74 protein-coding genes (1 of these 74 running past the window's edge) are annotated in these 54722 nt (G+C 42.9%); 7 read left to right on the top strand and 67 right to left on the bottom strand.

Translation table 11 applies throughout. The features are described from left to right. From CJU60_RS19320 to CJU60_RS19110, 47 genes are all read right to left on the bottom strand, one after another. Nucleotides 1-586, bottom strand: the beginning of a protein-coding gene (locus CJU60_RS19320) for a phage baseplate upper protein (protein WP_095714683.1). 674 nt of this gene lie to the left of the window's left edge; 586 of the gene's 1260 nt are visible here — the first part of the coding sequence; its start codon is at nt 584-586; its stop codon lies beyond the left edge, outside the window. Continuing rightward, entirely contained in the window at nt 583-864 is a 282-nt protein-coding gene (locus tag CJU60_RS19315; RefSeq protein WP_255238363.1) for a hypothetical protein, read from the bottom strand. The genes CJU60_RS19320 and CJU60_RS19315 overlap by 4 nt, the downstream gene beginning before the upstream one ends. Before the next feature lie 12 nt (nt 865-876). After that, nucleotides 877-2787, bottom strand: coding sequence for a right-handed parallel beta-helix repeat-containing protein (locus CJU60_RS19310; RefSeq protein WP_095714682.1), 1911 nt, complete (start codon nt 2785-2787; stop codon nt 877-879). 10 nt (nt 2788-2797) lie between these two features. Beyond that, nucleotides 2798-4663, bottom strand: a complete 1866-nt coding sequence (locus CJU60_RS19305; RefSeq protein ID WP_255238364.1) for a phage tail protein — start codon at nt 4661-4663, stop codon at nt 2798-2800. 22 nt (nt 4664-4685) lie between these two features. Further along, nucleotides 4686-5519, bottom strand: a complete 834-nt coding sequence (locus CJU60_RS19300; RefSeq protein ID WP_095714680.1) for a phage tail domain-containing protein — start codon at nt 5517-5519, stop codon at nt 4686-4688. A 12-nt stretch (nt 5520-5531) separates the two neighbouring features. Continuing rightward, the gene (locus tag CJU60_RS19295) at nt 5532-9302 is read right to left on the bottom strand and encodes a phage tail tape measure protein (RefSeq protein ID WP_095714679.1); all 3771 of its coding nucleotides are present in this window, start codon (nt 9300-9302) and stop codon (nt 5532-5534) included. A 62-nt stretch (nt 9303-9364) separates the two neighbouring features. After that, on the bottom strand, nt 9365-9511 hold the full coding sequence (locus CJU60_RS19290; protein ID WP_003237388.1) for a hypothetical protein: 147 nt from the start codon (nt 9509-9511) through the stop codon (nt 9365-9367). A 47-nt stretch (nt 9512-9558) separates the two neighbouring features. Beyond that, on the bottom strand, nt 9559-9921 hold the full coding sequence (gene gpG / locus CJU60_RS19285) for a phage tail assembly chaperone G (RefSeq protein WP_095714678.1): 363 nt from the start codon (nt 9919-9921) through the stop codon (nt 9559-9561). 57 nt (nt 9922-9978) lie between these two features. Then, complete coding sequence (locus CJU60_RS19280; RefSeq protein WP_095714677.1) at nt 9979-10560, bottom strand: major tail protein; 582 nt, start codon at nt 10558-10560, stop codon at nt 9979-9981. After that, the gene (locus CJU60_RS19275; RefSeq protein ID WP_095714676.1) at nt 10553-10972 is read right to left on the bottom strand and encodes a hypothetical protein; all 420 of its coding nucleotides are present in this window, start codon (nt 10970-10972) and stop codon (nt 10553-10555) included. The genes CJU60_RS19280 and CJU60_RS19275 overlap by 8 nt, the downstream gene beginning before the upstream one ends. After that, nucleotides 10969-11361: an HK97-gp10 family putative phage morphogenesis protein gene (locus tag CJU60_RS19270; protein ID WP_095714675.1), complete on the bottom strand. Its 393-nt coding sequence runs from the start codon at nt 11359-11361 to the stop codon at nt 10969-10971. Before CJU60_RS19270 ends, CJU60_RS19275 begins: the two co-directional genes overlap by 4 nt. Next, the gene (locus CJU60_RS19265; protein WP_095714674.1) at nt 11361-11687 is read right to left on the bottom strand and encodes a phage head closure protein; all 327 of its coding nucleotides are present in this window, start codon (nt 11685-11687) and stop codon (nt 11361-11363) included. Before CJU60_RS19265 ends, CJU60_RS19270 begins: the two co-directional genes overlap by 1 nt. Next, nucleotides 11677-11970 (bottom strand): head-tail connector protein, encoded by a 294-nt coding sequence (locus CJU60_RS19260; protein WP_095714673.1) that lies wholly within the window; start codon nt 11968-11970, stop codon nt 11677-11679. Before CJU60_RS19260 ends, CJU60_RS19265 begins: the two co-directional genes overlap by 11 nt. Before the next feature lie 54 nt (nt 11971-12024). Beyond that, nucleotides 12025-12408 carry a collagen-like protein gene (locus CJU60_RS19255; RefSeq protein WP_095714672.1) on the bottom strand — a complete coding sequence of 128 codons (384 nt, stop codon included), beginning with the start codon at nt 12406-12408 and terminating at the stop codon, nt 12025-12027. A 27-nt stretch (nt 12409-12435) separates the two neighbouring features. Beyond that, nucleotides 12436-13641, bottom strand: a complete 1206-nt coding sequence (locus CJU60_RS19250) for a phage major capsid protein (protein WP_095714671.1) — start codon at nt 13639-13641, stop codon at nt 12436-12438. A 48-nt stretch (nt 13642-13689) separates the two neighbouring features. Beyond that, nucleotides 13690-14286, bottom strand: coding sequence for an HK97 family phage prohead protease (locus tag CJU60_RS19245; RefSeq protein WP_095714670.1), 597 nt, complete (start codon nt 14284-14286; stop codon nt 13690-13692). Then, nucleotides 14279-15505: a phage portal protein gene (locus tag CJU60_RS19240; RefSeq protein ID WP_095714669.1), complete on the bottom strand. Its 1227-nt coding sequence runs from the start codon at nt 15503-15505 to the stop codon at nt 14279-14281. The genes CJU60_RS19245 and CJU60_RS19240 overlap by 8 nt, the downstream gene beginning before the upstream one ends. A 4-nt stretch (nt 15506-15509) precedes the next feature. Continuing rightward, entirely contained in the window at nt 15510-15716 is a 207-nt protein-coding gene (locus tag CJU60_RS19235; protein WP_095714668.1) for a hypothetical protein, read from the bottom strand. Between the two features lie 16 nt (nt 15717-15732). Then, nucleotides 15733-17466: a terminase large subunit gene (locus CJU60_RS19230; protein ID WP_095714667.1), complete on the bottom strand. Its 1734-nt coding sequence runs from the start codon at nt 17464-17466 to the stop codon at nt 15733-15735. Then, a complete protein-coding gene (locus tag CJU60_RS19225) occupies nt 17456-17941 on the bottom strand; it encodes a phage terminase small subunit P27 family (protein ID WP_095714666.1) in 486 nt (161 codons plus the stop codon). The genes CJU60_RS19230 and CJU60_RS19225 overlap by 11 nt, the downstream gene beginning before the upstream one ends. 233 nt (nt 17942-18174) lie before the next feature. After that, nucleotides 18175-18387 (bottom strand): hypothetical protein, encoded by a 213-nt coding sequence (locus CJU60_RS19220; protein WP_095714665.1) that lies wholly within the window; start codon nt 18385-18387, stop codon nt 18175-18177. A 2-nt stretch (nt 18388-18389) separates the two neighbouring features. Further along, a complete protein-coding gene (locus CJU60_RS19215) occupies nt 18390-18767 on the bottom strand; it encodes an HNH endonuclease (protein WP_255238362.1) in 378 nt (125 codons plus the stop codon). Then, nucleotides 18754-18876 (bottom strand): hypothetical protein, encoded by a 123-nt coding sequence (locus tag CJU60_RS21975; protein ID WP_255238361.1) that lies wholly within the window; start codon nt 18874-18876, stop codon nt 18754-18756. The genes CJU60_RS19215 and CJU60_RS21975 overlap by 14 nt, the downstream gene beginning before the upstream one ends. After that, nucleotides 18873-19559, bottom strand: a complete 687-nt coding sequence (locus tag CJU60_RS19210; protein WP_141243808.1) for a hypothetical protein — start codon at nt 19557-19559, stop codon at nt 18873-18875. The genes CJU60_RS21975 and CJU60_RS19210 overlap by 4 nt, the downstream gene beginning before the upstream one ends. Before the next feature lie 168 nt (nt 19560-19727). Continuing rightward, a complete protein-coding gene (locus CJU60_RS19205; protein ID WP_141243807.1) occupies nt 19728-19961 on the bottom strand; it encodes a hypothetical protein in 234 nt (77 codons plus the stop codon). 245 nt (nt 19962-20206) lie between these two features. Next, entirely contained in the window at nt 20207-20749 is a 543-nt protein-coding gene (locus CJU60_RS19200; protein ID WP_003220264.1) for a tyrosine-type recombinase/integrase, read from the bottom strand. Continuing rightward, on the bottom strand, nt 20749-21198 hold the full coding sequence (locus CJU60_RS19195) for an ArpU family phage packaging/lysis transcriptional regulator (protein WP_095714661.1): 450 nt from the start codon (nt 21196-21198) through the stop codon (nt 20749-20751). Before CJU60_RS19195 ends, CJU60_RS19200 begins: the two co-directional genes overlap by 1 nt. Nucleotides 21199-21214: 16 nt before the next feature. Next, nucleotides 21215-21343: a hypothetical protein gene (locus CJU60_RS21970; RefSeq protein WP_095714660.1), complete on the bottom strand. Its 129-nt coding sequence runs from the start codon at nt 21341-21343 to the stop codon at nt 21215-21217. Nucleotides 21344-21450: 107 nt separating this feature from the next. Next, the gene (locus CJU60_RS19185; RefSeq protein WP_095714659.1) at nt 21451-21651 is read right to left on the bottom strand and encodes a hypothetical protein; all 201 of its coding nucleotides are present in this window, start codon (nt 21649-21651) and stop codon (nt 21451-21453) included. Further along, nucleotides 21648-22052 carry a YopX family protein gene (locus CJU60_RS19180; protein WP_095714658.1) on the bottom strand — a complete coding sequence of 135 codons (405 nt, stop codon included), beginning with the start codon at nt 22050-22052 and terminating at the stop codon, nt 21648-21650. Before CJU60_RS19180 ends, CJU60_RS19185 begins: the two co-directional genes overlap by 4 nt. Continuing rightward, nucleotides 22049-22384, bottom strand: a complete 336-nt coding sequence (locus tag CJU60_RS19175; RefSeq protein ID WP_095714657.1) for a hypothetical protein — start codon at nt 22382-22384, stop codon at nt 22049-22051. The genes CJU60_RS19180 and CJU60_RS19175 overlap by 4 nt, the downstream gene beginning before the upstream one ends. Beyond that, nucleotides 22384-22950 (bottom strand): dUTP diphosphatase, encoded by a 567-nt coding sequence (locus CJU60_RS19170; protein WP_095714656.1) that lies wholly within the window; start codon nt 22948-22950, stop codon nt 22384-22386. Before CJU60_RS19170 ends, CJU60_RS19175 begins: the two co-directional genes overlap by 1 nt. After that, entirely contained in the window at nt 22947-23183 is a 237-nt protein-coding gene (locus tag CJU60_RS19165) for a hypothetical protein (protein WP_095714655.1), read from the bottom strand. Before CJU60_RS19165 ends, CJU60_RS19170 begins: the two co-directional genes overlap by 4 nt. A gap of 109 nt (nt 23184-23292) precedes the next feature. Continuing rightward, nucleotides 23293-24132, bottom strand: coding sequence for a phosphoadenosine phosphosulfate reductase domain-containing protein (locus CJU60_RS19160; protein ID WP_095714654.1), 840 nt, complete (start codon nt 24130-24132; stop codon nt 23293-23295). Further along, on the bottom strand, nt 24129-24953 hold the full coding sequence (locus CJU60_RS19155) for a DNA adenine methylase (protein WP_095714653.1): 825 nt from the start codon (nt 24951-24953) through the stop codon (nt 24129-24131). Before CJU60_RS19155 ends, CJU60_RS19160 begins: the two co-directional genes overlap by 4 nt. Nucleotides 24954-24964: 11 nt before the next feature. Then, a complete protein-coding gene (locus tag CJU60_RS19150) occupies nt 24965-25213 on the bottom strand; it encodes a hypothetical protein (RefSeq protein ID WP_095714652.1) in 249 nt (82 codons plus the stop codon). After that, nucleotides 25210-25551 (bottom strand): hypothetical protein, encoded by a 342-nt coding sequence (locus tag CJU60_RS19145; protein WP_095714651.1) that lies wholly within the window; start codon nt 25549-25551, stop codon nt 25210-25212. The genes CJU60_RS19150 and CJU60_RS19145 overlap by 4 nt, the downstream gene beginning before the upstream one ends. A 42-nt stretch (nt 25552-25593) precedes the next feature. After that, nucleotides 25594-25791: an XtrA/YqaO family protein gene (locus CJU60_RS19140; RefSeq protein WP_095714650.1), complete on the bottom strand. Its 198-nt coding sequence runs from the start codon at nt 25789-25791 to the stop codon at nt 25594-25596. An 85-nt stretch (nt 25792-25876) separates the two neighbouring features. Beyond that, nucleotides 25877-26026, bottom strand: a complete 150-nt coding sequence (locus CJU60_RS21640; RefSeq protein ID WP_176471094.1) for a hypothetical protein — start codon at nt 26024-26026, stop codon at nt 25877-25879. Nucleotides 26027-26038: 12 nt separating this feature from the next. Then, on the bottom strand, nt 26039-26179 hold the full coding sequence (locus CJU60_RS21485; RefSeq protein WP_141243806.1) for a BH0509 family protein: 141 nt from the start codon (nt 26177-26179) through the stop codon (nt 26039-26041). 107 nt (nt 26180-26286) lie between these two features. After that, nucleotides 26287-26832 (bottom strand): hypothetical protein, encoded by a 546-nt coding sequence (locus tag CJU60_RS19135; RefSeq protein WP_095714649.1) that lies wholly within the window; start codon nt 26830-26832, stop codon nt 26287-26289. Further along, nucleotides 26829-26987, bottom strand: a complete 159-nt coding sequence (locus CJU60_RS21635) for a DUF6906 family protein (RefSeq protein ID WP_164972550.1) — start codon at nt 26985-26987, stop codon at nt 26829-26831. The genes CJU60_RS19135 and CJU60_RS21635 overlap by 4 nt, the downstream gene beginning before the upstream one ends. Further along, a complete protein-coding gene (locus CJU60_RS21630; RefSeq protein WP_176471093.1) occupies nt 26984-27145 on the bottom strand; it encodes a hypothetical protein in 162 nt (53 codons plus the stop codon). Before CJU60_RS21630 ends, CJU60_RS21635 begins: the two co-directional genes overlap by 4 nt. Then, nucleotides 27132-27983, bottom strand: coding sequence for an ATP-binding protein (locus CJU60_RS19130; RefSeq protein WP_095714648.1), 852 nt, complete (start codon nt 27981-27983; stop codon nt 27132-27134). The genes CJU60_RS21630 and CJU60_RS19130 overlap by 14 nt, the downstream gene beginning before the upstream one ends. Beyond that, complete coding sequence (locus tag CJU60_RS19125; RefSeq protein ID WP_095714647.1) at nt 27934-28773, bottom strand: conserved phage C-terminal domain-containing protein; 840 nt, start codon at nt 28771-28773, stop codon at nt 27934-27936. Before CJU60_RS19125 ends, CJU60_RS19130 begins: the two co-directional genes overlap by 50 nt. A gap of 224 nt (nt 28774-28997) precedes the next feature. After that, the gene (locus tag CJU60_RS19115) at nt 28998-29327 is read right to left on the bottom strand and encodes a hypothetical protein (protein WP_003237453.1); all 330 of its coding nucleotides are present in this window, start codon (nt 29325-29327) and stop codon (nt 28998-29000) included. A gap of 46 nt (nt 29328-29373) precedes the next feature. Beyond that, nucleotides 29374-29571, bottom strand: a complete 198-nt coding sequence (locus tag CJU60_RS19110) for a helix-turn-helix domain-containing protein (RefSeq protein ID WP_077670761.1) — start codon at nt 29569-29571, stop codon at nt 29374-29376. 200 nt (nt 29572-29771) lie between these two features. On the opposite strand from CJU60_RS19110, the gene CJU60_RS19105 reads away from it, so the two are divergent. Further along, the gene (locus tag CJU60_RS19105) at nt 29772-30161 is read left to right on the top strand and encodes a helix-turn-helix domain-containing protein (protein WP_095714645.1); all 390 of its coding nucleotides are present in this window, start codon (nt 29772-29774) and stop codon (nt 30159-30161) included. 222 nt (nt 30162-30383) lie between these two features. On the opposite strand, the gene CJU60_RS21480 is transcribed toward CJU60_RS19105, so the two are convergent. Further along, the gene (locus CJU60_RS21480; RefSeq protein ID WP_141243805.1) at nt 30384-30599 is read right to left on the bottom strand and encodes a hypothetical protein; all 216 of its coding nucleotides are present in this window, start codon (nt 30597-30599) and stop codon (nt 30384-30386) included. After that, nucleotides 30538-31719: an AimR family lysis-lysogeny pheromone receptor gene (locus tag CJU60_RS19100; RefSeq protein WP_095714644.1), complete on the bottom strand. Its 1182-nt coding sequence runs from the start codon at nt 31717-31719 to the stop codon at nt 30538-30540. The genes CJU60_RS21480 and CJU60_RS19100 overlap by 62 nt, the downstream gene beginning before the upstream one ends. Before the next feature lie 310 nt (nt 31720-32029). Here CJU60_RS19100 and CJU60_RS19095 point away from each other — a divergent pair, with 310 nt between their 5' ends. After that, nucleotides 32030-33187: a tyrosine-type recombinase/integrase gene (locus CJU60_RS19095; RefSeq protein WP_095714643.1), complete on the top strand. Its 1158-nt coding sequence runs from the start codon at nt 32030-32032 to the stop codon at nt 33185-33187. 64 nt (nt 33188-33251) lie between these two features. Here CJU60_RS19095 and udk read toward each other — a convergent pair whose 3' ends face one another. The 10 genes from udk to CJU60_RS19045 all read right to left on the bottom strand — a co-directional run bounded on the left by udk (nt 33252) and on the right by CJU60_RS19045 (nt 43232). Next, nucleotides 33252-33884, bottom strand: a complete 633-nt coding sequence (udk, locus tag CJU60_RS19090; protein WP_095714642.1) for a uridine kinase — start codon at nt 33882-33884, stop codon at nt 33252-33254. 6 nt (nt 33885-33890) lie between these two features. Further along, on the bottom strand, nt 33891-35159 hold the full coding sequence (locus CJU60_RS19085; protein ID WP_095714641.1) for a peptidase U32 family protein: 1269 nt from the start codon (nt 35157-35159) through the stop codon (nt 33891-33893). Nucleotides 35160-35177: 18 nt separating this feature from the next. Then, entirely contained in the window at nt 35178-36107 is a 930-nt protein-coding gene (locus tag CJU60_RS19080) for a peptidase U32 family protein (protein ID WP_095714640.1), read from the bottom strand. 5 nt (nt 36108-36112) lie between these two features. Continuing rightward, nucleotides 36113-36766, bottom strand: coding sequence for an O-methyltransferase (locus CJU60_RS19075; protein WP_024122299.1), 654 nt, complete (start codon nt 36764-36766; stop codon nt 36113-36115). 151 nt (nt 36767-36917) lie between these two features. Next, nucleotides 36918-38000, bottom strand: coding sequence for an endolytic transglycosylase MltG (gene mltG, locus CJU60_RS19070; RefSeq protein WP_024122300.1), 1083 nt, complete (start codon nt 37998-38000; stop codon nt 36918-36920). A gap of 127 nt (nt 38001-38127) precedes the next feature. Next, nucleotides 38128-38409, bottom strand: coding sequence for a DUF1292 domain-containing protein (locus CJU60_RS19065; protein ID WP_010335105.1), 282 nt, complete (start codon nt 38407-38409; stop codon nt 38128-38130). A gap of 17 nt (nt 38410-38426) precedes the next feature. After that, the gene (gene ruvX / locus CJU60_RS19060; protein ID WP_024122301.1) at nt 38427-38843 is read right to left on the bottom strand and encodes a Holliday junction resolvase RuvX; all 417 of its coding nucleotides are present in this window, start codon (nt 38841-38843) and stop codon (nt 38427-38429) included. A gap of 7 nt (nt 38844-38850) precedes the next feature. After that, nucleotides 38851-39117, bottom strand: coding sequence for an IreB family regulatory phosphoprotein (locus CJU60_RS19055; protein ID WP_003225903.1), 267 nt, complete (start codon nt 39115-39117; stop codon nt 38851-38853). 84 nt (nt 39118-39201) lie between these two features. After that, nucleotides 39202-41838 carry an alanine--tRNA ligase gene (alaS, locus tag CJU60_RS19050; RefSeq protein WP_095714639.1) on the bottom strand — a complete coding sequence of 879 codons (2637 nt, stop codon included), beginning with the start codon at nt 41836-41838 and terminating at the stop codon, nt 39202-39204. Between the two features lie 332 nt (nt 41839-42170). Then, nucleotides 42171-43232 (bottom strand): AI-2E family transporter, encoded by a 1062-nt coding sequence (locus CJU60_RS19045; RefSeq protein ID WP_024122303.1) that lies wholly within the window; start codon nt 43230-43232, stop codon nt 42171-42173. A gap of 222 nt (nt 43233-43454) precedes the next feature. On the opposite strand from CJU60_RS19045, the gene CJU60_RS19040 reads away from it, so the two are divergent. From CJU60_RS19040 to CJU60_RS19025, 4 genes are all read left to right on the top strand, one after another. Next, entirely contained in the window at nt 43455-44183 is a 729-nt protein-coding gene (locus CJU60_RS19040; protein WP_024122304.1) for an amino acid ABC transporter ATP-binding protein, read from the top strand. Between the two features lie 22 nt (nt 44184-44205). Further along, nucleotides 44206-45027: a transporter substrate-binding domain-containing protein gene (locus tag CJU60_RS19035; RefSeq protein ID WP_024122305.1), complete on the top strand. Its 822-nt coding sequence runs from the start codon at nt 44206-44208 to the stop codon at nt 45025-45027. A 63-nt stretch (nt 45028-45090) separates the two neighbouring features. Then, the gene (locus CJU60_RS19030; RefSeq protein WP_024122306.1) at nt 45091-45741 is read left to right on the top strand and encodes an amino acid ABC transporter permease; all 651 of its coding nucleotides are present in this window, start codon (nt 45091-45093) and stop codon (nt 45739-45741) included. Nucleotides 45742-45757: 16 nt separating this feature from the next. Beyond that, a complete protein-coding gene (locus tag CJU60_RS19025) occupies nt 45758-46414 on the top strand; it encodes an amino acid ABC transporter permease (protein WP_095714638.1) in 657 nt (218 codons plus the stop codon). 33 nt (nt 46415-46447) lie between these two features. On the opposite strand, the gene CJU60_RS19020 is transcribed toward CJU60_RS19025, so the two are convergent. From CJU60_RS19020 to cymR, 8 genes are all read right to left on the bottom strand, one after another. Then, complete coding sequence (locus CJU60_RS19020; protein ID WP_024122308.1) at nt 46448-46579, bottom strand: YrzQ family protein; 132 nt, start codon at nt 46577-46579, stop codon at nt 46448-46450. A gap of 21 nt (nt 46580-46600) precedes the next feature. Then, a complete protein-coding gene (locus tag CJU60_RS19015; protein WP_010335110.1) occupies nt 46601-46792 on the bottom strand; it encodes a hypothetical protein in 192 nt (63 codons plus the stop codon). 11 nt (nt 46793-46803) lie between these two features. Beyond that, the gene (locus tag CJU60_RS19010; RefSeq protein WP_095714637.1) at nt 46804-47268 is read right to left on the bottom strand and encodes a PRC-barrel domain-containing protein; all 465 of its coding nucleotides are present in this window, start codon (nt 47266-47268) and stop codon (nt 46804-46806) included. Nucleotides 47269-47386: 118 nt separating this feature from the next. After that, complete coding sequence (gene recD2, locus CJU60_RS19005; protein ID WP_095714636.1) at nt 47387-49783, bottom strand: SF1B family DNA helicase RecD2; 2397 nt, start codon at nt 49781-49783, stop codon at nt 47387-47389. Between the two features lie 24 nt (nt 49784-49807). Continuing rightward, nucleotides 49808-50428 (bottom strand): tetratricopeptide repeat protein, encoded by a 621-nt coding sequence (locus CJU60_RS19000; protein WP_095714692.1) that lies wholly within the window; start codon nt 50426-50428, stop codon nt 49808-49810. Between the two features lie 84 nt (nt 50429-50512). After that, complete coding sequence (mnmA, locus tag CJU60_RS18995) at nt 50513-51628, bottom strand: tRNA 2-thiouridine(34) synthase MnmA (protein WP_004398509.1); 1116 nt, start codon at nt 51626-51628, stop codon at nt 50513-50515. A 28-nt stretch (nt 51629-51656) separates the two neighbouring features. Next, nucleotides 51657-52799, bottom strand: coding sequence for a cysteine desulfurase family protein (locus CJU60_RS18990; protein ID WP_095714635.1), 1143 nt, complete (start codon nt 52797-52799; stop codon nt 51657-51659). A gap of 19 nt (nt 52800-52818) precedes the next feature. Then, the gene (gene cymR / locus CJU60_RS18985) at nt 52819-53235 is read right to left on the bottom strand and encodes a cysteine metabolism transcriptional regulator CymR (protein WP_003225879.1); all 417 of its coding nucleotides are present in this window, start codon (nt 53233-53235) and stop codon (nt 52819-52821) included. A gap of 201 nt (nt 53236-53436) precedes the next feature. On the opposite strand from cymR, the gene CJU60_RS18980 reads away from it, so the two are divergent. Continuing rightward, nucleotides 53437-54702, top strand: a complete 1266-nt coding sequence (locus CJU60_RS18980) for a replication-associated recombination protein A (protein WP_095714634.1) — start codon at nt 53437-53439, stop codon at nt 54700-54702. Nucleotides 54703-54722: the final 20 nt, after the last annotated feature.

Raw genomic sequence — 54722 nt, 5'->3', positions numbered from 1 at the left:
CAATAATGTGTGTGTCTGTATATGTCTTTGCATTCGTTAACGCTTCGTCAGCCTTCGCTTGAGCGCCTTCCTTTGTCTCAATCTTCTCTAAGTCCTCAAATTTCTTCCGTAAATCTTCAATAGTTTGGATAGTTTCATCATATAGCTTTTTAATCATCACTTTTAGCTTTTCAAATTCATCAATGTAATACTCAGCTACCGGAACAATATCTCGATCAACTAAATTTCTTACAATCTCGAATGTAAATTCATGGGCTGATAACGCTTGTTTGTTCACATAATAGAGATTTAAAACAGCCTCCACTTTCCCATAGTGCTTGATCTCATCATTGGACAAAACATATTCAGCTATGCCGTTAATCTTGTCCACGATTGATAGGGAACGATCAGAACGGCTGCCGTCTGAAAAAAACATGGTGAGAACAAGATTGACACCCGACAAAGGCAATGAGACGCCATTTTTAGTGAGCTTGAAAATGAGTTTGGCCGTTCCTTTATCCTGTGTAGACATTTGAATATTCGTTCGAATAACGGCTTGAGAATAAGATGTAATATCAAAGTTCAATGTAGACTGTCTAAAAATCATGAACCCATCACCGTTTTTTCTTCTGTCATTTGCTGCATTTTTTCCGTAAGCTCTTTAAGCTGCTGTTTCAAGTCTGCAAGTTCTTCATCTGTGTTCGGCTTGACTTGAAATTCAACTCGTTCACCCTGTTCATTCTCAAGCCACACGTTTTCAAAATTCACACCCTCAAGTAGAATCACCCTGCTGCCGTCCTCTCGGAAGCCAGAGACACTTTTCCTATCTTCTGATAAAAAGGCAGAGGCAACCTCCACTCGATCTTTTCCCATTACAATAAACATCTGCAGCCCTCCTTAATAAACGTCTTTCGCATCTGTTTTTGAATCAGATGAATTATCTACAATACCGCTGATTGTCCAATTTCCGCGACAGTCATTACCGAAGCGAACAACTTCTCTCACTGAGCTTGTAATATAAATACCGGCTCTGGCTAAATTCGTGATTGTCGAAATAGAGCGACACGTATTGTTTGATACTTTGATCCGTTTTGATCCGTTTGCGATTCGAATTGCTTCATATTCACCATGTTTACTGTTACCGGCACCCGTAATCAAATTCCCCTCCACAATAGAAAAATAGACATGAGACTGTTCAATCCCATATCTGGCAGGTCTTCGTATAATATTGTTTGAGGTGATAAGATCAGAGCACCCACCGAATGCCGCAATTCCATCACGGCCAACAAAACTAATGATATTTGCTCCCGATGTGTTAATTCCTATGCAGTCATTTAAGCGCACGCCATCACCGGAGATATCTGAAATAAGATTTCCTGTTATGACTCCACCACGAATGGCATCCAGCCTAATTCCGGCCTGATATGAACCACCGACACCATCAATGAGATTACCCGTAATGACAACATTGCGGCCAATCCCTTCATCATTGATAAAGCCTCTAACATAAATAGCTTCATTCTTTACTGTGTCATAGATTTTATTGCCTGATATCGTAATATCATAAAAATCTTGAGACTTAGACAGCTGTTCGAATTTATCATTTTTTGTATGCCCTTCATTAGTTGGATCAATTGCACTTATAGTGATTCCATAGTGACATTTCCTTAGGGTGTTTCCTGTGACGCTTGAGTGCTTCCAGTTGTACCCTCTTATGGCCCATCCGGTTGTCCCATCGAAAGTGTTGTCTCTAACAGTGATATTCTCATGCCAATACCCAATCGTAGATGAATGAGAACCGACCCCCCGCGGCCACGCCTGAGTACCGGGCGTTCCAGATGCCCCAAAATAGCAGCCTGTCACTTTGCCGTCTCGGCACACTGTGAAATCATATTCACCAAACGCACCAAACACTCCTGAACGTTGCGCTAAGTCAACTTGAATGGCTTCTGAAAACGAACGCGTGCCGTCTGGATCAAAGAATCCTAGAAAATCGCTATCAATACACGCGAAACGCTCACATGCGTTAAATTCAATGCCGTGATAACTTCGTACATCTTTGATAATCACATTCTTCACATAAATATTGCGACCATGGCCGAATGAAAATGCGTTAGTTCCACGTTGAATATGCAGCCCACGACAATCCCAAACCCCGCCCTCAATAATGATATTTCCGTTACCCTCGTAACCGTGATAATTTACAGTACCATCACCATTGACACCCATATATTGCCCGTAATAATTGAGCATTTCGGCTCCGTGAGCGCTAACTTTCGTATTTGCCCAAAAAATTAGAGGTGCTTCAAGCTTAAATGTGCAGCCGTTCGGTATATAAATGTGAATCCCATCACTATTCTTAGCTAAATCAAGAGCTTTCTGAATCATTGGGGCTGAATCAATTTCACCGGTGGGGTCTGCCCCAAATTCCAACACATTCACTTGCGGCAGCATGTCCAGCCGTCTGTTTAAGCGCCGAAAGTCATAATCCACCCGGTCTTTGGCGGTTTCATGAACCGTCGCATCTTCGGCCACTCTTAATGCAATCAGTTCTTTGATATTTGTCCCGTCTGCCTCCGTGATAACGTTAGCCAAGGTGTTCCTCAAGTTTTTGAGCATGTTCTCGACTGTCGTTAAGTCGTGCGTAATTTGGTTAGACGAATGAGCTGCCTTTGCCTTCTTATGGCCTTCAATTCTTGATTCATTAAGATTGATTCCTTGTTCTGTTATACGTGCATTATCATCTAATTGAGCAAATAGACTGGCGTTTGGAGCATCGCCAAGCCTTTTATTTAAATAAACTGTCATGATTTCACCTCTATTTCTGTCCTACTATGAGGATTTTTATTTTTGATCCACCCGGAACCCCTAGAGGGCTACTTATATTTCCTTCTCTAAAAAGAGTTATATTAATTTTATTTACGTCCACATCTTCGGCGTACAACGTATAACCCGCCTCTTTCATAATGGAATTGGCATCCCCAGTTACATACTGGATGGTGTAATCATCGTCTGTATTCAAAGAAAGAATACCAGCTGCCAAGGAAGCAAAGCCCTCGCCATTAGACACAAACCATTCACCATTTGAGAATTGTAAAGAGAAAGTATATGTGGTCTGCTGAGACGGTTGTGCAGTAGCCAAGCTCTGCTTAATTTGAGTGATTTCAGCCAGTCCAGTGGCTAATTGATTTTGATAATTCTTGATGGCCTGCTCCTGATTTTTTGCGCGCTTTTTCTCTTCTATTTCCACGTCTACACGGCTTTTTCGCTTCCCGTCAATTGTCAGGTCAGAGGGCTGTTCTGGTTTCAATGGGTTGTATGAAGCCCCGGTTGCTCTCAGCTTCCCATCAAAAGTGACCCCGTTTAAAGGCGTATCCGCATATACACGAATTGTATCGCCTGCCATTACTGGTTCTTCTAGGTCAACCAGTGCCTGATCTAACAATTCCACATAGTCGGCGTCATAGGAAACCTCTGCGTAAGGATTGACTTTGGTTTTAAGCAGCTTAATCATATCCTCCTTTGTGGTGATAGAATCATCCGTGACCGGTTCCGCCCAAGATGGCTGCCCATTGATTAGAAACTTTTTTTCTTCTGGGTGAACATAGGTGACCGGAGGGAAGACATACTTTTCATCCTCACTTTTGAATGTCCTGTACACCTCGATAATGTTGCCGCGAAGCAGATACATAACCGGATCAGCTTTCTTTGTGCCTTTGGTGTTTGGGTTATTGCTGTCCCTACCTTTAAAGGTGGCGACAACCTTATAAGTCTTGCTGTCTAGGCCGCGAATGATATCAAACTCTTTTTCAGTCGGGGCTGAATCTTTATAGACAGATATGGTTTTCGTCTGATCACCTATCTTAAATTCCCATTTACCACCCAGCTTTGACACTAGGGTTTTAAATTTAAAGCCTGTCCCTGTGAAGGAAAACGAAAACGTGGCGCCTATTTTCTTCGTGTAATCTGCTTTTAATGAACTATCATACGTCCAGATGCCTGTTTTGGAATCGTAGGGGATCGACTGATCCCCCAGGGTGTCCTTATCTTCTTTGAGCTTCCCGTATCCTTTCACCCGTGTTGTCGTGTTATCTTCGCTTGTTGTGATCTGTAGGGACGTGAGATTCGAAAGGTTATCCAGCCTTTTTACAATCTCTTTGCCGGCTTTTTTGTAAATGTATAAATGCGTGTTATCCGGGATGATCTCCACCCCAAAGGTGGAAATGATTTCATCCATCAGCTCGGAAGTCTTTTTATTGCCGAAACCCTCCAGCTTTTTAGCCCCGATCTCCTTTGCATCAGGCATAATTGTAAATGTGATTTCACTGCCTTTTACTGCGTGCTTAAGTGCTTCATTGAGAGTTTTTGTACCTTCTATCGTTTCATGAACAACATGCTTGATCGCCCTAAAGGAATAGATATGCGTAGCTGTTATATCTTTCGTTAGCAGAGCGCCTTCCTGTTTGATCGTAGGTGTGTTAATGAAATACTGCTGCTTTTTATACCGCACCTCGTCGATAATAATAAAATTCCTTCCGACTAAAGCATTGAAAGGAATCTGATTGTATTCAGTCAAGGTAATTGAAAAAGATAAATCTTTTTTCCCAGTGACATCATCATTCACTTTAGGCTCAACGTGAATAAGCTCATGTTTTTGGCCCGTTTTAATGTCATGGACAAACATCTGATTCAAAGAGCCTCACCTCCTATTTATAATAAAAGTGTGTAATGAATCGGATATCGCTGTAGGTAGCGCCGGCAATCCTAAATTGATTCTGGCCCGCTGCGAGAGTCGGGAACCGCCCACTCCTATCGGAAATAGGCGTAGAGTTCTTCAAAATGTGATGCTTCAAAAGCGTTATCTTATCCGTTTTTGAAAATTTTCCGTTCAGCGTCAGGGTTTCATTTGTTGTGATATTAGTGATTGAAATATCAGTACCCTGCAGGTACATTTCGACGTTGTAATTGTAGTTAATCGGGTCCAGTTTTACGTCCCCTATGTTATCCACTACAAAAGAGTTTTTATTTTTAAAGTGAAACACAGGAGTTGTGTCCCGCCGGATATTCATGCCCAAGTGAAACTTTTCGTCCTTCAATTCCATAGATGCAGTGCTGTCATTTAAAGACTCAGCAAGCCCCTGAATGGCCGTTAATGTAATATCGACTTCCTGATACTTTTTGCCGTTTTCTTGATAGATGGAAAATGCGTCATCACACGTAACAAGCCATCGTTTATAAGGCTGCTGTGTATTGATTACATAGTAGGGGTCCTCTCTTACAAAAAGGTTGTAAACGGCGTCCCTCTTGATCTGGAACTGATAAGAGCTGTTTGCCTCCACGAGCACTTTTATGTTGATTTTTCTTTCTGTGTATCGTCCAGTGTTCCCCTGCTTAAGCATCATCGTCCCATTAATGAGCGCGTTTGTTCCAGCCGTCTGCCTTTCGAACACTGGAGCCTCCGGCCTAAATGAAGAAAGCGAGACACCTGAAAGAGTCTCGCTTAAATACTTGCCGTCTATTATTAGATCATAGTTTATCAACCTACCACTCTCCTAAGAGAAGCTTACATTATTCAGCAATCCCTTTTGGTTTCTTTCCTTGTTGTATGCTTCGTCTTGAATTTTATTTAATTCCTGGATGCTTAGTATTACATTCGGGTCTTTCGCCACAAGCTGTGTTAATAGTCTTACCGTTTGGCTTAACAGATTTATTTCGGCTTGTTGATTGCTGTTTTGTTGCTGCAGCAGAGTGACCATCGTTTGCAATGCGTTTGCATCGCTTGAGCTTGACCGGCTTTCCGGTTCATACCCAACCATTTTACCTGCCTGGCTGAGAACCTTATGGGCTTGGCTGCGCCTAAATTGACGCAACGGCAGCAGCATTTCCCCTTTATGGACCTCGGCCATGTGATCGCGTGTAATCAATCCGCCTTTATCGTAACCGACATAACGGCCGCCTCGCGCCATAGACTTCAAGCCAGGATGATTTAAGATTCCGCCGTATCTACTGTTCAGATAGTTAATAGAGGCAAGGATCTGGTCAACTGGATTTTTGATATTTCCGTGCCCTGGTTCCTTATTGGCGTTGAACGTACTCGGGATAAACTGCATCAATCCTTGTGATGGGTGCCCTGCTTTCCAGTTTGAATCCCATCTATTTACAACGTTCGGGTTGCCGCCTGATTCCTTCATCGCTATTGTTTCAAGCGCTGAGGCATACTCTGATCCCAGCCCCTTTATCTTTAAGGCTTTAGCAACCCACTTTTTGACGGCTGCTGTGCCGCCTTCACCAAAGTTGCTTGATTCTCCAAACTTATCTTTGATGAAATTGACAAAGTTCTTTTTGATAAGGGAGAAAGAACCCTTTAGGACGTCTCCGGTAATGCCTTTTACTTTAGGCAGTTTTAACCCCAGCTTTTCAATAACCTTTTTGACGAGTTTTGACGGGTTGCTGATATAGTCAAATACATCTAAGGCAAGGTCCTTCACTTTTCCAACGGCTGCCTTTGCTCCATTCCACATCTTTGAAATAAAGCCTTCTTTCTTCTTCGTTCCGTTTGCATAAGCCGGAACCCCTGAAAGAAAAGCTTTAGTGTCAATTGCTGACAAGACTTGTGTTCCTTGAGGAAGGTTCATAAGCGTATCAGTCGCAGGGCTCAGCCCCATGTGACCCGAAGGGGTTATAAAAGCTTCCGGTCCAGCATTTGAGCCTTTACCATCACCGAGAATGGCTAAACCTCCTGGATGCCCGCCAGTACCATTTGCATACTGTGGCACTTCCCATTTAGGGATTTTAGTATCAACCCCGATTTTTCCTAGAATCCAGTTAATGCCCTGCTGAGTAAAGCCGTTAATGATTTTACCGAATCCGCGAAGCGTTCTGTTTCCAAACGCTTTTATTCCGTCCCAGGCTTTGCCTGCCATGCTCTTAATTCCGTCACCCATTTTCTTAGGCAGCGCCTTTGCCCCGTCTACAATGTCAGTGAATTTTTTAGAAATACTAGTTTTCATGTCAGTGACAATTTTCAGGGCTTTATCTTTCAAGTAGCTAAACATTTTCCCGGCATTTGTGGCGCCATCTTTAAACAAACTTTTGATCCAGCCCCACATTTTTGGGAATATACCTTTTAAGCCAGCGCCGAGAGCCTTGGCACCGCCGAGAATCTTGCCGAAAAATGAAAGTTGGATTGCATTCCAGACGACTTTTATCGCGCCAGAGAAAATTTTCTTAATTCCTTCCCACATTTTTGAGAAATTCCCTGTCAGTAACCCAGAGAAAACGAGGATAACGCCCTGAATTACAGACATTGCGCCAGTAATTACGCCCTTTATGTTGCCCCATACAGATTTAATAATCGCAAGTACGGCCGGCATGACAAATTGGACAACGGACCACACATTTTGAAGGGCCTGAGAGATCACAGAACCGTTTTGCTCCCAGAAAGACTTCCACTGTCCCGTAAGTTGACCTATGAACGACATCACGCCGCCTAGTGCCTGTTTGACCAGAGGACCAAGAGTTCCAAAAACTTGGGATGCAATAGTGCCGAGAGTCGAAAAGGTCGGCTTCATGGCGTCAAAGCTTGCTTTCATGTTGGATATGATGGGCTGTGCCTGCTGCTTAAAGCCAGAAAAAGCAGTCTTGATATTGTTTATCCCGTCGATAATGGTTTGGACCGTTAACACCGGGAAAAAGTCCATCAGTTTATCGGCACCTTTTGACGTATCACCATTGAAAACGTCCATTATGCCAGAAAAAATAGTTTTTAGATTCTTTCCGGCATTCGCGATATTGTTAAAAGTCGGTTCAAGGCTTTTCATGCCAGACTCTAAGCCAGACATGACCGGCTCTAATACGTCTAAAAGGCCGTTGCCGATCGGAAGGAGAGCCGACAAGGCGGAACGACCTAACTTTTTCAGCCGTGCCCCGAAGTTATCCTGGAGAGCTTTTCCGGCCTCTTTCGTTTTCCCGTTCACATCGCCAATCTTTCCATTAATACCGCCGAGGGCATACATCGCGTCAGCCTCAAGGTCTTCCCATTTGGTGCCGTACAAAGCTACCCCGATATTATTCGCCTTGACTTGGTCTTTCATCCCTTTCAGCTCACCCAGAACCGCGTTAGAAACGTCTTTAACCGTCCCTTTTCCTTTTAGAAATTGGCTCCATACTTTCTGAGTGCTTCCGGAAAGCTGCGCCATCGCTCCGGACGTCGAATCGGAGCCGTCTTTCACTCTGATCTGAAATTCTTTCATGACGTCATTAATGTAGTCGAGATTATAAACCCCTGCCTGGCTGCCCTTCGTTAAGAGCTGGAAATATTCTTCCGCAGAAAAACCCATTTTGCCGAATAAAGGCGCGTACTCGCTCAGGTTATCAAACATTTCGTTTGAAAAGTTTAGCCCCTTTTGGGCACCGTACGTCATCAAATCAAAAGCCTTTTGGCTCTCAACACCGAAACCTTTCATGATATTGTTGCCAGCTCGGGTGACTTCATTTACATCTGCGTCAAAGGTTTCTGAAAGAGTAATAGCCCCTTTGGTTACATCCTTTAAATCCTTGTCGCTGAGCCCCCTGATATTCTGACGGACCTGTTTCAGGGCATCTTTGACTACATCCATATTTTCGCCAAAACCGTCTTTCCAAACGCTTGTCGCTGCTTTCGTCAAATCTTTCGCTTCATCTTTGGTAAGGCCCAATTGAGCCCTGAATTCACCCTGTGATTTTTGAGTATCAAGCGCCATTTTAGCGCCCATTGCTCCGACTGCGGCAGTTAACCCGGTTACTCCCGCAATCCCGGCAGTCAACGCGCCCACTAGCCCCACTTTGATAAAAGAACTGAATTTGGATACTTTCCCGCCAGCGTCTCCACTTGCATCGCCAATTTCTCTTTGGCTGTCCGTCAACTCATCAGCGCTCTCGCTTGCTTGGCTTTGGGCTTGTTCCAGCCGTTGGTATTGCATCTGCGCGCGCCGTAGAGACCCTTCCAGAGAATGATATGATTGAATCTGAGTATTGAGCCGCTGGGCGTATTTCTGGGCCTGCTGTGAGCCTTCGCCGTATAGCTCAACCTGTTTCTCGTAAGATTTCCGGTATTCTTCCACAATCCTCTCTTGAATGGAAAGCTCATTTGATAAGCCCTCAACCTGCTTTTTGCTGGCCGTGAGTTCATCACCCATCGCTTTAAACTCTTGAACAGTCGCTTTTGTGGCTGTCCGTGCTGTTTTGAGGTTATTTCTAAGACCGGTTATCCCTCTGTTTACGCCGGCATCGTTTAGCGTGGTATTAATGACTAAATTTCCTATTGGTCTGCCTTCTGTCGCCAAATAGTTACCTCCCTTCTATCTTTTTTTAGAAACACAAAAAGAGCGCCATTACCGACACCCTTTTACAAAGTTGCACCGAATATTTGATAAGCAGGGACAAGTTTGTTTTCTTCCTCATGCTTGTAAGTTGCAAGATCAAAAAAGCGTTGTACATCCATGTCATCTATTTCATGAAGCTTGTAACCATTTTCCATCAAGTCAAGATACATTTGCTTCATCCTGTTAAGATAGTCCCTGTAGGTCATTGGCTTCCCTGCTATTTTTGAGACTCCACGGCCTTCTTCTTCAATTGAGCCTTTTTTTTACTCTTTGTCATCGCTTGGTCAATGATATCTCTTAGCCAGCCTCCTAAATCCTCAGAAGCAACACCGTCCAAAATATCATCAAAATTAAATTGACCTTTAAAAATATCCACGACAAGACCCATCATATCCGTCATGACCTCATATTCGGTCATTTTTGAATCCTCATCCGTTGCAAGCGCATGAATCTCCAATGCTCTGTAAGTAAACCGCGATGTAACAATCGGCTGAATGAATGTTTTTTCAGGAACGGAGACAATTTCCCCGTTTTCGCCAATTTCAGCATTTGCATAATCTTTCAATACTGCTTTAATCATGTAAAAAACCACCTTCTTATTTTTATAGAAAAAGCAGCCGCTGTCCGGCTGCCCGTTTTATTTCCCTAAATCTGCGCTTACTTCTTCTGTTGTCATGCCGTCTGGCAACATTCCATAAGCACGCTGATAGAATTTTTCTAATGTGAATCCATCGTTTTGATCATAACCAATTAGGAACACAAGCCCGTCCGATTTACGTGGCAAGAACTGTCCTTCGATCGTGTCTGTTTGATAGTCCACTTTATCTTCTTTCGTTTTCCCTTCTACAGAAGGGATGCCAAATTTCCCTTTTAACAGAGCGTAATACACATAACCTTTCTCATGGTGTTTTTGACGCCATGTGATGCTCACGTAAGGCGGCTCCATATCTTTATGGTATTCTTCAATACCATCGACAACCTTAACACCTAAAAGAGTTCTTTTCATTTCTGTAGTAAGGTCTGCGACATTTAATTCAAGTTTTGTTTCACTAACTCCTGTACTTTTTACCGCAAAAATGCCGTCATCCGCATAAAGAGGTGTTAGTTCAGAAGAAACGTCCAGCTTCGCTTCAATTGCCCCTGGCATATCTTCAATCTTAGAGGCTTTTTCATCAACAAGCTCAGAATATTTAATGCCACTTAGCCCCGTCTTAGCCATTCATATCATCCTTTTCTATGTTTATTTTTTGAACATCAATTAATTTCGTCGCTCTGTATCTACGGGCGTACCGATACAGAGCAATATCTGGGTCACGGTCAAAGGCTGACGCATATTGCTTGTAGTCGCTCTCTGCCATGATCTGATCAATCACAGGCTGAATAGCCTGGGCGTCCTTTATTGTTTTGGTCCATAAATCTATTTGAATATCAACCTCAAATGTTAGGGCCCTATCATCCGCATAGTCTTTTCTGTGACTCTCAAGCTCGTTAATGCGAATCATTGGAGCCTTTTCTATGTCCTGATCTTCTTCTGGAACAAAGACTAGGAATATCCGGCCATTGTCCACAAGAGAAGTAAGTGTTTCATTTTCACTTAAAAGCTTTTCAACTTCCTGAATGGGAAGCATCATAGTCCCAGCTCCCTCATGTAAACTTGCTGCACGATCTGTAAAACCGTCTGCTCCATCTCGTTTGATGTCCTCTCAATGAAATGCTGCGGGGGCTGCTTGATCGTTCCAAAGTTAGAGAAGTGTAGGCGAGATGCTGTTTCTTTTCCATATCCCACACTTGCATATATCTCCCCGTCTTCCTTCGCCTTTGAATAAACCACATTATCTTTCATGTGCACTTTGTGGGGGTCCTGGTCGCTTTCTCGGCCTCGGGGTGTATTACGTTCCAGAGCCTCAGCAAAAACCTGTGTACCTGCCTGGACGGCTGCTTTGGCTGCCCTGGTATTTTTTCTTGCAAGCTTATCGAGCTCTTTTTCTATACCGCCGATACCGTCATCTTGCCGTGCCATCAGCTCACCTTCTCAGCAAAAACATTTATCAGGTTTTTATCCTGAGAATTTGGGATAATGTCTTTTATTTCGTAAAGTTCCTCATTATGGAGAACATGCATGCTATTTGTCGCCTTCTTTACCTGCTGATAGCGAATAATGAACGTGATACTGTTCTCTAAGAAGGTGCCAGCTGTCGTGAGCTTTTCCCTTAACTTCTGTTCTCTTATCTCAGCCCAGCAAGAAAATAAGGGCTCATTTACCACAATATTCTCCCTGGTTTCTGGGTCCTTCGCGTTCTTTCGTGTAACAAAAATGATGCGTGTATTGAGCCGGCTAAAGTCCATCTGTATACGCCCCTCTGAATTGCTGAATAAAGTTTGTTACGCCGAAAGGTATTTCTTGCAATGCTTTGTCCATTGAGGACACACGCTGTTCATACCAGGCACCGACCAGGAACATGACAGCTGTATCAAATTTAGGGTTGTTTTGAAAGAAATCATCCCTGTTTGGCGAAAGCGTTACGGCATCCTTGATATAATCTTCCGCAGTATCTTTTAGCCGCTGTATAAATCCATCATCAAAATTGTGATCTATCCGCATCGCAAGCTTTAATTCTTCCAGCGTCATTCCATCACTCCTTTACAAACAAAAAGGGACGCCGGTATGCGCCCCATTACGTCATTATTTTGCTTGTGCTGCTTGTTCTAAGGCTTCAATACGTTTAACAAGTTCATTGTATTGCTCTTCCGTTCCAAAGCCGGCTTTACCAGGATCGCCCTTGTCTCCTTTAGGGCCTTGCGGGCCAGCTTCACCTTGAGGACCCTGGGCACCGGTCTTTCCTTGAGGGCCTTGTGGGCCTGTATCTCCTTTAGGGCCCTGCTCGCCAGGATCTCCTTTAGGGCCCTGCGGACCTGCTGGACCTTGTTCTCCCTGCATCCCCTTGATAAACAGAGGTTTTTCTTCACTGTTTCCGCCAAGGTAAACCCGTGTTATCGGTTTTCCGTCCGTGTCCATTTCCGATGCTGTCCATACGTTTCCACTTTTATTTAGAAATTCTTCCGCCATTTTCAATCATCCTTTTCAAATTATTTTTTATTGTCCCACGTCTACCGCTGACTGATCTTCTGTGCTAGTTGTCGTTTGATTAATAGTGACAAAGTAACCGGCTTTCTCATCAGCCTTTTTCACGTCGAAACGAACTGCCAGAGAAAGGACCTGACCGTAAACGTCATTCTCTACCCATTTCGCCGTAGCCTCCACACGGTTTGCGAAGAAGACGGCTTTTTTCAAATCTCCGATAAACATAACAGCGTCGCCGGCTTTCTCACCTAAAACAGTATCGTCCACAACATTGACCTGGCTGCCAAGCAGCATCTTTCCTGTTGGTGTAGAAATGTCTTGACGTAAAATGTACTGGCCGTTTTTATCTTTCAACGTATCAAGGAATTGAAACGCTGATGCAGTCGCAACAATATTTCTGGCGTATGCTTGCTTTAAATCAACATTTAAGATGCGTTTGATTTCGTCTGTACCTGTCACTGATTTGGCTGGGAATGACCGAAGAACCTCCGCCACTTTTGTATTTTTTGTGATACGTTTAACCTGCTGCAGATGATTTGCCACGATGGCAGTCAAATCCACACCCGAATCATCAATAGCCTCCTGAGAAATAGGCAGATGACCGCGATATGTTTCTACGGCCCAAGGTACTTTATTGAACTTAGGTTTCGCCAATTCAGGGTTTTTCTCTAATTCCGCCACAGAGACTAGACCTGTATCAGCGTTTGCTAGAACCGGATAACTACCTGAAGCAGTGGACACATTCACGTTATTAACAATTGCGGCAAGGTCCACAACATCTTCCGGTTCCTGTTGGGGTTTGGTGATTACATCAATTGGAATAATCGCCTCAGCGCCATCAGATTTTAACCCGTCGCGTTTTTCCCCTTTTGATCGCAAAAACTCTTCAAAAGCTCTTACCTCTTCTGTCTTACCTGGTTTGATGATTGTACGGAAGCCACCGCCATGCATTGATCTTTTCTCCTCGTCGTCTTCTTCTTTACCGCCAGCTGGCGCTGGGTTCTCCGGCTTAAGCCCGGCTAACTCTTCATACTCCGCAAGCTTTTTTTGCAGGGCGTCAAGCTCTTCTTTCATGGAGGTAATTTCACCTTTCAGAGCTGTAGCTTCGTCCAACTTGTCTTCCTCTGCTCGTTTTTGGGCATCTGTGATTTTTGTATTAATGGCCGTTTGTTTTTTAATAATCTGTGATCGTAGTTCCTTAATTTTTTCAGTTAACATTTGTTTGCTCCTTTTCAAATAAAATAAGCACCCGATTTTCGAGTGCTTTTACAATCCTATTTTTAATAAATCCAGCTGCAGCAGCAGCTTTTCTTTTTCCGGATTCCGGTTTCTTTCCTCGTACTGCTGTAAATTCCGTTTGGCAATTGTCACGTCAGTGTCTTCATAAGCCGGATAAGTAACGACTGACACATCTGTAAGCTTTGAAATGTTTCTCAAGCTCCTCAACGGCAGGCCGGTTTCCTGGTCACGAGTAAAACTGTCTCCATCCTTCCCCAGCATGAAGCCGAAAGAACAATTTGAGATATTGCCAACCCGCAGATTTTCGTATAAATCCAATGCGTACTGTGTATTCGGCAAAGTAACGTCAAATCTTAAGCCGATGTCATCAACTTCAAGCTTAAGCGTGCCGGCAGATGTACGCCCGAGAATCTTGGACGGGTCATGGTCAATTAAAGCCCGCACATCGCTCATGTCTGTCTGATCCAAAGCCCTTTTATCAATCATTTCAATAAAACCGCCCAAATTGTGGCTGCGGGTGCCGAATTTTAAAGCATAACCGCTGATCACTTTTGGGCCGTCATCGTCTGAATGAGCTTTTAAAGCTCCTTCCTGCGACGTTCTAATCTCTACTTCCTTAGACATTCCCCTCACCTCCTTCACCTGCTGACGAGATCGGCAGGCTCTTTGCTTTTGCTTTCTGAATCTCATCCATTGAATCAATGTTCACATAGTTCAAACTCATGTAACGCTTGTCCCCGTCTGGTATTGGCTCGTAACCATACTCAGCCAAGGCATTATTGAGAGAGAAAATACCGTTTTGTAGCAAGGCAATAACGTTCTCGCGCTTTGTTTTTGCGTCCGTTTCTCTAAATCGCCGTGTGTCGAATTGGAATTTCCGCTGCAGGTTTAAAGGGTACGGCAGCATTTTGAAATTAAGCTCTGAGGCGATGGCCGCAAAATAGTTTGAAAGTGTATTTGTCAGATAGTCCAGGTTTGCTTGTTCTAGTGAAGTGTTGACCTGCTCAATACCCAGCTTGTGCGCCGGCAGCCCGAACACTTTCGCTATCTGTTTCGTTGAATGCGTGTAGTTATTCACGATCTCAAGCACTTTAGTATTAATTTCTAACTGGCTAAACTCCATATTTTCATCAAGTACAACAACCCGCTGCTGATTCTTTATGCCAGAGTTTGCTTTTTCAAATTCATTACGGATTTTGTCCTTTGCCTCAGGAGACAAATGACCTTTTTTCATGTTTACAATACCGCTTAAATTAACGCCTCTTCTGAAAAAGTCTGTGACAAGTCGCTTCCCCGCCTCCTGGCTTTCAATCTCGTGCTTAAGGCTAGAAAGGGGACTCATACCCGTTATTCCGTCCATGCTGAAAAATTTAATGTGCAGTACATTTTCCGGCTTCAAGACTCTTTCTTTGCCGCCAGACGGATAATACCGGTACAGTATTTCATTCCGGTCCTGCAGCTGCTCGGCATAGACTTCACTGTTCAATAAATGGATCAGCTCTAAGGGCGTGCCTTCTTTATCCCGAACTATTTCCGCATAAGACTGGCCGTTCATTAAAGCGTTAGCAACCAAGATAAATTTAAAAAAGTACCCCGAATAATAATCATTTGGCTTCTCATTCAGTAACCTGAATAGATCAGAATCCTTTTCCTCAACACCATTTTGATGAACCATAATTGGCGACGCTGCAATGTCAGAGGAAAGAGTGAGAACCGCGGTGAATACATCGCTGTTTTTAATCGCACTGACAGACGTGTAAGACAGCCCGTCCAAACCAAGAATGATTTCATTGAACTCTCGGGCTCCTGGGCTCTGTTTATCTAACGATCGAAAGAATGCCACTTAATCACCTCCCTCCCTCTTCTTTTGGATTCAGTAAGAAGGCAATGACAACAAGAAAAAGCCCTGCCACAATAAAGCCGGCTACTGGATGGAGAAAGAAAACCCCATAGTCGATAACAAACAAGCCGGTCAAAAATAAAAGAGTATGCAAGTTCAACTTAATAAACTGACATACTCCCAACAAAAAAGTATTTATTTTTCCTAATTTCATGGTGTTCCCTCCTTCCTTAAAGGGTGAATTCTTCGCTTTCATAATAAGAATTCCAGTCAAATTCCTCTTGTTTGTAATGGTACATTGCGCCCGTGTGTGCGTTCATCATCGCCGCTGCAGGGTCAATCTTTTCCCTGTTCAGCGCTTTGTCAATTTGAATCGTATCATTCACTTTTTTCAGCATTGCATTGTGCATCGCCGTATCAAGCAATGGATTCTTACTGTGTATGATTTTCCCGTCGAATACATTCAAACGAAAATCTTTTGTTGGTTCAGATAATGTGCGAGGACCTTGACGAACTTCAATCAGCACATCTTCATAGCCATATTTCTCAATCTCATTTAAGACTAAAGATATATTGTAAGGGTCAAAGAAAATCCCCTTTACTTGTAAATCAAATTCTTTAATATGATTGATCATATACTCCACAACTTGCTGCAGATTAATGATCCCTGATTTCTTATCGGTTATGGTACAATACCCAGCTTTCGCAAGAGTGCGATAGTCCAGTTTGTCACGTTCAATTTTATTATCCAGTCCACCTTTGGTTCCAACAAATGAATGACTGTCCACATAAAATGTCTCATTCTCATCCTCTAACGGATAAATGAAACTGAGGGCAGATAAATCATCTGTTCGTGATAAGTCAATCCCTATGTAGACTGGCTTTCCTGTAATGTCCGGTGCATCGTCCACACCGCGCTTTTTCCAATCGTTCCCGTTGATAAAACTTTCAGAGGAAGCAGACTGCCATATATTAAAGTTCTTTACGAGTGTACCGTTTAAATCATCTTTATCAAGAGCCTCTTTTAGTTTTTTGCGCAGATTGGTCAGAAGTTTTTTTTGAAGATCCTCTACCTCAAGTAAAGGGTTACTTTTTATCCAAGTGCTTTCGTCGTAAATTTCCTCTTCGTCATCCTGTTCGTAGACAATTGCAAAATAGTTTTCGTTTTCCTTGCGGCCACTTAGAATATCGTCAACATAAGGGTACTCCTGCGAATACATGGGGCCGTTCAGCTTAAAGCCGGCTGTACTAATGATTAAGATAAGACCCTGGTCCTGCTGCCCTTGTGAAGACTCCAGGACTTCCATCATTTTTGTGTTGGACGCTGTGTGGTACTCGTCAAGAATTCCAATAAGAACGTTCAAACTGTCCAAGTTATCAGTATCCCTTGATAAAGGCATAATGACGCAGTCATCTTTCAGGTACCGGATTTCATTTTGTATGATCTTTGTCCATTTTCTAATTGCCTTTGACTGGCTTCTTATCTTTTTCAATTGCATGGAAATCATTTTAAAGACAGTTTTTGCTTGGCCTCTTGAGTTAGCTGTCGCATAAATTTGCCTGTCAAACCTCGGGGCCTCCCCGTAAATCAATTCGTACAACGAAAGACCCGCTACAAGTACGGATTTTCCGCCCTTCCTCGCCATGCTTATATAGGCTTTTGTGAAACGGCGAAAACCTGTCTCCTTATTTCTCCAAGCGTAAAGCATGTATACAATGAATTTTTGAAATAGAGCCAGCTTCGTGGGCTTCCCCGTTGATATATCCGGCAGTATCTCAAGAAACTTGATGACCTTTTTTGCCTTTTCAGGTCTGTATTCATATTCATAGGATGGGTCAGCTGCTCTTTCCAAATCTCTAAGGTGACGCTGACAGGCTTTTATTACTTTTTTGCATGCCGTTATTTCTCCGCTGACAACCTTTTTCGCGTAAAGCGTGCCTGGATCAATTCTCTCAGTCGTCATCGTTCATCATGGCACCTAGTAGGTCCTCCTCATCGTCATCCCCGTCAAGCCCTACAATTCGTAGACGTGAATCCAGAGATAGACCGAGCTGACCCGCAATCCCGCGAATTTCCTTTGACATACTGTTCATAATATCGACGGACGGATTTTTCTTTTTTACTTCAAACCCTTTACTATTAATTTCAATAATGGTTTGTCCGTCTGTCATTATGTCTTTGAGAGCCATTCTATATTGAGCGTAGCTGTTGCAATAAATGGCTAGTAACGTCGAATCCAGTTCAGAGATTGGCATTTTAATAATATGCGGGTAGATCCGCCTCCACTCATTTTTAGCCATCGTGGACAGCCAGTATGGTGGCTTTTCTTGCAAGGGCGAAAAATCTTTGAGTTTTTCTTCCTGCTGCAGACGTTCTTCCCGCTCTTCGTTGGTAATTTGCCCTTTTAACGTTTCTGTCAATTGCTTTCGTCTCGCCAATCAAAACCACCACCTTTCGTCCAAAATGCGAACTATAAATTTGAGCGAATTCGGCAAATTAAGAAAATGAAGATCGCCCCATACCTACCAAGGATTCGGCCACCCAAATGAAAGATCAAAAACAAGGGCGAAAAAGTAAAAATCAAAATTTCATTTCAACATTTTTTGCAAAGTTAACGGGGCGCCGATGCCCAGGAAAATTTTTTTGGTACCCGGTTAAAGTTCGGGGGGACTTAATTCATTTTCCCGTTAAAAATTTTAGAATCTCCACCCACAATTGGGGAAAGACCATGATACTCTCTAACTTCGTTTACTGTAAGTACGCCACACCGCATAAGACCTGCAAATTTATTTGGATTCATAGGCTCTTTTTTAGGAACCTTCGGAGCTTTACCTGTTGGTCTAACATGAACCTTTGGGGCTTTAACTATCGGCCTAAATGGCATAATCATTCTCCTTTCCCAAACGTGACTTGGTTATGATGATACTGACATAACACCTCAAGATTATTTAAATCAGTACGTGCCTGATCGTCGTTTAATACATCTCTAAGCTCTTTAAACTTGTGATGGACTACTAACCTATGAGACTTATTTAAACGCCCCTGTGAGGCACAGACGGCACAATGATAATTACTCTCTCTTAGCTTCTGTTCACGAAGAAGCTTCCACTCTCTTGAATGGTAATAGGAATAGAGCTTATTGTTCTCCCTGTTGTACCTCACATCTTTGTTGTACTGCTTATCAGCATAGCCCTCGTGCTTCTCACAATAGCGCTGTGTCCAGTCCACATAGTTACGGCAGGCTGGCGCGTTACATCTTTTCATTGGCATTGACTATCACTACATCCCTATCACTCACACGAGTTGATATACGTTTATCGCCTTCCTTAAGCTCGATGACAGTATTGATTACCAATTCACCTAAAGGCTTCATGATGCTCCCTCCTGGCGTTTGAAGTGTCTGTTATGGACAATTGCCTTTGTTCCAAACTTACATTCTTTATCAACGTATTCAATGTCTATATGGGTTGGATTGATTGTCGAATCATCATTTGTTAGATAAGAAAAATTTGCGTTTATAATCGAATCAATCTGTTTCCCTTTGTGAAAAATACGAGGTGCCGAATCAATGTCATCCAGCTCAATTTGCAACAATGGCGGCTCTTTAACTTTGTGTTCTGCCAAACTGCTTAAAACACTTTTTGGAATATGGATATTCTTGCCGCCGTATTTTCCGCTGATATAGGTAATAGCATCAGTGGCAACAACAAAAGGACAAAAAGACTTTTCTTCCGGGAATGGTTTTCGCACAAACCCTGTTAACAATTGACCAAGTCCATGCAGTCTCTCAACAACACATAAAGGCACGCCTTCATCACATACAACGTTTGTGAGTCCGTCTAACGCTATCTCATTTTCATAACTGATGAATGTTAAATCTGGATGCAATTCTTGATAGTCTTTTGCAATTCTCGAATCATGCATAAGAATAGGAGAATTATTTTCTCTCGCAAACTGGATCAATGCAGTTGTTTTGCCGAGAAGCCTTTGATTTGATCTTGTATAAATAATTTCATTGCTCTCTGCTGACTTTTCCAATAAATCAGAAATGCTCATATATGACAGATTTAACTCCATGTAACGCCGCTCCCTTTCCACAAACTAAAAAGCGCCCTCCCGAATGGGAAAGCGCCTGTCGGTTTATTACCTATTACCATAATAGCTTATATAAAACAAAATGGTCTGCCTTTATATTGCCATGTTTGTGCCGTTTGTCTGCCAAAATTAAAACTTTTGTAATTTAACTCTTTGTCTCTCAACTTCTGTAAGTCTATAGGTACCGGGTAAAATTTCTTCTTTATCGAATCCATAAAATTCAATATCATAAATTGTTTCATTGCTTCTTATTTTCTTTTTAAAGAATTGGTAAGGTAGTGAATCATCAAAATCAATAATCAATTCATCTATTATTCTTTCATAATATCCGGATGTATTTATTAATTCGTAACCTGCTTTCATAGAACTGAACCTCTTCATTCGAACACTCCTTAATGGTGGTTTTCATGAGAAAAGTATAACATATCCACATTATCCACGAATTACCCATATGTTTTATACTGTGCAACTCGTCGAACTGAGCCAACCCCTTGTCCTCTCTGTTTTTAACCAATATCCCTAAAATGAATTACACACCTGTTACTTTTGAGGAATTGACGAAAAATGCAAAGAAAAAGGCCCATCCTTGTTGTTTTGGATGAGCCTGGTTATATTTTAAATTTCTTCATGGCGTTGTTCATGGCGTCTTGATTGATTCCGATGTATCGCAGGGTTGTCCGTTGGTCCGAGTGATTAAATATCTCCTGCAGCATGGCAACGTCCTTCGTTTGTTTGTAAAAGTGATATCCAAATGTTTTCCTCAATGTATGTGTGCCGATGTCATCTAAACCAACATACTCAGCAGCCGCCCTGAGAATCTTATATGCCATCGACCGGGATATTGGCTTGTTAATCCCTTCACGGCTTTTAAAGAGAAATTCATGATCCTCTTTCCCTTCGACATAGGCCTTAAATTCTCTTTGAAGAGCTGGCGTCATATCAATTCTCTTTTTCTTTTTCGTTTTCTTCTCTATGAGATTGAAGTATGGCCGTTTAGCGTCTCTCACTCTCAGCTGCAGAATATCTGATATGCGGAGCCCTGAATTGATACCGGTCACGAATAGCATGTAATTCCTCATGTTTTGCTCTTTTAAAAACCTCTTGATGTAAAAGATGCATTCCGGATCACGTATAGGCTGAACAAAATTCATTAAGAAGCTGCCCCTTTCTTGTAGACTTCTTCTCTTAGAGCAAACGCCAGCCTATAGAGAGCTTTTGCCTTTGCACGATAATAGCTGCGCTGGCTCATTCCCATTTCTGCATATACTTCATAATCATACATTTCTTCCAGTTGCATATAGAGCATGACGATGATCTGCCGTTCTCTTTGAGAGAGCCGGTTAACAGCCCTTTGAATCCTTTTTAAGAATTTGTCACGCTGAATCTCCCAATCAAGACGCTTTAATGCTGCCTCTTCTGTTGAGGAATGAAACTCATTCGTGATACTTGGCGGAACAATGCTGTAAGTAGGTGTAACCTTTGGCAAAAAATCATCTGGCACCTGTAAGAGATATAACCGATATTGATCCAGCAGCTTCTCAGCTTTTAATTTAGTCGCTTCTTCGTCAATCTGAGGAATGTTTAATGTTAATTGATTCATATTTTTACCCTCCCGTTTATTTACGTCTTAAAGCCCCGCCTTTGCCTCTTTTCAATGTTTGCCTATCTTGACCCATCATTTGCCGCCAAAACCGTTTAGAACGCTCCTGCGCGTTTTTATTAGGCTTTTTCTTCCTCTGCTTCATGCCATCCCTCCGTTCAAATAAAAAACGGACACCAACCAAAGCACAGGTTTCTCTGTACAGTGATTAGTGTCCGCAGGCGTCTCCATCTTGGACTTATATTTATTTTTCTAGACTAAATTACTTGGTATTACTTCCCCGCCAATAAAAAACGCAAGGGATTCGCAGCTACCTTCGGTTAGATCATCCCATTTGTACGCTTCTTCTATTCTTTCTGTTAACATCAGACCTATGTCTCCATTTAAAGCGCTGAATCTATAGTCTTTCACATAATAATCGTGTTTGCCGACTTTTATAATGTATTCACTCACTCCGCGCCCTCCAATAACTTAGGAGTTTCATAAACGTTGCCGATAACCTTCAAGTTTTTTATAAAGCCTTCAGGGACATTGTGCCGCCCCTTTGCTATGAAAATAATGCGCTTCTTCCTAATGAAATCAGGTCCATCACAGCCAGCAAAAGCCTGCGCTAAATTCCTTTCTTCAAATTCAACTCCATCACCTGGATAGATCATTTTTCCATTTTCATCTTTCTGACCTGTTCCCCACATGAGAGCCGTTCCTTCTTCGTGACTTTCTGCGATACTAACCCTGCAACCGTCACCAAAATCCCGCCATAAAACCCATTCGTTACCCATTAGTTCAAGGCTCAACCCTTCATCATCCCAATAATGCATCTGCTCGCCGTCCCAAACTCTGTATGCTGTGTTCATAGTAGGGAACCGTCCATAATAAGGGTCTCGCTTTCCGGTTTGTTGAACGTTTCCATGATAAATTTTGTGGATTCAAGATTTCCCTCTCCGTCCCCCGCTTTCGTAAATTCGATAAGAGCATAATCACGGCTTACCACGTTGATTTCCTCTTCTTGAAAATTTTCGTATTCGTCTGTGTCAGCGACGGTTTCATTGAAGATTTTCTCGGCTTCCGCCTTGTCTTCCGCTTTGATCAGTGCGTAATATGGATCATTGATTTCATAGAATTTCATTGTTCTTCCCCCTTCAATTGTTTGGATGTCTGAAATGATCGGGTTGTCGGTATGGTTCATCAATACCCCTCCTGCTGCCGCTGATGATTGACGGCGTTTTTCTCCATGTAAGCAGCTTCGATTTGTTCAGGCGTGAACCCAAGCTGTTGACCCAAATTCAAAAAGCGTTCAAAAGACCTTACATAAGTCCCTTCATCCTCAATCGAAAAATAGAAACCGAACACAAGTGACATTAAATGTGAAAATGCTTTTCCAATACCGATATTAGTTTCTACTTCCCTTTCTTTTGAACGTTTTATGATCTGCTGAATCGTGGCATCATTATTAAATCCAATTCGATTGCCAATGCTCAGGATAAAGTGAAGGCAGTCCACGTATTCCTCAAGCAGTGGGTTTCCGCCTTTTCTGAAAGCACCATTAGGTGAAACTTCTAACGGATGTTTTGTTCTCGGCTCCCGGTCATTGCTCCAATGCTTAAAGCCGCGCCATTCATTCGCACACTCGGCCAGCTCTACTTGTAAAGCGAGAATGAGGTTTGGCAGCAAGTCCTGACCTTCCAGCCCCTTCTCTTTGATGATCCGTTCATCAAGCGCCTTTTGCATTTCGAACATTTTTTGTAGATTCATTGTCCGCTCTCCTTTACTCTAACCTTGTACCGTGTTTTGCAATCCTTGCTAACTTGTTTCAATTCAGCAGTGAAACAGTCGAGACAAATATTTTCTTGTTTTCGATGGTCACCAGTATTTTGTTTTAGCTGTTTAATATCTGATCGAAAAGCAAACCTTAAAGGCTTTTCAAAGATAGGCGAAGTATTTTCATGAGTATCCAATCCACATGTTTCACAGCATAATTTGTTCACGCTATTTCCTCCTCAACGCCCATGCTGCAGCAGCATTTTGGGCAGCAGGCATCTGGGCGGATTTTTATATCTAATTCGTTGTGACCATATTCAGGGCAGCTGTATTCGATCACACGCCGCACATCCCTTCACACTCATTCAAAAAGTGATCAATGTCGAGCTGATTCTCATTGAAATCAACTTCCTCCAAAGGCTTCCCGGACTTATGCAAGAAGGCGTTATTTTTGAATCGTGGCAGCTTCCGAATAAGCCGATCTATTTCCACTGCGTCATTCCATGACTCTGGGTCCTTCATTTTCATATCACGCCAAGCATTGAAGTCATGAAAAGGGCAGCCAATGCAGCTGGATTTCGCCGGGGTCCCGAGCCCTTCACGTTCAACGTAAGTAATGCAGCGTGACCGATCTATGAAAGCCACATCAACCAAAGGATGCTCGGCTACTTGCCAGCTTTCCCGGCTCGGTTTAACTCGCTGAATTTCATCAGTGCTAATGCCTTTCCATAGGTGAACGACTTCTTTAATGCGCTGCCTCGGCTTGTACCCTAGCAATGAACGGATTTTCCGGTTAACCGGCAATATTTTGTATTCGTTTGTACACTGGCGCATTACCATACCAATTTCACCCTTTGAACCCCGCGTGTATAAAGGCATGCTCGCGAATCGTTCTCCTGTCTCAGCCCCTTTTACAATGTCATCTCTAATGCTGCCATTGTCTGTGAAAATGATCTCTCGTCCATATGTTTCTTTGATATGCTCGTTTACTTTGTTGATCCAGTCGTAAACGTGTTGAGGCTCCCAGCCAGTATCAGAGAAAATGATATAGTCAGGAATAACGCCATTTATTTCACCTTTCAAAGCCATGAGGAGAAGGGCCGTTGATTGTGTGCCCCCTCCGTATGAAAGAACGTGTATATGCTTTTTTCCATCGTCATAATGCTGCTTGATCATGGCCGCGCCTCCAAGCTAAATAAAGATTGTTGAAAGTAACTTTGTTCAGCAGCAACCGGATTCACCCATAAAACCTCTTCACGCTTGGCACCTGCTTCGGCCGATACTTGCCGCACTTCTCTTTTCCAATGTTTGAGCCGTTCATCATAAACTGGATGAGCATAGCCTGAGAGAAGAACAGGACCAGGGTGTTTGTCCAAAGTCTCAAGCAACTCAACATGATCATCAATCGTCATTTCGTGTTTGTAATGCCGTTTTGTCCGTGTTTCGATGATATAAGGAGGATCAGCGTAAACAAGAACCTCTTTTCGCTTATATCTTTCAAGCAGCTGGACAGCCGGCTGATGTTCAATCTGTGCCTCTTTCAATCGCTTGGCTACTAACAATATCTTTGCCGGCAGTTTGCCCCACTCTTTAGCCGTGTCAGGCCCGTTACTGCTGATAAGGCTCCGCCAGCCTGTCCGATCACTTGTTTTTGCTCCTATGGCCTGCCAGCAACGTATAAGAAACCGGCGGGCGTCCTCTAATTCATTGCCTGATTCAGATTCATAGGAGGCGTAATACTCCTCTCTAGATAAAGGCGTCCATTCGATCAATCTTGCAAGCTCTTCCGGATGATCCCGAATCACCTTGAAAAGATTGACCACGCTGCTATCCAGATCATTTATCGTTTCAATGGTCGAAGGTTGCTTATTGAAAAACAATGCTCCGGATCCAAAGAAAGGTTCAACGTATGTTTTATGCTCAGGCATATGGCTAATGATCCAATCTGTCATTGACCATTTACTGCCCGGATAGTGTAAAATTCTCGGAAACCCCACGCCTTAACCCCCTATTCCCAACCGACTGCAATTGCAAAGAATAAAACCAAAACCATCGCCCCAATCAGCCAGCCATTTGTCTTGTCTCTTTTAGCAATAATTGCGTCGTTCCCAATCATTCTTAGATCATCAGCCTGAGCAACGATCATAGGCACTTCCTCGACATTAACCTTTAAACACTGCGCCGCCTCATAAACGGTCATCGCTTCGTCTTTCGTAGCTTTGACTGCCCGCTGTAGCTCAACTTGTAAAGGGATCATTTCGCATCACCCTCCAATTCATTTTGAGCAACTGTTATCGCGAAATTGAGATTGGTAATGATCTTCTCCAATGCCTTTTTGTATCTGCTACTTTCCCCGCTTAGGTGCTGAATGTCCTTTTGAGCCTGCCGGAATTGATGAACCGTTACTTCCTGCTGGCGCTTGTTTTCCTCGATGATTTCCTGCTGTTTTTTCATGAAGCCGATCATTATTTCTTTGACATAGCTCTTTTCGATGATGTAGCAAGGCCCTGCATTTATATCAAATGGCTGCAACTCCTCCTCAGAAGCTAAATGCCACAATGACAAGTCACTAATAATTTCCTGTAATTTATCCATGTCCGTTCCTCCCATATCGCAGAGAGGACCGGCCCCTCTGCGTCACATTTTATAGCCGATTTCAAAATCAATTCTTGAAAGATTGCCTTTTGACGTTTGTACGATTGTTTTGCCGTGCTCCGGCATTTCCGTTAACTTGAATGATTTATTGTTTCCGTCAATCACAATGACGTAATTTTTGTTATTTTCAATTTGATTAAGTACCTGTTCCAGATTTTCTATATGTTTTGGACAGTTCACTGTAAACGCCCCCGTATGGTATAATAAAAGTGTCGAGTTTTTATTATTTACCATACGGGAACGGCTTTTTAGTTGGCCGTCACATTCAATCGTTCATCGGGAAAACTTGCAGCTTCGTCTGTGGTTCTTCCGTTGGGATGATTGGATGTTTTTTTATATACTCCAAACGCTCCTCTTCCGTCATAACCCATGTAATGACTTCCCCATGCTGACGTAAGTTTTTATTTTCTGTCATGTCCTCGCCTCCTTACTCTTCGTTTAATTGTTTGATGCGCAGATTGTAAAGCGTCTCAATTTCATCGTCTGACTGGCGTTCCAGAAATGCTTTTCCGTATCCACCCAAGATAGTGAGCCACTCAATCAAGTGCTGACGTTCGGTCCATTTCAACGGTCCCCGCTCCCTTCTTGATCAATAATTGCATTGCAGCATTTTTATAGTCGGGCGGACATTCTTCATACCGCACGATGACCATAAGTTGATGAATGGTTGCTTTCTCAAAAGGGAAGGCGCTGCCTGATAAGATCATGCTCTGTCGCATCCTTTCCAAGAAGCCCGTTCATTCGTGGCTGAATAAAGTCCCTGTTGGCTTGATCCATAACGAGGAATAACACTTCGTCAATGTCTCTATTAAGCTGTTTTGAAATGCAGATGATAGAATCATTGGCTCCCCACATTTCACGGAATCGCTTGACTTCCCAATCATTCCATACAAAGTTTTTTTCAAGGAATGGAATATATACCGGTCCATCCTTCAAAAACCGACGCAAGCTCTCTTTTTTCTCTTCCATGAGCTTTTTCCTGATTGATATTTTCTTATTGGCATTTAACCCGTAAAGACGTGGCGGCAATATGCGGCCTCTTCCAAAATCAATGATTAGCAAAATGATTTCATCCGGCTTTCTGTTCAACAGCTCGGCCATATCGTAAATTGACTTACCGTCATACCAGTAATCTACAACCTGACGCATTTGTACCAATGACCATTCGAAATTAAGATCCACCAAAGCAATTTCTAAACGATCAGCCCGGACCGCATTCATGCCAAACACTTCCTTACCGTTCCTGTATACCGGTGAACAATGATCAATCTCCGTTCATGCTGCAGGTTTTTAGAAACCAGCCAGTTGTTAGGGTTTAAACCGTTTTGCTTGATAATGTCCTTTTGCACGCGTGTTGGGCGTTTACCGTGTTTCAAACTGCATTCCTCCTATAGTTTTTATAGTCTGCTATTTTCTGATCAACGAGAGCAATCAGATTATTGATCTCTTTTTTGCGTTCAGCGTCAGTAAGCTTTCGTTCTGGCTTGAGCTCCCACACGCCGGGCATAATTAGCTGAGCCTTAGTTCCATGCACTGTTCCCACCTCCTTTAATGCGTCTATCCTCTCCGGTAAACTTGACAACCCTTGTTCCCTGCATCATTCGGGATATGATGCGGCCGCCGTGAACACCGTATTTCATTTGGAGATTTTCCACGTTGTAATTGGTGGTAATGATATTAGGCTTGTCCTCCCGAGACTCAATAATTGTCAGGATCAAGTCAGTAGCCCATGATTCCTCACCGTCTTTATCCTTTTTGACATACTCCGCGCCCAAGTCATCAAGCACTAGAAGATCGCACGCCTCAATGTTTTTTAGAATAAGGCTCTCAGTTTCCGCCTTATCTGCGTATGAGTTCCTGATCTTTCTTAGCAGCATTTTTGTATTGGCGAAGATCACTTTTTTCCGTAGCCCTTTGACGTATTGTGCGACGCTGTGAGACAAGTGACTCTTTCCGATCCCGTAATTTCCTTGTAGTAGCAAGGAATCAAAGTCTCCCCAGCTTTCAAAGTTCTCAGCGTACCATTTCAGCTTTCGGAAGGCGTCCATCTGTGAGTCAGATAAGCCTTTCACGTTGAAATTGCCAAATGTGGCTTTCTGAGTATCCGGAGGGACCAGACTGTTATTCCAGAAGAATGCGTCCGCTGCTGTTTCTTCTTGAAACTCAATCATTTCTTTTTCCAGTGCAAGATTGTCACAAGTTAAACACCGACTATGCTTCTTGCCATTCTGTAAGTAAATCGGAACCTCGTTACCGCACCCCTCGCACTCCCTAACGCCGACCTTTTTGGGAAACAAGTGCTGCAGGCTTTTGGGAACTGCTTTAGAAAAGGCCTGTGTATTGGTTTGTTTCGTTTGATGGGCTGGAATCAAACTGGCGGCCTCCCTTTTGATTTAAATAATTTTCAAACTTGGTACCGAATAACGTTTCTGGACGAATGAATTTGTTCATTTCCGGATCATTTAACCATTCTTGGGTTTTAACAAGGATGACATGTTTAAAATCATTGAATCTAAAACCCTCGTTCCATCTTGCCTTAATAAGACTTCTTGTTTTCTGTGTAGCTGAACGATAGTTTTTACCGGATACTTTGTTCAAAAGGTCGATAATAAGTTTGTAAGGAATCACATCATTTTTGGAAGATGTGTCGTCGAGTTTACTCGACAATATATATTTTTCTTTTTCTTTTTCTTTTTCTTTTTCTTTTTGTCCCCTTGACGTTAACGTGTCGTGGTACGTGTCGTTCACGTATCGTGAAAATGATTCCCTGATAGCGTCATTAGGAATATGCGGATAAACAAGTTCTATCAACGTTTTGTCCTTAACTTCCTGCAGCTCTTTTTCAATGCAGTCCATCATTGGTTTTCCAGCTTTATTGAGGTTGTATTTCCCCCACTTCATAATGGCGATTTCCCTAGTATCAGAGTTATACACGACTAACCTATGATGATTTTGAAACCGGTCCATTAGACTGTTAATTGATTCGATTGAATAGCCAATATCAAACGCCATTTGTTTCTTAGTGATTGAATAAATGCCGATCTGAGTTGTGAAAGGATTCGTGAGCAGATAGAGATAAAAATATCTGTCCTCCGGCGTCATTTCTTCAAGCACTTTCGGGTCTTGCCAAAATTCAGTCCGAACGTGTCGATACTTAGCCATTAGTTTCACTCCTTTGCTCTATTGCCTCCGCTTTAGTTAAAGGCCAAACCGATCTTTTGCCGTTAACAATGACTGCGCCCAAAAGATTGTCAGTTCTTTCATTTCGGATAACCTTCCCGCCTTGGGAAAGAAGTTTAGCCAGAGCTTTTTCGTGAGTTAACTTAGATTCACTGACAACCAAATGAAACCTGTTATTTTGCCAAACATGACTTACTAAGAACATTTCATCCAATCCTTTCCGCTCTGGTGCAATTTTTTTGAGCAATCCACGCCTCGACTGCACGCCGCGAAAACCTCTGTTGTGTTTTTCCTGAGCCGGGTCGCCCTGGTAACTCAAATACCGGAAAATCAGGCTGACTGAAATATAATTCTTCTGCTGTTCTGGCTGTGCATTTCAAGATCCCCTCGTACACTTCTTTTTTAGTGAGAAGTTGATCTTGTGAGGATAAGACCGAGATCATTTCTTGAATCTTAGGAATCAAAGCAGCACTCACATTTGCAATAACGTCATTTGTAATTCTCTCGATATCTGATTGTTCGAGTTCAATTTTCATATTGTTCCTCCAAGTAATTTTTTATTTCCTCACAGGAAACTCAATGTTAAAAAAAATGACTCATTGGAATATTTAGTTTGCGGGCTATTTTTTCTATACTTGTAATACTTGGGTTTACTTTCCCGTTCTCAATCTTCGAAATATATGATGCTGAAAATCCAAGTGTCTCTGCAAACTCTCTGAGTGTCTGCCCTTTTTTCGTTCGAATTTCTTTGACTCGGTTTCTGAATTTCGAGATATTCATTTATTCACCTCTTTCATGAGTTTCCTGTGTGGAAACTAAGAAAACTATAACACCTTATCTTGGAATTGACAACCCCTCCCTTACGATAATTTGTATACTATTTGTCAACACAGGTGTTATAATGTCTATAATACAGGTGATAAAAATAATTATATATTTTACAAATAAAAAACTTTTAAATGGCGAAATAAGGTGATTATTTGAATAAAAATATAGGTGCCAATATAAAAAAATTACGTGAAGAAAAAGGTTATGGTTTAGTTCAAGCAGCTGAAGGCATAGGAATATCACGAGGGTATTTATCTAAGTTAGAAAAAGGTACGCAATATCCATCTGTTAAAACAATAGATAAGATTGCCGAATTTTTTTCTGTTGATCGTTCTTACTTTTTTACTGATCTTAACAACTTGGATCAATTCTCGGAAGCTGAAAAAGAAATTACTTTTGAGCGTGACTTATCTATTGAAAACCTTAGAAAGAAATATAACCTCACTATTGAAGGCAAAGAGGTTTCTGATGATGAAATTAATGTGATGTTAGAAGTCTTAAAAGCGTATAGAAAATCAAAGGGTAGTTCGGATATCGATTGATTCCTCTTCAGCCAGTTGTTTAATTTTCTCCAGTAGTTCATCAAGTGAAACATCTTTTTTCATTTTCAGTAACCCCTTCTGCGAACATCTGTTCTAATTATAATCGAATACACTTATAAAATAAATATGTTCAGAAGGATTTCCTATTTTCTCATTTTGTCAAAATAGGAAATCCTCTTTAAAAACACGAAAGACGTTGCCTATGTATTTGGCAGCGTCTTTTTAATAAAATATAGCTTTTTCTTTTTTAGGCTTTGGTGCTTCTTTGGATAACTTATAACTCATCCCAACTGGAGGATCAGCCAGTTGTTTAGTTCCTGTTGATGGAACAACTATATTGCTTTTCGAACCCGGAGCATCCTCGCTATTATTTGCACTAAAAACAAATGCTAGTGCTATTGCTAAAGTAATCAAAACTCCTATAATTGTCTTTTTCACTAATTTTCACCTCCCTTTTTAATATATTATAATCAACTCCTAATTTTAGCAACTCCATTTTTGGTAGATTTGCTCTAAAGTAATCTTTCTTTTCACAAAAAACATGTAGCGATAAAAGTAACTTCTCCTGACTTCTTTCTCTTCTTCCGTCAAAATAAAAAGCTAAAGCTGAATAATATTTGTCGTCATAAAAATATTTCAAATTAGCTTTATTGACTACGGATTTAATAAAATCAGTCACTATATATTCTTTCGGTACGGGTTTGTTCCAGAAAAGGTTTGCTATAGCTAATTGTTCTCTTAAATCATTAGCTACAAAGTATCTTTCTTTCGTGTTGTTTAACTGAATTCCTTTCTTGAGAAAGTTTGATGTTTTCTCGTATGATTCAAATAAATATGATAAACCCAATATAAAATAACCATTAGTCACTGAGTTAACACTAAAATTTCTTTCGATAAGCTTTTCAGCAGCTAGTCTGGATTTATCTATTTCGTTCTCAAACTTAAGATGCATATTGGCGAGAGCTTCGTCTGTGCGGCTTAGAAATGCTTTTTTAATAAATGGATCTTTAATTTCTGGAAGCATATTGTGAATTTTTTTTATGTAGTGCAGAGATAAATCATACTTCTCACTGTAATAAAAACAAAGCATCTCAAGAATTTGCAAAAGTGTTTTTAAATCATGAGAATTGGGTTGCAGCTTTTTCAACATTTCGAGGTAATCAACCTCACTATAAACACGATTATATTTTGACCATAGTTGCCACTGATAGACTATTGCCCATTCCTTTAGCTCTCTGTTATTTCCGTCCAAGGTTTTGTTGAGTAATATACAAGTGACTGAGTCCAAACTTTTAGAATGAGCATACTCAAAAGCTGTTTTTATATTTTTCTTAGTCGCCTCAAGGCAACATTGCCGCATTATTTCAACCTCGTTATCCTTATCAAGATAACACACTATCTCTAACACCATCCAAAGTGAAATTTCTTGCCCATTCAAAAACTTGCTTAAGTGGGCAGCGCTAATTCCAATTTTATCGGCAATCTCTTTCTGTTTTTCATCCGAAGACTCAATTATACCCTTTAAATGATTTCTAACATCAACTATACCTTCACCCATCATAATCACCATTTTAAAATTAATTTAACATACTGAACAAAAAAAGATTGTCGATTAATGACGAAAAACTCAAAAAAAGAACAAAAAATTTAAATAGAAATAATTTTCCGATTCTTCTTTATTATACCACAATTCTGACTAAAAAGATATATTTTATATGTTATTTTGGTTCTAAACTAGTAAAATCAATTACTGTTTGATTCACTGCCTTAGTATCATACTTTATGGATTTTTTCCTACAAAAACATTATGTAACATTGCATAATAGTATTAGAGTCTATATTTCAGAAAAAAATTGGAGGGAATAGCCGTGGCAAGTTATAGGAAGCGTGGGGATAACTGGGAATATAGAATCACTTACAATGATCCTATAACCAGAAAACGTCGAGAAAAAACAAAAAAAGGCTTCCGAACAAAGAAAGAAGCTATGATAGCAGCTGCCGAAGCTGAATTAAATATTGATCAACAATTTTATGAGAAGAACGACTCCATTACCATTTCGGAGTATTTAGACTTATGGTTTGACACGTACAAGCACACTGTAAAAGAAAGCTCTTGGAAGGCTCGTAAAGACAGCATGGTCATCATAAAAAAACATATCGGAAGCATAAAGGTGAAAAACATCAATGCGTCTATGTATCAAAAATTTCTGAATGATATTGCACCTAATTATGCAAAGAATACACTAACAGGCGTACACCAAGTTTTTAAGATGATGACTAAAAATGCTATGAGAGATTCATACTTCAAACTTGATCCTCTTGTGGGGATTCGTTTGCCTCGTACAAAAGACGCTGAACGAGTCACAGATGATCAGGACCTGAAAGACATTAAATTCTGGGAGAAGGAAGAGATATCTAAATTCCTACAATGTGTAAAAAGAAGAGGACGGCCGCAAGATTTAGCCATGTTTGTCCTGCTCGTTTATTCAGGGCTTAGAATTGGTGAAGCAGTGGCTTTAAAATGGGACAAGGTAGACTTCGAAGAATCAATCATACGAGTCCGCTATACGTTGTATCAGCAAGGCGGTCTGAGAGACAATTATAAATTGCTCAGTCCCAAAACTTCATCATCAATACGAAATGTTCCTGTGCCTCCCCAAGTCATCAACCAATTAAGAATACTGAAACATATACAGAATCACATCAAAATGGAGAATCGCGATCAGTATAAGGATGAGGGATTTGTGTTTACAGACAAAAACGGACGCCCTATCCCAGCCCGGAATTTCAATTACAAATTAGACACCTATATAAAAAAAGCTGGTGTCACCCGGATCACACCCCATAACCTGAGACACACATATGCATCACTTCTAATTGACGCAGAAGTTAAATTGAAAGAAGCCCAAAAACGTTTAGGACATGCTTCATCAAAAACAACCTTAGACATATATTCGCACATCATGAAAGATACAAAAACTGAAGCAATCGTTCAATTTAATGCAGTTGCAAATGATATTTTTTAAAAAACGTGGGCAAAAAATGGGCAAGGTCGTTTTTCAGACCTTGCCCATTCGCTTTAAAAGCCTATTATATAAGGTTTTTCTCTAGTATCGTCTGAATCTTTGTGACCATCAGATCAATTGCAACGTGATTTTGTCCGCCTTCCGGGATAATAATATCAGCGTATCGCTTTGTCGGCTCAACGAATTGATTGTGCATCGGGCGGACAACAGACACATATTGTTCAATGACAGAATCAATAGAGCGTCCGCGCTCATTAATATCTCTCATAATCCGTCTGATGATGCGCAAGTCAGCGTCTGTGTCAACGTAAAGCTTGATATCCATCAGGTCGCGCAGCCTTTTATCTTCAAGAACAAGAATGCCTTCAAGAATAATCACGTCTTTCGGCTCTACGTGAACCGTTTCTTCTGACCGTGTGTGAAGCTTATAATCGTAAATCGGCTTTTCAATCGGACGGTAATTCAATAGGTCTTGAATATGCTCGATTAAATAGTCATTATCAAACGCAAGCGGATGATCATAGTTTGTATTCAGCCTTTCTTCAAATGGAAGATGGCTTTGGTCTTTATAATAGAGGTCTTGCTGGATCATTAAAATCGAGTGCCCTTTGAATTGTTCATAAATTGAACGTGTTACACTCGTTTTTCCTGAACCGGAACCTCCTGCGATTCCAATGACTACTGGACTCTTACCCATGGGTGATTACTTCCCCTTTCTCATCATGTTGCTCGGATAAATCTTTTTGTCTAATTTGAATTTGACAATTTGCAGGGGATGGCGGGCAGCGTCTAGCTCATTTCCGTCTTCGTCCCAAATGGTTTCAATCGTATGTGTAAAGTTTTCGATTTCCGGACCGAAAAATTCTACTTCGTCGCCTTTTTTGAAGAAATTGCGCTGCTGAAGAGTGACCATTTGTGTATCCTCATCATAATTCAGCACTAAGCCGACAAAATCAAATGTTGTTTTTTTGCCGTGTTCGCCAAACATTTGCTCTTCATAGCCTGGTGTTCCTTCGAAGAAAGCTGTCGCAGTGTCACGGTTGGCGCATTTATCAAGCTCTTCCAGCCATTCTTTTTGAATCACAAAGTTATCGGGATCAGCGCAATAAGCGTCAATCACTTTACGATATACGCTGACAACTGTCGCTACGTAGTGAATGGATTTCATCCGTCCTTCAATCTTTAAGCTGTCGATGCCCATTTCAATCATTTTCGGAATCGACTCAATCAGCTTCAAGTCTTTCGGACTCATTGCAAACGGAGCGTCTTCTTCACTGTATAAAGCAACGGCATTGGCACCGTCGGTTTGATATAAATCATAATCCCAGCGGCATGACTGGCAGCAGCCTCCGCGGTTGGAATCGCGGGCTGTCATGTGATTGCTCAAGACACAGCGGCCGGAGTATGCAATACACATCGCACCATGGATAAAGGATTCAATTTCGATATCTACTTTTTCTTTCATTTCTCTGATTTCGAGCGCGCTTGTCTCACGGGCCAGCACCACACGGTCAAGCCCTTCTTCCTTCCAGAACTGAACAGCCTTCCAGTTGGAGAGAGATTGCTGCGTGCTCAAGTGAACCTCAACGTGAGGCGCTACTCTGCGGCAGGTTTCGATAATAAGCGGATCGGCCACAATGATGCCGGCAACGTTGGCGTCGCCGAGAGCTTTTAAATATTCTTCAAGCCCATCAATATTCTCGTTATGAGCAAAAATATTTGTTGTGACGTAAATTTTCGCGCCGTATTTTTTCGCAAATTCCACGCCCTCTGCGATTTCTTCAATCGTAAAGTTATCCGCATTCGAACGAAGCCCGTATTCCTGCCCTCCGATAAAGACGGCGTCCGCTCCGTAATGCACAGCAATTTTCAGTTTTTCAAGATTCCCCGCAGGCGCGAGAAGCTCTGGCTTTTTCGTAATCACACGCTTACCATCAACTATTTTAGAAATCTTATCATTTACGGCAGTCATAGCGTAACCTCCTTTTCATTAATAAACCGTTTCTTTAAAGAAGAAGCCGGTATCTATTTTTCTGTTTACTGGCTGAATGTTTTCAATGCGTTCGATCCAGTCTTCTTTTTTCGCTTCGTAATCGTCACGGTTTTCCGCACACAGATCAATCGCTTCTCTGTACATGCTGGTGACTTCCACTAAGTATTCAGATGATTTCAGAACACCGTCGATTTTGAAAGAATCGACTCCCGCATCTATCAGCTCTTCAAGTTCATCAATAATGCACACATCGTTCGGGCTCATGATATGTGTGCCGTTCTCATCTTCGAAAATCGGATATTTATTATGGCGTTCCTTATCATGCAGGAACATGCCGGATTCTTTTTTCTTTCTTTCAATGTCCATGACTTTGCCTTGGTATTCGAAATAGTTTCCGATCAAGGAACGTTTCGACTGGAACATGCAGGTCATTCCATGCACCTGAACTTCAATTTCAACTTCTGCGTTTTCTTTGATCTCAACAATGCTGTCCATATTTAATTCTCTGGCAAGCACAGATCGAGCTGCGCCTTTACGTCCCCAGTAGTTGCATGTATAATAGTTGGTTCCTGTCGTTTCTGTGCTCCAATGAAGCTTCAGCTCCGGCGCTGATTCACGTGCAGCCATAAGAACCGCAGGATCGCCGAATACAGCCGCATCAACGCCCGTTTCCGCTAAGAAAGCGAGATAATCGCCAAGTTCTCCCACTTTATCGTTATGAAAAATTCCATTTACGGCAACGTATACTTTTGCACCTTCGTTATGGGCAATGTCTACCGCTTTCGTTACATCCTCACGGGAAAATTCCCCCGCTAATCTCAGACCGTATCTCTGTTCCCCAACTAAAAACGCAGTTGCCCCCGCCTGAATCAGCGGCAAAATGTCTGCCGTACTTGTCGGTGTGACTAAGAGCTCTGGCTTTTTCATGACGTTCACCTCTTCTTTTTACTGATCGCAAGCCCGTCCCCAACAGGGATAATCGCAGTTTGATAATCCGGATGATTCATCAGCCAATGATTATACTCATCGATTTTTGATACCAGCCTGCGCCTTCTTTTTGGTTCTATTTTGCTGTAATCCTCTGCCACCAGACCTTTAAACAGCACGTTGTCTGTTAAAATCACCCCGTCTGGCGAAAGCATCGGTTCATATAAGTGAAAAAAGTTTTGATATTGACCTTTAGCAGCATCAATGAAAATCACATCATATGGCGCTGTGACATGAACGGCTTCTGCTAATTCGAGCGCGTCCCCGTAAAACACATGGATTCGGTCATCAAGCTGAAAATCCTTTATGTTGTTAACAGCTTCCTCATGGCGTGTCTCATTGCGTTCAATCGTATATATTTCTGCAGACGGCAGTGCCAGCGCCATTCGAATGGCCGAGTAACCGATAGCCGTTCCGATCTCCAGTATTTTCTTCGCCTGTTTGACAGACAAAATTTGGAGCAACACTTCTATGCCCGCTTTTTCCATAATCGGAACATGATGTTCTTCCGCATATGCTTCCAGTTTCCTCACGTTATCCGGCTGAGGCTTCAATAATGCTTCTATATAGTCATTTATTTGTTCATAGCGGTCTGTCACAATAAACAGCCTCCCGTTCTAAAAAGGAGTGCCCCAGTCTTTGACACAGGACACTCTCTGAGCACAACTTGTATACGTTAGTAAACAACCCGATATATTTTATCATAAAACCTTGCGGAATGCGAATAAAAGGAGAGCTTTTGCTCTCCTTTTATTTCTGATTTTTTGCCGAAATATATTTTTCTTTTGCTTTATTATGTTCTTTTAATGTTTTCGTAAATACGACCTCACCGTTTGATTTTGCTAAAAAGTACAGATAGTCCGTTTTATCCGGATGAAGCGCCGCTTCCCATGACGACATTCCGGCATTGGCAATCGGTCCTGGCGGCAGACCGGTGTTTTTATACGTATTGTACGGCGAATCGATTTCAAGGTCTTTATAAAGCACCCGGTCTTTATGTTTGCCAGCCGCGTACAAGACGGTCGGATCGGTCTGAAGCGGCATCTTCTTTTTCAGCCTGTTATAAAAGACGCTGGAAATTTTATGGCGATCTGCTTTTTCAGTCGCTTCCTCTTCGATCAAAGAAGCCATCGTCAGCAGCTTATGCACAGAAAGCTTTTCTTTCTTCATTTCTGTTTTGTATGTTTTCACATAAGAATCTGTCTGTTTCATCATCTCAGTTATGATGTTCTCAAGCGACGTATCCGGATCGTGGAATGGATATGTAGCCGGGAATAGGTATCCTTCCAGCGGATGCTTTATATTTTTCTGAAAAACATCGTTTGTAACGGTGTCCGGAAATTCCTTTTTCAGCTGATTGATAAACGTTTTATCGTCCAGCTTTGCCATGACCTGTTTTGTTGAGTATTTCGTTTCCTCCGCAATGGCTGTGGCGATCTGTGTCAGCTGTTTCCCCTCAGGCACCGTGATTTGAAAGGCGTAGCTTGTTGCTCCGCTTGTCAGCTTCTTGATAATGGCATCCAGATCCATTCCTTTGTTCAGATGGTAGTACCCGGCTTGGAATCCGGAAGCTTTTTTATATTTCACATAGTACTGAAATGCCTTTTCACTTTTTATGACATTGTTTTCCTTCAAAATCGATGCGATCGCAGATACAGACGATCCGCTCGGAATGTTAATATTAACTGTCGTTTTATTGTTTTTTTCAACAGGTTCCAGCAGTGATTTCCCATATAAAAATGCTCCGCCTATGATGAGAAGCAGCACAATAATGGAAGACAGTACAATTCTTTTTTTATTTAAAAATGATTTTTTTTGCTGATTAATATACATAAGGTCTCCTCCCATCAGCTTTTATACTACATGATTCATGCTGTTTCGGCAATTTATTACAAAAAAAGTCTCTTTATAAGCAGAAAAAAAGCCGGAGCAGTATAGGCTCCGGCTTTTGGCGCGGTTTTTACTCTTCGTCTTCTTCCGCTAAAAACGTGTTTAATGTCTCTTCGATCATATCCCATTCTTCATCGGTTTCGATCGGGAATAGTTCGCCGTCTTCACCATCTTCGTTTGGCGTAAAGCTGGAAGCAAGAATTTCTACTTCTTCGTCATTCTTTGTTTCAATTGGGTAGTACAACACATAAGATTTGCCAAACTCTTCGTTTTCAAATGTAAACAGCACTTCGCAAAGCTGTTCATTTCCTTGATCGTCAACAATTGTAATATTTTTTTCGCCGTGTTCCATTATATTCACCTCTGGCTTTAATTTAAGCTGTCAAGATATCCTTGCAGAATCATAACAGCCGCCATTTTATCAATGACTTTTTTTCGTTTCTGCCTGCTGACATCAGCGGCAATCAGCATTTTTTCAGCCGCCATTGTGGTAAGACGCTCGTCCCACAGCACAACAGGAACATTGTACGTGGTTTCAAGCACTTTCGCAAATGTTTGGCTGGCTTCACCTCTCGGGCCGACTGTTCCATTCATGTTTTTAGGAAAGCCGAGCACGATCTTATCTATAGTATAGTCTTTTGTCAGTTCAGATAAACGGGGTAATCCGTAATCGCCCTCTGCTTCATTTATCTTTATGGTCTCAATGCCTTGAGCAGTCCAGCCCATTTCATCGCTCAGAGCAACACCGAGTGTTTTGGTTCCTAAATCGAGCCCTAATATTCTCATTGTTTATTTACGCCTCTTTATGCTGTTCTAAATAAGACTTCACCAATTCCTCGATTAATTCGTCTCTTTCAAGTTTGCGAATTAAATTGCGAGCGTCACGATGCCTAGGAATATAAGCGGGATCACCTGACAGCAAGTATCCGACAATCTGATTGATTGGATTGTAGCCCTTTTCCTGAAGCGCGTCATACACAGTAATCAGCACCTCATTTACGTTAGTCTCGGCAGAATCATCGGAGAAATTAAATTTCATCGTTTTATCAAACGAGCTCACCGTTTTGCACCTCTTTCCCAAATTCGCAGGCAAAGTTCAGCCTGGGGTCCTAATCTTACCATCATTCTACACTACATGGGCAAATTATAAAACGGATTTCACCCAATCTTCTACAGAAGCCAATGCTTCTTCTAATTTTTCCGGCTGTTTGCCGCCCGCCTGTGCCATGTCCGGACGGCCTCCTCCGCCGCCGCCGCAAACTTCCGCGGCTTGTTTGACAAGCTTGCCGGCATGAAGGCCTTTCTCAATCAGATCCTTTGTAACACCGGCAGAAATATTGACTTTATCATTTTGCACAGCGCCAAGCACGATGACCGCAGAGCCGATTTTTGCTTTCAGTTCATCAACCATTGTGCGGAGATGGTTCATGTCTTTGGCGTTTACCTTTTCCGCAAGCACGCTGACACCATCAACTTCTTTTACTTTTGATAGAATCGCGCCTGCTTCAACGTTGCCGAGTTTCGCCAGAAGAGATTCATTTTCTCTTTGTGCTTCCTTCAGCTCAGCCTGCAGCGCAGCAACGCGCTTCGGCACTTCTTTGATATTTGTTTTCAGTTCGTCGGCAGTCTGCTTCAAAACTGAGATCTGGCTGTTCATTTCCACGTAAGCGCCTTGTCCTGTTACAGCTTCAATCCGTCTAGTGCCCGCTCCGATTCCAGACTCAGATACGATTTTAAATAAGCCGATTTCCGCTGTGTTGCTGACATGGCATCCGCCGCAAAGCTCAAGGCTGTAATCCCCAACTTGAACAACCCTTACAATATCACCGTATTTTTCTCCGAACAGAGCCATAGCTCCCATTTCTTTTGCTTCAGCGATCGGTTTCAGATCAATGCTGACCGGGATGCTTGCCCAAATCTTTTCGTTTACAATGACTTCAATTCGTTCGAGTTCTTCTTTTGTCACTTGCCCGAAGTGTGAGAAGTCAAAACGAAGGCGGTTTTCATTCACAAGGGAGCCCGCCTGATTGACGTGCGTTCCAAGAACATCCTTCAATGCCTGGTGCAATAAGTGCGTTGCCGTATGGTTTTTAATCACGCCGCTTCTCATATGATCTTCAACCTCAGCTGTTACATGCATGCCTTTTTGAACGGTTCCGCTCTCGACAACACCTTCATGCACATGCTGGCCGTTCGGCGCTTTTTGCACATCTTTCACTTTTACCACTGCCTGCTCGCTGCGCAAAAAGCCTTTGTCGCCGATTTGACCGCCGCTTTCCGCATAGAAAGGTGTTTCGTCAAGAATAATCTGTACAGTTTCGCCTTCATGCGCTTCTTCAATTAACTGGCCGTCCTGCAGAAGCACAATCACATTGGCATCAGCCTTTGTTTGGGAGTAGCCGACAAATGTGCTTTCTTCTGTTACGTCGCGTAATGCGCCGCCCTGCACCTGCATGCTGCCGACATCCTGACGTGCATTTCTGGCCCGCTCGCGCTGCTGGTTCATTTCTTCTTCAAAGCCTTTATGGTCAACTGTCATGTTCTCGTCTTCCGCATATTCTTCAGTCAGTTCAACCGGGAATCCGTACGTGTCGTAAAGTTTAAAGACATCCGCACCTGAAATGACGCTGCTGCCCTTATCTTTTTCCTTTTTGATCATTTCTGATAAGATGGCAAGTCCTTCATTCAGTGTTTCGTGGAAGCGTTCTTCCTCCGTTTTTATGACCTTTGAGATGAATTCTTCCTTCTCTTTTACTTCAGGGTAGAAAGCAGCCATGATCTCAGCAACAACCGGCACAAGATCGTACATGAACGGACGATTGATGTTGATCGTTTTGGCATAACGCACAGCGCGGCGCAATAAACGTCTTAATACATAGCCGCGTCCTTCATTTGACGGAAGCGCCCCGTCACTGACAGCAAAAGCAACCGTTCTGATGTGGTCGGCGATGACTTTAAATGCAGTGTCTTTTACATGATCTTGGCCGTATGCTTCACCGGAAATCGTTTCTGTTGCTTTGATGATTGGGACAAACAAATCAGTATCAAAGTTTGTCGGGACATTTTGAATGACAGATACCATTCTTTCAAGCCCCATCCCTGTATCGATGTTTTTCTTCGGAAGCGGCGTATACGTGCCGTCCGGATTATGGTTGAACTCAGAGAATACAAGGTTCCATACTTCAAGATAGCGGTCATTTTCTCCCCCAGGATAAAGCTCCGGATCGTCAGGATCGTTCCCGTACGCTTCACCGCGGTCGTAGAAAATTTCTGTGTTCGGTCCGCTCGGCCCTTCGCCGATGTCCCAGAAGTTCCCTTCCAGGCGAATAATTCTTTCTTCCGGAACACCGATTTTTTTCGCCCAAAACTCATACGCTTCTTCATCTTCCGGATGAACTGTAACAGAAAGAAGCTCTTCGTCAAAACCAATCCACTTGTCACTCGTTAAAAATTCCCAAGCCCATGTGATCGCTTCTTCTTTAAAATAATCACCGATGGAAAAGTTTCCGAGCATTTCAAAGAATGTGTGATGGCGCGCGGTTTTACCCACATTTTCAATATCGTTTGTTCTGATTGCTTTTTGAGCGTTTACGATTCTTGGATTTTCCGGCACAACGCGGCCGTCAAAATATTTTTTCAGCGTCGCAACACCGCTGTTGATCCAAAGCAGTGAAGGATCTTCATGAGGTACTAATGACGCGCTCGGCTCTACAGCATGTCCTTTTTCTTTAAAGAAATCCAAAAACATTTGACGCACTTCAGCAGAAGTTAAGTGTTTCATTGTATTTCCTCCTCTATAAAAATCGAAATTCTCTTCAGTGACAGCAAAAAAGCCCTCCCCCTATGCAAACACACGTTTACACAGGGACGAGAGCTGTCTCGCGGTACCACCCTGATTACGGGCCTTATAATTCGCCCGTCACCTTTCATCCAATAACGCAGGATGTGCGGCAGCGATTAACTGCACTCAGGATTAGCTTCCTCCGATCTTCTGATAAAGCTCCTTTCAGCTTACGGAGCTTCTCTCTTTAACAGGGCTTCGGCGTACTCAGATCCGTCACTCGAGATTCGTATGTATTCTACGAGAAATTATAGACAAGCGGCACGCCAATGTCAATGCTCCGTCCGCATCCGCAGAAAATGGATCATCATTACTTTTAAAACAGCCGCAGCAGGCACTGCCAGTATCATGCCGACAATCCCCGCCAGCTCACCTCCGGCAAGAAGCGCAAGCATGATCACTACCGGGTGCATCTTGAGACTTCTGCCGACAATAAACGGACTGAGGACATTTCCTTCCAAAAATTGAAGTACAAACACCGTAATGACAACGACAAGAACGGCCTTCACAGAAATCGTCATTGCAATCAAAAGCGCAGGAACAGCGCCGATAAAGGGACCGAAGTACGGGATGACATTCGTAATACCCGAGATAAGACCCAGTATCAGCGGATACGGAAGGCCAAATATCCAAAATGTAATACCGGCTACGGCTCCGAGAATCAAGCAGACGAGCAGCTGGCCGCGAATGTAATCACCGAGAGAATCATCTACATCAAGCAAAAAAGCGCTGCCCCGCTTCCTCCACGACTTCGGCGTCAAATACCACACCGTTTTTTTCATCAATTCGATGTCCTTGACCATATAAAATACGAGAAAAGGAATCGTTGCCGCAATTAAGAAATAGTCGAGCACTTTACGGATTCCGCTAATTGCCCCTTCGATTGTGCCGGCGAAAAACGCCTCTGTCTGCCTAATCATTTTGTCTATGCGCTGATGCATGCCGTCCGGCCAGTCATCTGTATGGTTATGCACATGGAGAAGGAGCCCATTGTACGTCTCGGCAAACATAGGTATATTTTCTGACAGATCCGTCAGCTGCACGATTAGAACAGGCACACCTTTATATAATGCCCAGCCCAGTCCGCCAAAAAAAAGGACGTAAATCACCAAAATGCTTAAAGTCCTTGGCAAACCTTTGTCATGAAGCCACTCAGTGACCGGAAGTAATAAATAAGAAATAAAAATAGAAATGATCAAGGGAATAAAGATCGATTTTATGACGAGCCACAGGGGAGACCATAACATATCTAGCATACAAAAGACATAGACTGTTAACAGGACCAATAAACAAATGGCCACCCATAACAAAAGCTGCACCGGTTTCTGGAGCATCTGCTTTCACCTCTTCTATATCTTTTGAGGATTATAGGGAATTATTCTCTTATGTTTTCTTTACACCTACAAATGGAATGGATATTTCCCCACGCTGAATTTTCAGAAAAGTTTGACCCTTTCTCACTAAGGTATGCATCATATCGTGTTGTTACTATCCTCAACCTTGTAAGTTAGTTACATTTACACATAATTATTGAAGTTTCTGTTAGGAGGATTGCGATGATCTCATTTCAAAATGTAAACAAGCATTACGGAGATTTTCATGTGCTAAAGCAGATTAACCTGCAAATCGAAAAAGGTGAAGTCGTCGTCATTATCGGCCCATCAGGTTCCGGAAAAAGCACTCTGCTCAGATGCATCAACAGGCTGGAGACGATTAACGAAGGAACACTTACCGTAAACGGCACAGTTATTAATGACAGAAAAACTGACATTAATAACGTACGGCGAAATATCGGAATGGTGTTTCAGCACTTTCATTTATATCCTCATAAAACCGTGCTGCAAAATATTATGCTGGCGCCCGTAAAAGTACTCGGACAATCCGCTGAACAAGCGAAGGAAACTGCGCTGTATTACCTTGAAAAAGTCGGAATCCCTGAGAAAGCAAACGCCTACCCTTCCCAGCTTTCCGGCGGGCAGCAGCAGCGTGTGGCTATTGCCCGGGGACTGGCGATGAAGCCGGAGGTCATGCTGTTTGACGAGCCGACATCGGCGCTCGATCCGGAAATGATCGGTGAAGTGCTTGATGTGATGAAGAACCTCGCCAAAGAAGGCATGACAATGGTTGTCGTGACGCATGAAATGGGGTTTGCGAGAGAAGTGGCGGATCGTATTGTCTTTATTGATGAAGGAAATATTCTGGAGGAAGCAGCACCGGCTGAGTTTTACGCAAACCCGAAGGAAGAACGGGCACGCCTATTCTTGAGCCGTATTTTAAATCATTAAAAAGAGAAATGGGGGAGTTTGTATGAAAAAGATTTTATCGTTAGCATTGATTTCTTTAATCGCTGTTGTCATGCTTGCTGCATGCGGAAGCAAGGGGTCAAACGGAGAAAGCGCAAAGGATAGCAAAAAAGATACATTAGCTGCCATTAAAGATCAAGACAAAATTGTTTTCGGTGTTAAAACCGACACCAGGCTGTTCGGCCTGAAAAACCCAAGCTCAGGTGATATCGAGGGATTTGACATCGACATTGCCAAACAAATCGCTAAAGATATTTTAGGCGACGAAAACAAAGCTGAATTTAAAGAAGTCACATCAAAAACAAGGATCCCGATGCTTCAAAACGGAGATATCGACGCCATTGTCGCAACGATGACGATCACTGATGAACGAAAAAAGGAAGTTGACTTTTCCGATGTCTATTTTGAAGCAGGCCAATCACTTCTCGTGAAAAAAGGCAGCAAGATCAAAAGTATTGAGGACCTTGGCAAAGGCTCGAAAGTTCTCGCTGTAAAAGGCTCCACTTCCTCTCAAAACATACGCGAAAAGGCGCCTGATGCGAGTGTATTAGAGTTCGAAAACTACACCGAAGCCTTTACAGCGCTGAAATCCGGTCAAGGCGATGCTCTCACAACGGATAATGCCATTTTATACGGAATGGCTGACGAGAATAAAAATTATCAATTAACAGGAGAACCATTCACGGATGAGCCATATGGAATTGCCGTAAAAAAAGGACAATCGGCTCTCGCAAAAGAAATTAACGCTTCTCTCGAAAAGATGAAATCGGACGGTAGATATGACGAGATTTATAAAAAATGGATTAAAGAAGAACCAGCTGAATAACGAACATCCCGGGGTGAGCAGGCGATGCTCATCCCGATTTTATAAGGAGAGTGAATAAAGCATATGAATGTGTCTATTCTATTCGATAACTTCGACATGTATATGGACGGTTTTTACCACACGCTGCTCGCAAGCCTGATCGCGCTGGCCGGCAGCTTTGCGCTTGGCGTTCTTGTCGCGGTGATGAGAATAACAGTATTTAAGCCCTTGCAATGGCTCGGGACGGCTTATGTCGAATTTATCCGCAATATCCCCTTGCTTTTGATTACATTTGTCTTTTACTTTGGACTTCCAAATGCGGGTCTGAGGCTGGATGGATTCCAAGCGGGTACCGTTGCGCTCACAATTTATACGTCTGCTTTTATCGCAGAAGCCATCAGAGCCGGCATCCAGTCTGTTTCAAAAGGGCAAATGGAAGCAGCAAGATCGTCAGGCTTTACCTACAGCCAGGCAATGATATATATCATTTTGCCCCAGGCGATCAAAATTGTGATCCCCCCCTTGGGCAATCAATTTTTAAACTTGGTCAAAAACTCGTCTATTCTCGGGGTTGTTGCCGGATTGGATCTCATGTATCAGGCGGATTTGGTGTCATCAAGCACGCTCGTCGTTTTTGATGTCTATATCTTTGTGGCACTCTTTTACTTAGTGCTGACGATACCGCTTAGTATCGGTGTTAACTATTTGGAAAAACGGCTGGAAAGAAGCTATTGATAAGGAGTGAAAAACATTGGATTTCATCGGAGCTTATTCATCTGAACATTTAGCTTTTTTATGGGACGGCTTTCTCGTCACACTGTACGTTGCATTTATTTCTATCATTCTGAGCTTTATTTTTGGGTTGATCGCAGGTACTCTCCGCTATGCGAAAATCCCAATTCTTTCTCAACTGATTGCCGTTCTCGTTGAAACGATCAGAAATCTCCCCTTATTATTAATTATTTTCTTTACGTTTTTCGCCCTGCCGGAAATCGGGATCAAACTTGAAATTACAGCTGCCGCTATTACAGCCTTAACAATCTTTGAATCCGCCATGCTTTCTGAAATCATACGGAGCGGCCTGAATTCAGTTGACAAAGGGCAGATTGAAGCGGCGCGTTCCTCCGGTCTTAGCTATACACAGACACTTTTCTCTATTGTGATGCCTCAGGCGCTTCGCCGGATGGTTCCGCCGATCGTAAGCCAGTTTATTTCTTTATTAAAGGATACATCGCTAGCTGTTGTGATTGCCCTGCCTGAGCTTATTCATAACGCGCAGATTTTAAACGGGCAAAGCGCTGACGGCAGTTATTTTTTCCCGATTTTTCTGCTGGCGGCATTGATGTATTTTGCAGTCAATTACAGTCTTTCACTTGCAGCCAGACGCCTAGAGGCACGGCAGACATAAAAAGGATACTCTAAAGAGAGTATCCTTCATTCCTTAAAACATCTTCATCATTCTTTTTCTCATCCGCTTCATGCTTCGATTATTCAGCATGTCAGATTGAGTTGCCATTCGGTACACGAGAGCCCCGGCTCCCAGCGCCAAAAGAGAAGTCATTGTCCGATTCATCCTGCGCATCTCCTTTCGTTATTAAAAATTGATGCTGCGTTCATCCTCAGAAAACAAATCATCCAGGCTGCTTAGCGTTCCGTCTTCTTCCACTTGATGAGTTTCAATCTTCCCTTTGACCACTGTCAGCTCAATGAAACAGCCCCAGCAATAATATTGGTTCACGCCGATTTTCCCGATATCCTTACTTTTGCAGTTCGGGCATATAAGCATATCTCACACCTCTATCCGTTCAGAACGATCTCGTCTTTCCGCACCTCTACAAGCGAATCCGCTCTTTGGATCTGGCGTTTGCACCCCGCCAAGTCAGAAAAGAAACCGTCCGAGAGTTCATATGCTACGATTATGCCCTTGTCCAAACAAAAGTATACATCTTCCAGCATCCCCAAAATATCACCCTCTTGCGATTTCACGAGCTTCATTTTCATCTGCTCATATGTGAAGCATGATTTCGGAAGAGGCAAAAGCTGTTCTGAATTGACTGCGGCCAATATCCGGTCATGAAGAATGCAACTGATATCACATGCTCGTAAAAGCGCATGATGGTTATGAAAAAGACGTTTTTGTTCAAGAATAAATCCAAGACAATTTCCTTCAAGAGAAAAACAAATATCAGAAATCGTCCCAAGATAAAAAGAAGTTTGTTCTGAATATACAGGAAAACCTTCTACCTCATGGCATGTTCTCAAAGTGTGATCAACCACCTTTTGTTGAACAGGCTTAGGTTTTGCTTTTCACCTTTGACACATACGATGAAATCACTTCCACCCCCAATGAAAAAAGCTCCCGCAAACACGGGAGCCCTTTTTACAGCTGTTCTTCTTTCATAAAATCGAATGGCGTAATGCCTTCCATTCCGATATTTGCGTCGTGCACGCTGAACGGGAGCTCTTTTTGCAAAGCCGCAAGCTCAGCATCCATTTCAGCCGCCTGCGCTGACAGCCTGTTTTTTAATGAGGTCTGTCTGACAGTCGCGTCATTATTTTTCACGCCCCACTCCAGCGCTTCCTCTTCCCCGCATAAAATGAGAAATTTCTTCGCCCTCGTTATGGCGGTATATAGAAGGTTTCTTCTGAGCATTCTATAGTAGCCCTTCACTACTGGAAGAACCACGATCGGAAATTCACTGCCCTGCGATTTATGAATAGAGCAGCAATACGCATGAGTAAACTGACTGAAGTCTTTTTTCGCAAATGTCATTTCATTGCCGTCAAAAGAGACAACAGCCATGTCTTCTTTTTCTGTATTTTCCTTCGCATAGAAAATTGAAGTGATTTCTCCAATATCGCCGTTAAACACATTGTTTTCCGGCTGATTGACAAGCTGCAAAATTTTATCCCCGGTTCTATATACAACGTCACCGAACTTAATTTCCCTCCGCTTTTCTTTTGGAGGGTTTAAAATATCCTGCAGCATCACATTCAGCTCATTGATTCCGGCTTTCCCTCTGTACATTGGGGCGAGGACCTGTATATCTTTTGCCGTATATCCTTTTTTCAATGCATTCGCGACAACCTTCTCAACCACTGCTTTAATTTGCGAACCACCGCAGCGAATAAAGGAACGATCCTTTGTCGGGGCCGTCAGGTTGTTCGGAAGCAGCCCGTTTTTCATCTCGTGGGCAAGCTCGACAATCGACGATCCTTCCGCTTGCCGGTAGATGTCAGTCAGTCTTACGGTCGGAATCACCTGGGATGCCAAAAGGTCTCTGAGCACTTGACCGGGTCCGACGGAAGGCAGCTGGTCTTCGTCTCCGACAATGATGATTTGAATATGGTCAGGGATCGCTTTGAATAAATGATTCGCAAGCCATATATCAAGCATACTCGCTTCATCGATAATCAAAAGCTTCCCTTCAATCGGCTGGTCCTCTGTATGAGTAAATCCTTCCGCGCCGTTCCAGCCGAGCAGCCGGTGTATCGTAACCGCCGGAAGCCCCGTTGACTCACTCATTCGTTTCGCCGCTCTACCTGTAGGCGCGGCCAGCACAATCGGAAAGGCTTCATCTTTTTTATAATCCGACGGATCAAGCGAAGCACCGTGGAGTTCTCCATACAATTCCACAATGCCTCTGATGACCGTTGTTTTACCGGTACCCGGCCCTCCCGTTAAAAGAAGCATCGGTGACGACAGCGCTTTTTGTATCGCTTCCTTCTGACTCGGCGCGTACTGAACATTCATACGCTCTTCCAATTCCCCTAAAGCCAGAAGGAATTCTGATTCAGGAAACTGGTCGTCATATTCGGTTTGGCTTGCGATCTGTTTCACACGCTTTGCAACATTTTGTTCAGCGAAAAACAACGACGGAAAGTAACATCGTTCATCTTCAATGACAATATCCTTATTCTCTCCAAGCGCAATCATTGCATTAGCGGCATCCATTTCTGTAATGCGCTGTCCATCTGCCGCTGACTGATTTAACAGCGTTTGGGTTTCGATAATCAGTTGCTTCGTTTCTATGTACGTATGCCCTTCTGAAAGGCATGTCGTTTCAAGCGTGTACAAAATAGCCGCTTTTATCCGCTCAGGATGATTCCCTGAGAGCCCCATTCTTCCGCCAAGCTCATCTGCTTTTCCAAAGCCGATGCCTTCCACGTCTCTCACAAGCTGATAAGGGTTTTCCTGAATTTTCTCAAGCGTCTCGGATTCATAGGCCTGATAGATTTTCATAGACAGCTGAGGGCCGAACCCAAATTGATTCAGCGAAATCATAATTTGCTCCAGTCCCTGATGCCGCTGCAAAGCACCGGCAAGGGTGTCAGCTTTCTTTTTTGACAGTCTCGGAACATCATAAAGGACTGAAGAATCAGCCAAAATTTTATTAATCGCACTGTCACCCAGTTTTTTCACAATCTCTTCAGCAGTTTTTTTACCGATTCCTTCAAACAGATCGCTCGACAAATACTGAATGACACCTTCTTTTGTTGTCGGGATCTCCTTTTTGAAATGCTCAGCTTGAAATTGCAGTCCGAACTTTGGGTGAGTAACGGTTTTTCCGTAAAACGTGTAGGTCTCTTCTTCTTGAAGCGCAGGGAAGTAGCCCGTTACGGATACGACTTTATCTTCAATAGCTTCGGAGGTCTCTGTGACTTTCACTTTCAGAACCGTATATAAATTGGCGTCATTGTGATAAATGACAGTGTTTACTGTCCCTTTTAAAAAGGGCTCCTCCTCCATTTTCAGCTGATCCGGGTGCTGCTGCACGAGCCGTCCCTCCTCCTGAGCTTTTTATGATGGGTCGATCAGTTTTTTTGCATGAAGCGCCAGCATATGATTGGGCTGGATTTCGATAGCCTTGTCCAGCATTTCAAGCGCTTTTTCACGATTTTCTTTATAAGCATAAGCGACACCGGAGTTATAAAACGCATCCGCGTGCCCCGGGTCTTGCTCTGTTACAGCTTCGAATTGGCTGAGTGCTTCGTCCAGCATGCCTTCGTTCGCTAAGCACATCCCGAATTGGAAACGCGCTTCTGCATCGTTTTCATTCAGCTCGACGGCTCTTTGTAAATATGGCAGAGCGAGCTTAGGCTGCTCAAGCTTTACGAGAACGGTTCCAAGCATGTAGAAAAGATCACCGTTCTCCATTCCGGCACGCAGCGCTTTTTCAAACATGTCTTTCGCTTCTTTGTACATTTCTTTTACAACATAGACATTTCCTGCTCCATAATAAGCAGTGGCTGCAGCACTGTCTAAGTCAAGCGCTTTTTCATAAAACGCAAGCGCCCGTTCCAGTTCATTTACTGATGAAAGCAGGTTAGCAAAGTTAATATACGGAATTGCGTCTTCTTTGTTCTCTTCAATCGCTTTTGTAAAAGCCTCTGCCGCTTTTTCGTAATCGCCTTCCTGCATTGCCTCTATACCGGCTTGATTGTAGTCCACAGACATCTTCCTTTCATTAAAAAACCCCAACTCGCTGTTGAGGTTTTTTTCATTTTATACATACCACAATTTTGTTCCGTCTTTATATACGTCATCGATGGTTCCGCCGCCAAGGCATTCTTCGCCATCATAAAAGACAACGGCTTGTCCCGGTGTGACAGCACGGACCTGTTCGTCGAAGATAACCTCCGCTTCGCCTTCCCCAGTCATTCGAACCGTGACTTTATGGTCTTCTTGACGGTAACGGAATTTAGCCGTGCAGGAAATCTCTTCGCCCTTCATGATATCCGAACGAACCCAGCTGATATTGGTTGCTGTGATTTTATCGGAGTAAAGGAGCGGGTTGTGGAACCCTTGATCCACGTAAAGGATGTTCTTTTCAAGATCTTTACCGACCGCAAACCACGGCTCGCCGCTTCCGCCGATGCCAAGGCCGTGACGCTGTCCGATCGTGTAGTACATTAACCCGTCATGGCGTCCTTTTACTTCGCCGTCCATCGTCATCATATCGCCCGGCTGTGCAGGGAGATATTGGCTAAGAAACGTTTTGAAGTTGCGTTCGCCGATAAAACAGATGCCTGTGCTGTCTTTTTTCGTTGCCGTTGCAAGTTCTGCTTCTTTGGCAATTTCACGCACACGGCTTTTTTGAAGCTCGCCGATCGGGAACATGACTTTGCTTAGCGTATCTTCTGTCAGCTGATTCAAGAAGTACGTTTGATCTTTGTTTTCATCAATGCCGCGCAGCATTCTTACTTTGCCGCCGCTTCTGTCGACCCTTGCATAGTGGCCAGTCGCTAAATAGTCGGCGCCAAGTGACAGTGCATGCTCCAAAAATGCCTTGAATTTAATTTCTTTGTTGCACAGCACATCCGGGTTTGGTGTTCTGCCTGCTTTATATTCATCGAGGAAGTATTGAAATACCTTCTCGTAATATTGCTTTTCAAAATTAACGGCATAGTACGGAATTCCGATTTGATTGCAGACGCGGATCACATCTTCATAATCCTCTGTCGCCGTGCAAAAACCGTTTTCGTCCGTATCATCCCAGTTTTTCATAAAGATTCCGATCACGTCATAGCCCTGTTCTTTTAACAGTAGAGCCGCCACAGATGAGTCTACTCCGCCGGACATGCCGACAACGACTCTTGTATCCTCCGGCCGTTTTTCCATTTCATTCACTCCAATAATTAAGTCCGCCTTATTGTGTCAGCCGCTTTACAACAGCAGCCACATGTTCGGCAGCGGTTTTCACTTGCTCAGCCGTATTGCCGAGACCGAAGCTGATTCGAATTGAGGACGTCAGCCGGTCGCTCTCTTCACCGAACATGGCAGTCAGAACGTGTGACGGCAGGACTGAACCAGCGGTGCACGCTGATCCGCTGGAGACCGCAACTCCCGCCATATCAAGATTTACCAGCAGTGCCTCCACAGATGCACCGGGAAAATAAAGGTTCATGACATGCGGAAGGCTATGCTCTTGATCTCCATTGATCTCGAATGCCACATCGGCATCCTTAAGCGTACCGGCAATGATTGTTTTAAACGATTGATACTTCTCGTTTTTTTCGTCCCGTTCTTCGCCCGACAGCTTGACCGCTTCTTTCAGCCCGACAATTCCCGGAACATTTTCTGTTCCGGCACGGCGTTTTCTTTCTTGCTCTCCTCCGAATAACAGCGGAGAAAGCTTTACATCCTTACTTGCATATAAAAAGCCTGTCCCTTTTGGCCCGTTGAGCTTGTGCCCAGAAACAGACAGAAGGTCAATATGGCTGCTTTTCACATCAATTGGAAAAAACCCGAATGCCTGAACAGCATCGGTATGAAAATAAGCCGTGTGTTCCTTCAGCAGCTGGCCGATTTCATCGATCGGCTGCACAGTTCCGACTTCGTTATTTCCATACATCACTGTCACAAGGATTGTATCATCACGTAGTGCTTCTTTCACCTGATTTGCACTGACTCTGCCGTTTTCATCAACATCCAGATACGTCACTTCAAATCCGTCTTCCTCCAGTTTTTCGCAAGTGTGAAGCACGGCGTGATGCTCAATTTTTGTCGTGAGGATATGTTTTCCCTGATCTTTTCTGGCAAGCGCAGTTCCCATTATCGCTAAGTTGTCGGCTTCCGTTCCCCCGCTAGTGAAAATAATTTCCTGTTCTGCCGCACCAATTTCAGCTGCAATCTGCGCTCTTGCTTCGTCCACCCATTTGCGTGATTCTCTTCCAAATGAATGAATGCTGGATGGATTGCCGAAATTTCCGGAGAAATGCGGTATCATTTTCTCCAGCACGCGATCATCCATCGGAGACGTTGCGGCGTGATCCAAATAAATCCGTTCCATTTTGTTTTACACCTCTGATTTAAATATAGAACATATAAGCTTCTTGCTCCCCATCTGTATAGCTGGCAAGGTCCTCTAATGTTGTGCTGTCTAACACTTCTTTAACGGCATCCCGTATGCGGATCCACAGCTCCCGCTTGGCAGGCTCCTCGTCTTCGAGCACTTCCACAGGGCTGATCGGACCTTCAAGCACGCGGATGATGTCTCCAGCTGTAATGGCATCCGGCTCACTGCCTAATACGTATCCGCCGTATGCGCCTCTGATGCTTTTGACTAAGCCGGCATTTCTGAGCGGTGAGACCAGCTGCTCTAAATAATGCTCTGACAAATTATTTGTCTGTGCGATGCTTTTTAATGAAGTCGGGCCTTCACCATGCTTTTTCGCGAGCTCGATCATAATGGTGAGACCGTATCTTCCTTTAGTTGATATTTTCAACAAGAACACCTCTGTTATTTCATGATTTTCCACATATATAATGGTAATTTCTATATAATTCGTCCGTTTATTAAATAATAGACCAACTGCTATTATAGCATACCTTCTGCGAATTTTCATGGAAGCTGGCGGAAACGGGGCTTCCCCCTTTTCTAATTTCCGGTTTTCCGTTACCCTGTAATTAAGTAAGGAGAGATGATGATGAAGCCATTGGCATATCGGATGCGTCCGACGAAAATAGAGGATATTATCGGCCAGCAGCATCTGGTGGCTGAAGATAAAATTATCGGCAGAATGGTTCAGGCAAAACATTTGTCATCCATGATTTTGTACGGGCCGCCCGGAATTGGAAAAACCTCAATCGCAACAGCAATCGCCGGTTCAACAAGTATTGCTTTCCGCAAGCTGAATGCCGTTATTAACAATAAAAAGGATATGGAGATCGTAGCCCAAGAAGCCAAAATGTCCGGCCAGGTCATTTTGATTTTGGATGAAGTCCACAGACTCGATAAAGGAAAACAGGATTTTCTTTTGCCTTATTTAGAAAATGGCATGATTATTTTAATCGGCGCCACTACAGCTAACCCATATCACGCCATAAATCCGGCCATCAGAAGCCGAACGCAGATTTTTGAGCTAGAGCCATTAACACCTGAATTGATTAAACAGGCATTAGAGCGAGCTCTTCATGATGAGCACCGGGGGCTTGGCACATATTCCGTTTCAATTGATGACCAGGCGATGGAGCATTTTGCCCACGGATGCGGAGGAGATGTCCGTTCCGCTTTAAATGCGCTTGAGCTTGCCGTATTGTCAACGAAGGAGTCTGCGGACGGCGTGATTCACATCACGTTAGAGTCTGCGGAAGAATGCCTGCAGAAAAAGAGTTTTTCTCACGATAAAGACGGTGGTGCGCATTATGACGTCTTGTCCGCTTTTCAAAAATCGATCCGCGGCTCTGATGCCAACGCCGCTCTTCACTATTTGGCCAGATTAATTGAAGCGGGTGACTTGGAAAGCATCGCGAGAAGACTGTTGGTTATCGCCTATGAGGATATCGGCTTAGCCAGCCCGCAGGCCGGACCGAGAGTGCTGCATGCAGTTCAGACCGCCGAACGTATCGGCTTCCCTGAAGCGCGCATACCGCTGGCCAATACGGTCATTGAGCTCTGTCTCTCGCCAAAATCCAATTCAGCTATTTTAGCAATCGATGAAGCGCTCGCGGACATCAGAGCAGGAAAAATCGGCGATGTCCCAAAACATTTAAAAGACGCGCATTATAAAGGAGCACAGGAACTTGGAAGAGGAATCGACTATAAATACCCTCATAATTACGAAAATGGATGGGTTGAACAGCAGTACCTCCCTGATCCTTTAAAGAACAAGCAATATTACAAACCGAAGCAAACTGGTAAATTTGAATCTGCGTTAAAGCAAGTGTACGATAAATTAATAAAAAGAAAATAAAAAAACAGCCTTGAATATGC

The organism is Bacillus sp. 7705b, from assembly GCF_002289525.1.
Lineage (GTDB): Bacteria > Bacillota > Bacilli > Bacillales > Bacillaceae > Bacillus > Bacillus halotolerans.
The sequence above is the reverse complement of the archived record's forward strand: the minus strand, read 5'-3'. Positions and strand labels throughout refer to the sequence as shown.

Excerpts from the sequence above, each read along its gene's own strand:
- CJU60_RS19315 (WP_255238363.1), bottom strand. The coding sequence starts at position 864 with ATGTTTATTGTAATGGGAAAAGATCGAGTGGAGGTTGCCTCTGCCTTT.
- CJU60_RS19310 (WP_095714682.1), bottom strand. The coding sequence starts at position 2,787 with ATGACAGTTTATTTAAATAAAAGGCTTGGCGATGCTCCAAACGCCAGT.
- CJU60_RS19305 (WP_255238364.1), bottom strand. The coding sequence starts at position 4,663 with ATGTTTGTCCATGACATTAAAACGGGCCAAAAACATGAGCTTATTCAC.
- CJU60_RS19290 (WP_003237388.1), bottom strand. The coding sequence starts at position 9,511 with ATGTATCTTGACTTGATGGAAAATGGTTACAAGCTTCATGAAATAGAT.
- gpG (WP_095714678.1), bottom strand. The coding sequence starts at position 9,921 with ATGATTAAAGCAGTATTGAAAGATTATGCAAATGCTGAAATTGGCGAA.
- CJU60_RS19280 (WP_095714677.1), bottom strand. The coding sequence starts at position 10,560 with ATGGCTAAGACGGGGCTAAGTGGCATTAAATATTCTGAGCTTGTTGAT.
- CJU60_RS19275 (WP_095714676.1), bottom strand. The coding sequence starts at position 10,972 with ATGATGCTTCCCATTCAGGAAGTTGAAAAGCTTTTAAGTGAAAATGAA.
- CJU60_RS19270 (WP_095714675.1), bottom strand. The coding sequence starts at position 11,361 with ATGGCACGGCAAGATGACGGTATCGGCGGTATAGAAAAAGAGCTCGAT.
- CJU60_RS19265 (WP_095714674.1), bottom strand. The coding sequence starts at position 11,687 with ATGGACTTTAGCCGGCTCAATACACGCATCATTTTTGTTACACGAAAG.
- CJU60_RS19260 (WP_095714673.1), bottom strand. The coding sequence starts at position 11,970 with ATGACGCTGGAAGAATTAAAGCTTGCGATGCGGATAGATCACAATTTT.
- CJU60_RS19255 (WP_095714672.1), bottom strand. The coding sequence starts at position 12,408 with ATGGCGGAAGAATTTCTAAATAAAAGTGGAAACGTATGGACAGCATCG.
- CJU60_RS19250 (WP_095714671.1), bottom strand. The coding sequence starts at position 13,641 with ATGTTAACTGAAAAAATTAAGGAACTACGATCACAGATTATTAAAAAA.
- CJU60_RS19245 (WP_095714670.1), bottom strand. The coding sequence starts at position 14,286 with ATGTCTAAGGAAGTAGAGATTAGAACGTCGCAGGAAGGAGCTTTAAAA.
- CJU60_RS19235 (WP_095714668.1), bottom strand. The coding sequence starts at position 15,716 with ATGAAATTAGGAAAAATAAATACTTTTTTGTTGGGAGTATGTCAGTTT.
- CJU60_RS19230 (WP_095714667.1), bottom strand. The coding sequence starts at position 17,466 with ATGACGACTGAGAGAATTGATCCAGGCACGCTTTACGCGAAAAAGGTT.
- CJU60_RS19220 (WP_095714665.1), bottom strand. The coding sequence starts at position 18,387 with ATGCCATTTAGGCCGATAGTTAAAGCCCCAAAGGTTCATGTTAGACCA.
- CJU60_RS19215 (WP_255238362.1), bottom strand. The coding sequence starts at position 18,767 with ATGAAAAGATGTAACGCGCCAGCCTGCCGTAACTATGTGGACTGGACA.
- CJU60_RS21975 (WP_255238361.1), bottom strand. The coding sequence starts at position 18,876 with ATGAAGCCTTTAGGTGAATTGGTAATCAATACTGTCATCGAGCTTAAG.
- CJU60_RS19210 (WP_141243808.1), bottom strand. The coding sequence starts at position 19,559 with ATGAGCATTTCTGATTTATTGGAAAAGTCAGCAGAGAGCAATGAAATT.
- CJU60_RS19205 (WP_141243807.1), bottom strand. The coding sequence starts at position 19,961 with ATGAAAGCAGGTTACGAATTAATAAATACATCCGGATATTATGAAAGA.
- CJU60_RS19200 (WP_003220264.1), bottom strand. The coding sequence starts at position 20,749 with ATGAATTTTGTTCAGCCTATACGTGATCCGGAATGCATCTTTTACATC.
- CJU60_RS19195 (WP_095714661.1), bottom strand. The coding sequence starts at position 21,198 with ATGAATCAATTAACATTAAACATTCCTCAGATTGACGAAGAAGCGACT.
- CJU60_RS21970 (WP_095714660.1), bottom strand. The coding sequence starts at position 21,343 with ATGAAGCAGAGGAAGAAAAAGCCTAATAAAAACGCGCAGGAGCGTTCT.
- CJU60_RS19180 (WP_095714658.1), bottom strand. The coding sequence starts at position 22,052 with ATGAACACAGCATACAGAGTTTGGGACGGCGAGCAGATGCATTATTGG.
- CJU60_RS19175 (WP_095714657.1), bottom strand. The coding sequence starts at position 22,384 with ATGAACCATACCGACAACCCGATCATTTCAGACATCCAAACAATTGAA.
- CJU60_RS19170 (WP_095714656.1), bottom strand. The coding sequence starts at position 22,950 with ATGAATCTACAAAAAATGTTCGAAATGCAAAAGGCGCTTGATGAACGG.
- CJU60_RS19160 (WP_095714654.1), bottom strand. The coding sequence starts at position 24,132 with ATGATCAAGCAGCATTATGACGATGGAAAAAAGCATATACACGTTCTT.
- CJU60_RS19150 (WP_095714652.1), bottom strand. The coding sequence starts at position 25,213 with ATGATCCCTTTACAAGTTGAGCTACAGCGGGCAGTCAAAGCTACGAAA.
- CJU60_RS19145 (WP_095714651.1), bottom strand. The coding sequence starts at position 25,551 with ATGGATAAATTACAGGAAATTATTAGTGACTTGTCATTGTGGCATTTA.
- CJU60_RS21640 (WP_176471094.1), bottom strand. The coding sequence starts at position 26,026 with ATGACAGAAAATAAAAACTTACGTCAGCATGGGGAAGTCATTACATGG.
- CJU60_RS19135 (WP_095714649.1), bottom strand. The coding sequence starts at position 26,832 with ATGAATGCGGTCCGGGCTGATCGTTTAGAAATTGCTTTGGTGGATCTT.
- CJU60_RS19125 (WP_095714647.1), bottom strand. The coding sequence starts at position 28,773 with ATGGCTAAGTATCGACACGTTCGGACTGAATTTTGGCAAGACCCGAAA.
- CJU60_RS19115 (WP_003237453.1), bottom strand. The coding sequence starts at position 29,327 with ATGAAAATTGAACTCGAACAATCAGATATCGAGAGAATTACAAATGAC.
- CJU60_RS19110 (WP_077670761.1), bottom strand. The coding sequence starts at position 29,571 with ATGAATATCTCGAAATTCAGAAACCGAGTCAAAGAAATTCGAACGAAA.
- CJU60_RS19100 (WP_095714644.1), bottom strand. The coding sequence starts at position 31,719 with ATGGGTGAAGGTATAGTTGATGTTAGAAATCATTTAAAGGGTATAATT.
- udk (WP_095714642.1), bottom strand. The coding sequence starts at position 33,884 with ATGGGTAAGAGTCCAGTAGTCATTGGAATCGCAGGAGGTTCCGGTTCA.
- CJU60_RS19085 (WP_095714641.1), bottom strand. The coding sequence starts at position 35,159 with ATGACTGCCGTAAATGATAAGATTTCTAAAATAGTTGATGGTAAGCGT.
- CJU60_RS19080 (WP_095714640.1), bottom strand. The coding sequence starts at position 36,107 with ATGAAAAAGCCAGAGCTCTTAGTCACACCGACAAGTACGGCAGACATT.
- mltG (WP_024122300.1), bottom strand. The coding sequence starts at position 38,000 with ATGTATATTAATCAGCAAAAAAAATCATTTTTAAATAAAAAAAGAATT.
- CJU60_RS19065 (WP_010335105.1), bottom strand. The coding sequence starts at position 38,409 with ATGGAACACGGCGAAAAAAATATTACAATTGTTGACGATCAAGGAAAT.
- ruvX (WP_024122301.1), bottom strand. The coding sequence starts at position 38,843 with ATGAGAATATTAGGGCTCGATTTAGGAACCAAAACACTCGGTGTTGCT.
- alaS (WP_095714639.1), bottom strand. The coding sequence starts at position 41,838 with ATGAAACACTTAACTTCTGCTGAAGTGCGTCAAATGTTTTTGGATTTC.
- CJU60_RS19045 (WP_024122303.1), bottom strand. The coding sequence starts at position 43,232 with ATGCTCCAGAAACCGGTGCAGCTTTTGTTATGGGTGGCCATTTGTTTA.
- CJU60_RS19040 (WP_024122304.1), top strand. The coding sequence starts at position 43,455 with ATGATCTCATTTCAAAATGTAAACAAGCATTACGGAGATTTTCATGTG.
- CJU60_RS19035 (WP_024122305.1), top strand. The coding sequence starts at position 44,206 with ATGAAAAAGATTTTATCGTTAGCATTGATTTCTTTAATCGCTGTTGTC.
- CJU60_RS19030 (WP_024122306.1), top strand. The coding sequence starts at position 45,091 with ATGAATGTGTCTATTCTATTCGATAACTTCGACATGTATATGGACGGT.
- CJU60_RS19020 (WP_024122308.1), bottom strand. The coding sequence starts at position 46,579 with ATGAATCGGACAATGACTTCTCTTTTGGCGCTGGGAGCCGGGGCTCTC.
- CJU60_RS19015 (WP_010335110.1), bottom strand. The coding sequence starts at position 46,792 with ATGCTTATATGCCCGAACTGCAAAAGTAAGGATATCGGGAAAATCGGC.
- CJU60_RS19000 (WP_095714692.1), bottom strand. The coding sequence starts at position 50,428 with ATGCAGGAAGGCGATTACGAAAAAGCGGCAGAGGCTTTTACAAAAGCG.
- mnmA (WP_004398509.1), bottom strand. The coding sequence starts at position 51,628 with ATGGAAAAACGGCCGGAGGATACAAGAGTCGTTGTCGGCATGTCCGGC.
- CJU60_RS18990 (WP_095714635.1), bottom strand. The coding sequence starts at position 52,799 with ATGGAACGGATTTATTTGGATCACGCCGCAACGTCTCCGATGGATGAT.
- CJU60_RS18980 (WP_095714634.1), top strand. The coding sequence starts at position 53,437 with ATGAAGCCATTGGCATATCGGATGCGTCCGACGAAAATAGAGGATATT.